Below are 57,671 nucleotides of genomic sequence, written 5' to 3' on the forward strand. Positions count from 1 at the left end.
GAACAATCAGCGGCGCAAGACAGTTGGGGAAAATGTTAACAAACATCTGACGCATCGCCCCGGCACCCGCCACGCGGGAAGCGGTAACGTAATCGCGGTTCACTTCCACCAGCACAGCGGCACGCGTTAAGCGCACGTAGTGAGGCAGTGCCACAAAGGTCAGTGCTAATGCCGCGTTACCGATCGACGGGCCGAAGATGGCCACCAGCACCAGTGCCAGAAGCAGGCTCGGCAGCGCCAGCATGATGTCGACAATACGCATGATGATGTTATCAACGATACCGCCGAAGTAGCCTGCCACCAGGCCGAGTACGATACCCATCACCAGCGACAACACCACCACCAGGCAACCGACCAGCAGCGACAGACGCGCGCCGTACATCAGACGCGACAGCACATCGCGGCCCACATCGTCCGTCCCCAGCAGGTGCGTCAGGCTACCGCCATCCTGCCAGGCAGGGGGCGCGAGCAGCGCATCGCGGAACTGATCTGCCGGGTTATACGGTGCCAGAAAGTTCGCAAACACCGCAATCAGGATCATGATGGAAACATACACCAGCCCTACTACCGCGCCTTTGTTACGCTTGAAGTAGTGCCAGAACTCCTGCAGCGGCGTCATAGGGACCGGTGCAGCGACCACTTTATTTTCAGAAACGTGTGACATGATGGCCCCTTACTTCTTATGACGAATACGCGGGTTCACCACGCCGTACAGCAAATCGACCAGCAGGTTGACGAGGATAATCATCGTCGCCACCAGCAGTACCCCGCCCTGCACCACCGGATAGTCACGGCGTTGCAGGGCATCAATCAGCCAGCGCCCCAGGCCCGGCCAGGAGAAGATGGTCTCGGTCAGAATCGCCCCCGCCAGCAGTGTCCCCACCTGCAGGCCGATAACGGTCACCACCGGCAGCATCGCGTTACGCAAAGCGTGAACGATGATGACGCGCATGCGGGTTAATCCTTTGGCGCGGGCGGTACGGATGTAATCTTCGCCCAGCACTTCCAGCATGGAAGAACGGGTCATACGCACGATAACCGCCAGAGGAATAGTGCCGAGCACCATCGCAGGCAGGATCATGTGCGCGACGGCATCAATAAAGTTGCCCTCTTCGCCCCAGATGGCCGTGTCGATCAGCATAAAGCCGGTTAACGGGTTGGTGTCGTCGAGGAAGACCATATCGCTGACACGCCCGGAGACCGGCGTCAGATTCCACTGCACCGACACCAGCATGATCAGCATCATGCCCCACCAGAAGATAGGCATGGAGTAACCGGTCAGCGCCAGGCCAACGGCCGTGTGGTCGAAAATAGAACCGCGCTTAACGGCGGCCAGTACGCCAACGGGAATACCCACCGCGGTCGCAAAAATCATGGCGCAGATGCCCAGTTCCAGCGTCGCTTTAAAACGCGGCACGAACTCGTCCCACACCGGAAGACGGCTTTTCAGTGAAAGCCCTAAGTCGCCGTGCATAACGCCCCAAATATAATGGAGGTACTGCTGCCACATCGGCTTATCCAGGCCGAGTTCAGCCAGCAGTTGCGCATGGCGTTCAGGGGAGATACCACGCTCGCCCGCCATAATCATTACCGGGTCGCCGGGGATCATATGGACGAAGGCAAAAGTGAGAAGGGTGATACCGATAAACGTGGGGATGACAAGTCCCAGACGTCGGAGGATGAACTGCAACATAACCCGGATTCTCTCTGATGACGCACGACAATGGCGTGACGTCTGTATTGCTCACAAATCTTATTCCCTCCTCTTTCATAGGGGGAATAAAGCACTGCTGCCGGGTGGCGCTACGCTTACCCTGCCTACATACCGTAGGCCAGTGCAAGCGCAGCGCCGCCTGGCGTTGCTTTTAATTATTCAACCGATACGTTTTCGAAGTGGTGTTTGCCCAGCGGATCAACCACGTAGCCTTTCACTTCTTTGCGCACTGGTTCGTACACGGTGGAGTGAGCAACAATCAGCGCCGGAGCCTGATCGTGCATAACAACCTGAGCCTGCTTGTACAGTTCAATACGTTTGTTGTGATCGTCGGTCGCACGCGCCGGCTGGATCAGGTCTTCAAACGGCTTGTAGCACCAGCGAGAGTAGTTGGAACCGTCTTTCGCAGCCGCACAGCTGAACAGCGTTGCGAAGAAGTTGTCCGGGTCCCCGTTGTCGCCGGTCCAGCCCATCATCACCGCCTGGTGTTCACCCGCTTTGGCGCGTTTCAGATATTCGCCCCACTCGTAGGTCACGATCTTGGCCTGAACGCCAATCTTCGCCCAGTCAGCCTGAACCATTTCCGCCATGCGGCGTGCGTTCGGGTTGTACGGACGCTGTACTGGCATCGCCCACAGCTCAACGGTAAAGCCTTTGTCCTGGCCTGCTTCTTTCAGCAGCGCTTTCGCTTTCTCAGGATCGTAGGTGTAGTCTTTAACGTCGTCGTTATAGCCCCACATGGTTGGTGGGATCAGGTTCTTGGCAGCGATGCCTGCACCCTGGTAAACCGCTTTGATGATCGCGTCTTTGTTCACCGCATAAGTCAGCGCCTGACGCACTTTCACGTCATCAAACGGTTTCTTCTCGGTGTTGAAGGAGAGGTAGCCCACGTTCAGGCCCGCCTGCTCCAGCAGGTTAATGTTCTTATCCTGCTTCATACGCGCGATGTCAGCCGGGTTCGGGTATGGCATAACCTGGCATTCGTTTTTCTGCAGTTTTGCGTAACGTACTGATGCGTCAGGTGTGATAGAGAATACCAGACGGTCGATCTGCGGCTTGGTGCCCCAGAAACCGTCAAATGCTTTGTACAGAATGCGGGAATCTTTCTGGTATTGCAGCAGTTGGAACGGGCCAGTCCCGATTGGGTTCAGGTCCACTTTTTCCGGCGTGCCCGCTTTCAGCATGTTATCCGCATACTCTTTAGAGAGAATAGAAGCGAAGTCCATGGCCAGGTCAGCCAGGAATGGCGCTTCCGGGCGCGTCAGCACGAACTGAACGGTTTTATCGTCCACTTTTTTCACTTCGGAGATCAGGTCCGGCAGGCCCATCCCTTCGAAGTATTCATAGCTGCCGCCAGACACTTTGTGGTACGGGTTTTGCGCGTTTTTCTGACGATCGAAGGAGAACACCACGTCGTCGGCGTTAAAGTCGCGCGTAGGTTTGAATTCTTTGCTGTCCTGCCACTTCACGCCCTGGCGCAGGTGGAAGGTATAGGTTTTACCGTCTTCGCTGACCTCCCATTTCTCCGCCAGACCCGGAATCACTTCCGTAGTACCGATTTTGAATTCAACCAGACGGTTATAAATAGGTACAGAGCTTGCGTCGTACGTTGTACCAGAGGTAAAGAGCTGTGGGTTAAAGCCTTCCGGCGAGCCTTCAGAACAGTAAACCAGGGTTTTTGCCTGTACGCTTGCTGCGACGGTCATAGCCACCAGGCTCAGACCAAGTTTCAGCATCCCTGACTTCTTCAAGGAAATACTCATTATTCTGCTCCAATGTGATGTTTTGCTTTGTTGTGTTACGCCGCCTGACCTTTATTTATTTTTTACCCGGTCCGGTCGGTGATGCCCGAAGGCGTTAAAGGGATGGAGAATCCTTTCAGAAGAGCGTTAGAGTTGCAGCGCAGATCGTCCCTGAAATGCCCCTCGTGCCCTACAATCTGTCAACAGAATGTGAAAACGTCAATACAGGTGACGGGGATTTACGCTGAGTGTGAGAAACCGCAAACAAAGATTAAAAAAACCTTTGATGCCAGTTTTCAGCAGGGAAATTTATGCTACTCGCTATGTTGCAGCACAACTCTCTTCATATTTCGCAACAATCAGTGATTAACTTTTATTCAGATTGGGTAAATTTTCTTGCAGAATGGTGATTATCTGAGCACTAAATTCCGCGAACGTTAAAACGCACAGCGAAAAATGCTGAGGTTATCCATAAGCAACGCGAAAAAAGATCAATCTATATATAAAAAAATACAATGGATTATGTCACAAAATCGTTAACAGGCAGGGTGAAGCAGGGCTAATGGGTATTTTGGTGAATCGGGGCGGGTAAATGTTTAATGCAAAAAGGGCTAACCTTTCGGCTAGCCCTTTTCTGAATGTGGTCGGCGAGAGAGGATTCGAACCTCCGACCCACTGGTCCCAAACCAGTTGCGCTACCAAGCTGCGCTACTCGCCGAATGCGGAGCGCATCTTACTGCTGAGGTGCGCCCCCGTCAATCCCTTAATTTAAAAAAGCCATTCAACTGGCGATAATCTCGCCAGACGCGCTACTGCGCGGCTTTCGCGGCGTTATCAGGGAGCTTACACCAGTTGTTATTTTCGTTAATCCCACCGTCTGGTGAGGTATAACCCAGGCAGCCTAAAATGGTGTCGTACAGTTCAACGTGACGACGTGGCACCTTCATATCCGCCTCTTTCTTCAGGTGCGCAAACATCTTCGCTTTCTCCGGGTCTTCCAGGTACTTATCAGACATCCACACCATCATCGGTACGCGGAACTGCTCTGGCGGTGCCATCTTGCGTGGCGTGCCGTGCAGGTGCTCGTATTCATTAATAGACTCACCGTGATCGGCGGCGTAGAACACAATCGCTTTCTTATCACGCACCTGGTCAATCACCGAATCGATAAAGTGATCGACATACATCACGGAGTTATCGTAGGAGTTAATCAGTTGCTCTTTGGTGCAGTCTTTATCCACGCCAACACACTCCGGCGTCCATTTGGCGAAGCTGCGCGGATACCGCTGGGTGTAATTAAAGTGCGACCCTTTAGTGTGCAGGATAATCATGTGCTTACCCTCAGGGTTGCCGTTCAGCGAATTTTTCATCTCGTCGATCAGCAGCATGTCATCCACGCTTTTACCGCGGTTGCGCGGCTCAGCGCCAATCTGCTCGCGGTAGGCGATGTTTTTCGCCATGGTATTGCTGTAGAACCACATCTCGCTTTGCATCGCATACAGGTCAGAGGTAAATCCAAGCTGATGGAGCACCGAGAAAACGTTCTGCTCTTTCAATGTACGCTGCGGGTTATCGCTCGCCCCGCCCTCGCGCACGAACATACAGCGTAAGGAGAGCTTGGTGGCGGTATCACAGGAGTAGCCGCGATAGGCAACCAGGTTTTTCTCCTGCGCCAGCTTTGGCGTGGTGTCGCGGTCATAGCCCAGAAGCCCCATATGATCCCAGCGGGTAGTTTCACCGATAATAAAGACCACGTAGGTGTCGTCGATATCCTTCGGCGCTTCATAGGTAAACTTCTTCGCCGGGTTCATCAGCGATTTGTTGTCAGAGGATTCATCTACCTGCGCCCACGCATATAACCCCAGCGCGGAGATCCAGTTAGACGGCAGATACGAGTTGGCAACCACGCCGCCATAGCTTGGCATATCCACGCCTGAGGTACGTTCGTCGTACTTTTGCTTCACTTCCAGCAGACGAATAGGCCCCCAGACCATCAACCCCGCCAGCAGCACCAGCGCGACGCTACGGAAGCGTTTCCCTGGCGTGCGGATTTGGTGTACCAGGGTATACCGGCAGCGATTGCTCCAGATAAGCAGTAACGGCAGTGCGCTGACGGCCACCAGCCAGAGAACAAAGTGCAGGCCAACCACCTCTTTGGAGAGGTCGATATCCGTGGTCATCACCGAGGCAATAATGCCATAGCCAATCACCACGTTCATAAAGGTCATATAATAGCTGGCACCTGCCGAACACAGGACAATCAACGAGGCCAGCACCCGCCATACGCGGCGGCCAAACAGAGTGAGAAGTCGGAGTAAGAAGAAGGTGACCAGTACCGCAGCGACCAGTTCGACAACCGCTGCAATTCCTTTCCAGACGGTAAAATCTTGCGCGTAACCGTCAAACCGACGGAAAAAAACTGCGCCATTCATAAACAGGCCGATGTACAACGCCAGCAAAAAGCAGAGCTTTTGTTGCGCCATCGATTTAATGTATTTCATGCAAGCTACCCGGAAAAAGGGACAGTACCGCCGTCCACCTCTCTAAGAAGTGAACAGATTAGATATTCGCTCAGGGGATCGTTATAAGAAACGTCTACAAGCGTGGTAAGTAGACCACAGCGAAGAGAAAAAGTGGCAGCAGAGAGTGTGATCGGAACAGTTATTTACAAAAAAGCAAATCCGTAAGCCGACAATTTTGGTTAAGTAGCGGTTTTCCAGACAATAAAAAGGCCGGTAACCCGGCCTTTTTCACTGCTAATTACGCATGCGCTTCATTAAACACATCCCGCTGCGGCTGGCGAATGGTGGTCGACAGCGCCAGAGAAAGAATCAGCAGAGCAAATATCACGCAGAACGTCACGTAGAACCCACCGAACAAGGAGGCAATAAGCGAACCGCAGATGCTGCCGATGCCAAAGCCCAGGTAAATCACACCGTAGTTTTTCGCCAGATTATTCAGGCCGAAGAATTCACTCACCAGCGACGGGAAGACGGTAATCGTGCCACCGAAGTTAAAGGCCACACAGGCGATCGCGGCAAAGAACGTTGCCTCGTTCAGTGGGGCAAACAGCAGCGCCGCCATGCCCACCAGTGACACCACCTGCCCCAGCGTAATGACGCGAATACGGGCGATTTTATCAGACAGAATACCCAGCACCAGGCGGCCAGAGAGGTTGGCGATGGAGATGACGGTAACCGCATTGGCCGCCGTGAGCGCATCCAGTTTCACCATCCCCTGAGCAATATCTTTCGCCACGCCAATCACATACAGGCCGCTCATGCAGGCGGTCAGGAACATCACTGCCAGCATCCAGTACTGTGGTTTACGCATGGACTGCGCAAGAGTGAAATCATTTTCCACCACGCCGTTAACGGATTTCACTTCCTGCTGCGGCGCATCTTTCATCAGGGCTGCGCCAAACAGAATCATCACCAGAACAATAACGCCCCAGATCATGAATGTTTTCTCAAGACCCACCGAGGCCAGCAGTTGGGAATCGATAAATTTGAACCCGAGGCTGCCCAGGCCATAAGAGCCAATCGCAAACGCGGAGATCAAACCTTTACGTTCCGGGAACCACTTCACACAGTTTGACAGCGTCAGCAGGTAACCGGCACCGTCTGCCAGCCCCACCAGCACGCCTGCACTCAGCCACAGCATCAGCAGGTTGTTTGAATGCGCCGTCAGGAAAAAGCCCACGCCTAACAAAATGCCAGAAGCCATGGTCACGCGCTTCACGCCGAACCGCTCCTGCAGTTTACCGGCAACAGAAGAAGACAATGCTAAACCCAGGCTCAGCAAGCCGAAGGAAAACGCCACCTGGCTGACCGGTGCACCGAGCTTATCGGAAAGCGCGCTGTTAAACAGGCTCCAGGTATAGACCGAACCCAGTGCGAACTGGGTAACGATGGTGCCAAATAGCGTCAGCCAACGCGTACGGTTATAAGTTGATGTGTTCATGGCAGTTGTCCTGCAAGAAAAATTAAGGGAATTCGCTGAGGACAACGATAAACAAAACCTTAATACACCTGGGGTAAAACGGCATGAAATGCAGGAGAGACGGAATGAAATGCCTGAAATCGGGAATGAATGACCTTGCCGGGGAATGAAGCGATCAGAGGTTAGTGGATACTATCGCTACAGCTCCCACGGCTATTGTATTCAAGATGTTGGCGTAACGTTAAAAATTAGCACTCACCCCCAGGGTATACATTACCCCTTCGCCCGAAACAGCATTCTCACCCTGAGCAAATGACGCATAAGCCGCCATATGAGGAGTAAACGGTATATCCGTTCCAACGGTGACATCCATCCAGTTCCCGTTCTGCACGAGCGCGGGCGTCTGCGGCATCCCATACTGGGATTTCCACTGGTTTTCACCAAATTGCTGGTTATAGCTAATCTGCGCCCACGGACGAAGTTCGCCATACCGGGTATCGACACGCCAGCCGAGTGAGCTGACGCTGGCATGCCAGAGAGGGTCGGTCAGCGACTGCGTGGTCACCGTATCGCCAAATTCGTTCATCATCGATGGCGTGGTACCATCGTAACGCCATGCCATCACCGGTCCGGTCGTGGTATGACGCAGCACGGGGAAATTCCAGCCCACACTCAGGGCACCGGAGGCATCCTCAGCCAACCCGGAGGGAACATTCAGGGCGAATCCCACCGTATTCTGTGAGCTGTTAATACGCTCTGCCAGAATATCCTCATAACGCGGTTGGTGATCGGCGTCCCATGTATAACGTTCCGCCATATTACTTTGTGCGTCTGAAACGATATATTCCTGTTGCCAGGCAGAAGCTGTGTTAGAAAAAAGCACGCAGGCTGAAATACCCACCAGGCCAAAAACAGCATGGCGACCACTGAACTTTTTTATCATCATCAACGCGACTCCAGAAAGAGCCGAATTCGGCGACATTTGTCATTGTTAAGGAAGAGAGATGAGGGCATATAGCCCTGTATTAACTATTGTCTCTTTAGCAGACACGTCAAGCCAGGCAGATTGAAAATTTTGCGGTTTCAGGATCAATAAGGGAGATAACCTATGCAACGTTGCGGCTGGGTAAGCCAGGATCAGCTCTATATCGACTATCACGATCGGGAATGGGGCGTGCCAGAAACTGACGGCAAAAAACTCTTTGAGATGATCTGTCTGGAAGGGCAGCAGGCCGGGCTGTCGTGGATTACTGTTCTGAAAAAGCGGGAGAACTATCGCGCAGCCTTCCGGCAGTTTGATCCCGTCGCGGTCGCCGCGATGACCGACGAAGACGTTGAAAAGCTACTCCTGAATGCCGGAATCATCCGCCATCGCGGAAAAATTCAGGCGATTATCGGTAACGCGCGCGCATACCTGGCGATGGAACAAAACGGCGAGTCCTTTTCAGAATTTGTCTGGTCCTTTGTCGATAACGACCCGAAAGTAACACAAGCCGCCACGCTTGCGGAGATCCCAACGTCAACTCCCGCCTCTGATGCGCTCTCGAAAGCCCTGAAAAAGCGCGGCTTTAAGTTTGTTGGCAGCACCATCTGTTACTCCTTTATGCAGGCCTGTGGTCTGGTAAATGACCACATCACAGGTTGCTTCTGTCACCCTGGGGGCCACCATGATCCGCAAATGGCAAAGTGAGAATACCGCTCCGCTGCTAAGTCTGTGGCTTGAAAGCACCACGGAAGCACATCCGTTTATTGATGCCAGCTACTGGAAAGAGAACGAAGCAATGGTGCGGGACGTATACCTGCCTTCGGCTGAAACCTGGGTCTGGGACGAGGCTGGAAAACCGTGCGGATTTATCAGCGTGATGCACTCCCAGTTTGTCGGCGCACTGTTTGTCGCTCCGGCGTTCATCGGGAAGGGGATCGGGGGTGCGCTGCTGAACCATGTACAGCAGCACTACCCGTATTTAAGCCTGGAGGTGTATCAGAAAAACGTTCGGGCGGTGAATTTCTATCATGCACAGGGCTTTCGCATCGAAGACAGCGCCTGGCAGGATGATACTCAACACCCGACGTGGATCATGAGCTGGCAGGCGGATCAAACGCCGTTAACTTAAGCTCTGGCCCCTTATACTTCTCAACCCATGCCAGCGCGGTGTTTCCGGCGCAGCCATTCCCCAGCTTCGAGCTGGGGAGATCTTTGGTCAGCACGTTCACCGCCCCGTTTTTACAAATCCCGCCTTCGCTCAGTTCCAGATCCGGCCATGCCCCCTGGTGAATGCAGAGCACGCCGGGCCGAATTCCATCGCTTACCACTGCCCCCGCCAGCACTTGTCCACGCGGGTTCCAGACGCGCACCACGTCTCCGTCGACAATCCCACGCACTTTTGCATCCTCGGTATTCAGGATAATCGGCTCACGTCCGGCAACGGCATATTGCTCACGCAGCGACGAATAGTTGAGCTGGCTGTGCAGACGGTGTGCCGGATGGGCAGACAGCACCTGTAGCTGCTCCGGCTGCGCATTGCCATGCCATTCGTCCGGCTCCAGCCATTTTGGATGTGGCGGACAATCGGCATAGCCAAAGCTGGCGATGCGCTGGCTGTAAATCTCAATTTTCCCGCTCTCGGTTTTCAGCGGATGGGCTTGCGGGTCGCGGCGGAAATCAGCAAACCGGACAAACTGCGCGTTCTGCTCGCTTTCCGGCATTTCGAAAATCTCATTCGCTTCCCAAAATTCGGCAAATGGCGGCAACGTCACACCCTGCGCAGCACCGCGCTGGCCGGCAATCTCGTAAAACGTTTCCAGCCACTCCAGATCCGTTTTGCCCTCGGTGAAGCGCTCACGACCGCCCGGCTCCCAGAGTTCGCTCAGGTCGGCAAAGACGTCTAAATCATCACGCGCTTCATCACGGGGGGCCACGACGCGCTTCATCGGCACCATATGCTGGTTGCTGTAGTCGCCCGTCATGGTGAGATCGTTGCGCTCAAACGAGGTGGTAGCAGGCAGAACGATGTCGGCATGTTTGGCCGAGGCGGTCCAGAAACACTCAGAGATCACCACCAGCTCCGGCTTCTGCCAGGCGCGGATCAGCCGATTGGTGTCCTGATGATGAGTGAAGTTCGCGCCACCAGCCCACCAGACGAAACGGATATCCGGGAAGTGACGATCCAGGCCGTTGTGCTGATAAAAGCCGCCTGGATTTTCCAGCGCTTCAACAATGCGCGCCACCGGGATTTTATCCACGGCATCCACGCCGCCCTGCACCGAGCCCTGCATGGAAGCCAGTACCGCGGCTTTACGCGTCGGGTTGCCGCCATTCGCGAAATGATAAGAGAGACCAAAACCGCCGCCCGGCGTGCCAATCTGCCCAAGCATTGCGGCCAGTGTCACCAGCATCCAGTGTTTTTGCTCGCCAAATTGCTGGCGCTGCATTCCCCAGCCGGACATCAGCATGGTGATATTGTTATGGAACACTTCCGCCAGCTCGCGGATTTTATCGGCATCAATGCCGCAAATCTCAGCCGCCCACGCCGCCGTTTTGGCAATACCGTCCGTTTTACCCGTCAGGTAGTCGGCAAATTTGTCATACCCGGTGGTACAACGCGCGAGAAAATCAGTATCCTGCCAGCCATTTTCCACCAGCGTATGGGCGATGCCGAGCATCAACGCCACGTCGGTACCCATGTGCGGGGCAAGCCACTCGGCACTGTCACCGAGGAACTCCATGGTTTCAGAACGCATCGGGTCAATACAAATAATGCGCTTGCCGCTTTTACGCAGCGCATCGAAATAAGCAATGCCCTGCTCGTCGCTGGCATTCCAGGCAATTTTCAGCGTATTGAGCGGATTGGCGCTCCACAACACCACCACGTCGGTGTGCTTCAGTACCAGCGGCCAACTGGTCTGCTGCTGATAAACCTCATTACCGCCAACCACATACGGCATGATCGCCTGCGCCGCGCCGGTAGAGTAATCCCCCAGATGTCCGGTATAGCCCCCGGCCAGACTCATATAACGCTGAAGCAGCGTTGAGGCTTTATGCAGCACACCGTTAGAGCGCCAGCCATAAGAGCCCGCAAAAATCGACGACGGGCCATAGCTGTCGCGGATACGTTTATGCTGCGCGTGAATCAATGCCAGCGCGTCATCCCAGCTCACGCGAACAAACTCATCCTGCCCGCGAATGCCCTGCGGTTTATCTGGTGAGGCCAGAAAACCTTTACGCACCATCGGCCAGCGCACGCGGGTTTTACTGTGCACCTGATCGCGAACGACGGTCTGTAAAGAGTTGGGATGTTGCGTCGGCAACGCCCCGCGGGACGACAGCACATTTTCGCCGTCAGTTTCGACCAACATCGGCCCCCAGTGGGCGGCGGTCAGAATCGTTTTTGTTGAGGTGCTCAAAGCGTGCGCTCCTGGTTGCGTGCAGGTGGTACAGCCTTCTGTTGAGGCGGTTTATGGTTTGTCACAAATTTCAGAGTTATACCCGGAATTTTCTCCGTATCCGGACGTCATAATCAACTGCCACGCGCGTCGTGGCAAAGAATAAAAAGGATTAAGGAAATAAGATGAAAAAACGTGTACTTGTTATTGCCGCTCTGGTGAGCGGAGCCCTGGCTGTTTCTGGCTGCACAACAAACCCTTACACCGGTGAACGTGAAGCGGGTAAATCCGGCATCGGCGCGGGCATCGGCTCGCTGGTAGGAGCAGGCGTTGGTGTCCTCTCCTCGTCTAAGAAAGATCGCGGCAAAGGTGCACTGATTGGCGCAGCGGCAGGCGCAGCACTGGGCGGCGGCGTCGGGTATTACATGGATGTGCAGGAAGCAAAACTGCGCGACAAAATGCAGGGAACAGGCGTGAGCGTCACGCGCAGTGGCGACAACATCATCCTCAATATGCCAAATAACGTCACCTTCGACAGCAGCAGCGCAACGCTGAAACCCGCAGGCGCAAATACCCTGACTGGCGTGGCAATGGTGCTGAAAGAGTACAACAAAACCGCCGTGAATGTGATTGGCTACACCGACAGCACCGGCAGCCAGGATCTGAACATGCGCCTGTCTCAACAGCGCGCCGATTCCGTGGCCAGCTCGCTCATCACTCAGGGCGTTGCGGCAAACCGAATCCGCACCAGCGGGATGGGCCCGGCCAATCCAATCGCCAGCAACAGCACGGCGGAAGGCAAAGCGCAGAACCGCCGCGTAGAGATCACGTTAAGCCCTGTGCAGTAGGTAAAAGCAAAACGGCAACCCCGTTGCCGTTTTTAGTGTTTGCGCCCTCTCCCGTGGGAGAGGGTTGGGGTGAGGGCATCAGACCGCAACCTCCGGTAAGCGCAGCGCCACCGGGCAAATTACTTGATTCAGCAGATTTTCCCGCTAAGGTGTTCTCACTCACTTCAGGGAATTCAGCGATGAGCAAATCAACACGGGCCACCATCAGCGACGTGGCGAAAGCCGCAAAAACCGGAAAAACAAGCATTTCGCGCTATCTTAACGGCGAGAAACACCTGCTGTCCGACGCGCTACTGGCTCGTATTGAACAGGCTATTGCCGATCTCGACTACCGTCCCAGCATTATGGCCCGTGGCCTTAAGCGGGGCAGAACCCGCTTAATCGGCCTGATTATCGCTGATATCACCAATCCCTACTCCGTCAACGTGCTGAGCGGTATTGAAGCCGCCTGTCGCGAGAAGGGTTTTACGCCGCTGGTCTGTAACACCAACAACGAAGTCGATCAGGAGCTTCATTATCTGGATCTGCTGCGTAGCTACCAGGTAGAAGGGATCGTGGTTAATGCTGTAGGTATGCGCGAAGAAGGCCTGAACCGCCTGCAACAATCCTCCCTGCCGATGGTGCTTATAGACCGCAAAATCCCGGAATTTGCCTGCGATGTCGTCGGGCTGGATAATACCCAGGCGGCTACCACCGCCACCGAACACCTTATCGAACAGGGTTTCGAGGCCATTCTGTTCCTCAGCGAACCGCTGGGCACGGTCAACACCCGTCGCGAGCGCCTGAGCGCATTTCGTGCCACGCTGGAGCGTTATCCCGGCGTGATCGCCGAAAATGCCGAAACACCCCTCCACGAAGCCGACCAGCTTGATAACACCCTGCGTCAGTTCCATACCCGCCACCGCGGCATGCGCAAAGCGGTGATCTCCGCCAACGGTGCTCTCACGCTTCAGGTCGCCCGTTCGCTGAAACGCATTGGCCTGCACTGGGGCAGTGATATTGGTCTGCTGGGTTTTGATGAACTGGAATGGGCCGAGCTGGCGGGCGTGGGCATCACCACCCTGAAACAACCCACCTGGCAAATCGGCTATGCCGCTGTTGAACAAGTGGTTCGCCGCATTGAAGGCGTCAGTGACGCCGTGCGCGAGCAGGTTTTTTCCGGCGAGCTGATCGTTCGCGGCTCTACCGCCCGTTAAATCTCCCTTCGTGACAGCGATCATAAATTCAACATCCCGATCTTTTCTTTGGAACCGGTTCCATCTAGCGTAATACTATCGATTACGCGATGGAGTCAGGCAATGGGCAGGAAAATAATAGTGGTCACCGCCGCATATGGTGCGGACCAGGTGCGACAGGCAGGCGGTCAACGGGCGATGCTTCCCGTCATTGCTGGTGCAGGAGCGGATGGTGTAGAGATCCGCCGCGAACTGTTCAGCAGCGAAGAGTTGCTGACGCTGCCTGCGCTGGCCGAGTCCATCGAGCTGCTGGGTCTGCTGGCGTGTTACTCGGCTCCCGCCGCCCTGTTTATGCCTGATGGCACGCTCAACCCGGATCTGCCACGTTATCTGGCCGAAGCCAACACGCTGAATGCGCTGTGGCTAAAGGTCTCACTGGGCCATTTCAGCGACAAACAACCGCTTGAATCCCTGCGTGCTCTGCTGAATGAAAGCGGTATGGCGCTGGTGGTGGAAAACGACCAGACCGACTGCGGTCAGCTCGCACCGATGCAACGCTTCAAAGCGGCCTGCCGGGTGATGGCACTGCCGGTCACGCTGACGTTCGATATGGGCAACTGGCTATGGGTTGGCGATTCTCCGGAAGAGGCCGCGCGTCATCTGGCTCCCGCCGTGAGCTATATCCACGTTAAAGCCGCCGTCCTGCATAACGAAAACTTCCGCGCCATCGCGCCGGATCGTGCCGATACGCGCTGGCTGGATCTGCTCAATCAGCTGCCTGCCGATGCCCCGCGCGGTATCGAGTTCCCGCTGGAAGGGACGGACTTAACCGCCGTTACCCGCCATTACGTTAACCTGCTGCGTGAGGAGTAAACCATGCACAAGACACTGGATGTGATCACGATTGGCGAAGCGATGGCGATGTTTGTCGCCACCGAAACGGGCGAGCTAAGCGCGGTTGAACACTTCATGAAGCGCGTGGCAGGTGCAGAGCTGAACGTTGCTACCGGCCTGGCGCGCCTGGGCCTGAACGTCGGCTGGGTTAGCCGCGTGGGTGACGACAGCTTTGGCCATTTCGTTCTCGATGTGCTGAAAAAAGAGGGCATTGATGCGGCAGGCGTCACGCTCGACGGACGCTTCGCCACGGGTTTTCAGCTTAAATCTAAAGTCGAAAATGGAACCGATCCCATCGTGGAATATTTCCGCAAAGGGTCAGCGGCAAGTCATCTTTCGGTGGATGACTATCACGCCCCGTATTTCTCTTCCGCGCGTCATCTTCATCTTAGCGGCGTAGCAGCGGCGCTTTCAGCCAGCTCTTATCAACTGCTGGAACACGCCGCAACAGCAATGAAAGCGCAAGGTAAAACGATCTCCTTCGACCCGAACCTGCGTCCGGTGCTGTGGAACAGCGAAGCGGAAATGGTCGAAAAGCTGAACCGTCTGGCATTCAGCGCGGACTGGGTTCTGCCTGGCGTCAAAGAGGGAATGATCCTTACCGGCGAAAACACACCGGAGGGCATCGCCGATTTTTACCTGAACAAAGGAGTTAAAGCCGTGGTGCTGAAAACCGGTGCCGATGGCGCATGGTTTAAAACCGCCAGTGGTGAGCAGGGCGCGGTCGCTGCCGTTAAAGTCGAGAACGTGGTCGACACCGTGGGCGCTGGCGATGGCTTTGCTGTCGGGGTCATTAGCGCGCTGCTGGAAGGAAAACCACTGCAGCAGGCCGTTGCCAGGGGCAACAAAATCGGTTCGCTGGCGATTCAGGTGCAGGGCGACAGCGAAGGCCTGCCAACGCGCGCACAGCTCGGAGTCTGAATTCCCTCTCCCACAGGGAGAGGGCCAGGGTGAGGGCTACAGGCCACACCACATTATTAAGCCACCGTGTACCCTACAGACAACGGCGGTACTCACCTCAACAACAGAGGCAAGCCTATGAACAGTTCGACCAATGCAGTAAAACGCTGGTGGTACATCATGCCCATCGTGTTTATCACGTACAGCCTGGCGTACCTTGATCGTGCCAACTTCAGTTTCGCGTCCGCCGCCGGGATCACCGAAGATCTCGGTATCACCAAAGGCATCTCATCGCTGTTGGGTGCCCTTTTCTTCCTGGGCTATTTCTTCTTCCAGATCCCTGGCGCGATCTACGCGGAACGCCGCAGCGTGCGCAAACTGATCTTCGTCTGCCTGATCCTGTGGGGCGGCTGCGCGTCACTCACCGGCGTGGTGAACAACATCCCTGCCCTGGCTGCCATCCGCTTTATCCTCGGCGTGGTTGAAGCCGCTGTGATGCCCGCGATGCTTATCTATATCAGCAACTGGTTTACCAAATCCGAACGCTCGCGTGCTAACACCTTCCTGATCCTCGGTAACCCGGTAACGGTACTGTGGATGTCGGTGGTTTCCGGCTACCTGATCCAGTCTTTCGGCTGGCGTGAGATGTTCATTATCGAAGGGGTTCCGGCGGTAATCTGGGCATTCTGCTGGTGGGTGCTGGTGAAAGATAAACCTTCACAGGCGAAATGGCTTTCTGAAGATGAAAAAGCCGCGCTGCAGGCGCAACTGGACAAAGAACAGCAAGGGCTGAAAGCGGTACGTAATTACGGCGAAGCCTTCCGCTCCCGTAATGTCATTTTACTGTGCATGCAGTATTTCACCTGGAGCATCGGCGTGTATGGCTTCGTGCTGTGGCTGCCGTCGATTATCCGTAGCGGTGGCGAAAATCTCGGCATGGTGGAAGTGGGCTGGCTGTCTTCCGTGCCTTATCTGGCGGCGACCATCGCCATGATTGTCGCCTCGTGGGCATCGGACAAGCTGCAAAACCGCAAACTCTTCGTCTGGCCGCTGCTGCTGATCGCTGCTTTTGCTTTTATTGGCTCCTGGGCTGTCGGGGCTAACCATTTCTGGGCCTCTTACACCCTGCTGGTGATTGCGGGCGCAGCCATGTATGCCCCGTATGGTCCGTTCTTCGCCATTATTCCGGAAATGCTGCCGCGTAACGTCGCGGGTGGCGCGATGGCATTAATCAACAGTATGGGCGCGCTTGGCTCGTTCTTCGGCTCGTGGTTTGTGGGCTATCTGAACGGCGCGACCGGCAGCCCATCGGCCTCGTACATCTTTATGGGGGTGGCGCTTTTCGCCTCAGTGTGGCTTACTCTGGTTGTTAAGCCTGCTAATAATCAACAACTTCCCGTCGGCGCACGCCACGCCTGACCCTTAAAATCAACGGAGATTAGCATGAAGCCGTCCGTCATTTTGTACAAAGCACTGCCTGAAGATCTGCAAAAACGCCTGGAAGAACACTTCACCGTCACCCAGGTGAAGAACCTCAGCCCGGACACCGTGGCGCAGCACGCGGATGCATTCGCCAGCGCCGAAGGTCTGTTAGGTTCAAGCGAAAAAGTGGATGTCGCCTTGCTGGAGAAAATGCCGAATCTTCGTGCGACATCAACCATTTCAGTGGGTTACGATAACTTCGACGTGGATACACTCAACGAGCGCAAAATTCTGCTGATGCACACGCCGCATGCTCTGACGGAAACCGTGGCCGACACGCTGATGGCGCTGGTGCTCAGCACGGCCCGTCGCGTGGTGGAAGTGGCCGAACGCGTCAAAGCTGGCGAATGGACAAAAAGCATTGGACCGGACTGGTTTGGCGTGGATGTCCACGGCAAAACGCTGGGTATCGTTGGCATGGGACGTATCGGCCTGGCGCTGGCGCAGCGCGCGCATTTTGGTTTTAACATGCCGATTTTGTATAACGCGCGTCGTCATCACCCTGAAGCTGAAGAACGTTTCAGCGCGCGCTACTGCGAGCTGGATACGCTGCTGCACGAAGCGGATTACGTTTGCCTGATCCTGCCGCTGACGGATGAAACCCATCACCTGATTGGCAAAGCCGCGTTTGAGAAGATGAAGAAATCAGCCATTTTCATTAATGCCGGTCGTGGCCCGGTCGTGGATGAAAAAGCGCTGATTGAAGCCCTGCAAAACGGCGAGATCCACGCCGCCGGTCTGGACGTATTTGAGCAGGAGCCGCTGCCGGTGGATTCCCCACTGTTAAAACTACCAAACGTCGTCGCCCTGCCCCACATCGGCTCGGCAACGCATGAAACGCGCTACAACATGGCGGCTACCGCCGTGGATAACCTGATTACCGCACTAAGCGGAAAAGTAGAAAAGAACTGCGTTAACCCGCAAGTACAGCAGTAGAAACGAAAAAACCCGCCAGAAGGCGGGTTTTTGAATTTTGTGCTACTGGGTTGAAACCTTACAGGCTTACAACGTTACCAGCTGCTGGGCCTTTAGCGCCGCTTTCGATGGTGAAGGAAACTTTCTGACCTTCGTCCAGAGATTTGTAGCCATCGTTCTGGATAGCAGAGAAGTGTACGAACACGTCTTTAGAGCCATCGTCAGGAGTGATGAAGCCGAAACCTTTATCAGCGTTGAACCATTTTACCAGACCAGTCATTTTACCAGACATAGAAATTACCTTATTTAAATTTGTTGTGCCTTCCGGCGCGATGGGTTGCATTACAGAATTTAAGCGATGAAGGAAGGGTCACTACGAAGGGTATCTATGGATAACAATCTGGACTGCTTTACTAAACTGCTTTAGGTCTGTGTAACAAACCGACGTACATAGTTATACCGATGTGGTAGAGGAATGACAAGCGTTATTTTGAACAGAGATAAAAAACCCCGCCTGAAGCGGGGTATTCATCTTATTCTGTGGCGGCGACTGCCGCGCTCCACGCCTGGCTAAAAGCCTGGTGCTGGGAGGCCAGCGGCCCAATCAGCGTATTGTACTGGCTCGCCTGCTGGGAGGTCGGGAACTGGATACCATTAGAGACGAAGCTCACCTGCGTACCCTGCTCATTAATATAATCGCCTACCTGCACTAGCTGCTGCGTAAAGATCTGCGCGGCCGGAATCAGAGGTTGCAGGGCTTCAGACGGTTTCGTCACCACTTTCTCATACACCTTGTCAAACACCGGCTTGAGATCTTCGCCCTGTTTCAGCGCGGAACGCGACGCGTCTGCCTGCATTTTGGCATTCTGCAACTGCTGGCTCAGCACGCCGAGCGCACCGTTGGACTGGCGCAGCGGTTCACGCTGGGTCATATAATCCTGCGGCACGCGGATGGCGTTCACGCTATCCAGTACCGGACGAAGACCAGAGTCCATTGCCTGGCTCACCTGCTGTGAATAACCATAAAGAATGGCGTAATCGGACACGAAGGGGCCAAACTGTTTTTTCTGATCCGCAGTCAGCGTTGGCAAACGCTCGCCGCTGCGCATCACCGTATTCTGCAGGAAATCGATAAACGCTTTGCGTTGATCGCCTTCCTTATCGAAACACCCACTCAGGCTAACCACCATTAACAACGCCGCAATAGGCGCAAACCAGCGAGAGCAGGACTTTCCTGTCGCCATTTTTATTACTCCTTTCACCCAAAAAAGCGCACACCGGCACACGCGTGCCCGACGCTGACAAGGATAGTCCAGGTCAGCCTCGCAAGATACCCTTTTCACGCAAATCGGCTATTGCCGTTTTATTTCTTACCATTTACAAATAAATACCAGCCGAAGCCTACATATGATTAATCAGGTAATTAGCATAACTATCCATCGCGCTGAAACGCGTAAAGCGATGGTTACCGCACGATTAATCACTGCCGTGACGATCCTTCCCGTCTATTAGGGACTATTCTTAATTGGCTCTCTGATGTTCATGATCCCGCTGTGAGATTTATGAGGAGTTCTCAATGGAATATAAAGATCCTGAGTTTGAGCTGCTGAGCAGCCTGGAACAGATTATATTTAAAGATGTACCGCAGACGATTACTCTGCAACAAAAATCCAATCCCTTTACAGAATTTGAGCGATTGCGCAAAGGGACAGGACTTAAAACGGACGAATTCGCAAGAGCAATGGGAGTCAGCGTGGCGATGGTGCTGGAGTGGGAGTCAAAACGTGAAAAACCCACGCCAACCGAGTTGAAGCTGATGAGCCTGATTCAGGCCAACCCTGCACTCAGCAAACAGATAGCGTAGTGAAGTTTGAACGCCCCCGCCTCTGCGGGGGCTTGTGTTTAAAGGCTTACGCAACGCCAGCCCGTCTCTTCCCACACCAACTCGTGCGACAACCTTAACCCTCTTAAAAACGCGTCATCGTGTGACACCACCAGCAGTGCGCCGGGGAAACCGGCCAGCGCCGCTTCAATTGCCTGGAGCGATGCCAGATCCAGATGGTTGGTCGGCTCGTCCAGCAACAGGAGCTGCGTCGCTTCAGCGCGCCATAACACGCAGGCCAGCGCAGCCTTAAGACGCTCACCGCCGCTCAGTTCCGCCAGCGGGAGCTTGGCTTTGTCGGCCCCCAACTGAAGCTGGGCTAAACGGGTTCGCAATACGCCCTCCTCCAGGGGCGTATTGCCCAGGTTGAGATGCGTCATGACCGACTGCGAGAGATCGAGCCGGGAAAGATGCTGATCGAGGTAAGCGCAGCTGACAGACACCTTACAGGTTCCTGAATGTGAACTAATGTCGCCGAGTATCGCTTTCAGCAGCGTCGATTTTCCGCAGCCGTTCGGTCCCTTTAGCGCCACGCGCATCGGCCCGTCCATCCGCCAGTTGAGCGGGGGAACGGACACATGCGGCAGCACAAGATCCTCCAGAACCAGCACCTGTTTCCCCTCCGGGACCTGACTCCCCGGCAGAGTGAACATCACGGGCGTATCTTCTTCAACCCGCTCACGTGCCTTATTCACCGCGGCGTTCAGAGCTTCATTTTGCTCGCTATGCTGCTTTTTCCAGGAACCGATACGTTCCTTTGCCGCGCCTTTGTATTTAACGCGTTCAAACGAGGCGATATTGAGGGTATCGACGGTGCGTAATGTCTTTGCCGAACGCCGCTGGCTGTCATCGTGCTCTTTTTGCATGCGTGCGCGGGTGCGTTTGCGCTCCGTCGCCGCGTGCTCCAGCGCCGCGCGAGCCGCCTGCTGTTCAGCATCGCGCTGGGTGTGATAATCCGCATAATTACCGCCGTAGCTGCGCAGGCCGGAGCCGCTCAGTTCAAGAATACGCGGCACCTGTTCCAGAAGTTCCCGGTCATGAGAGGCGACAAGCACGCCCCCGTGGTAACGACTAAGCTGGTCGTAGAACCACGCCCGTCCGTGTCGATCCAGATGGTTAGTGGGTTCGTCCAGCAGCAGGAAATCCGCTTCAGACGTAAACACCCTGCACAGCAGGGCGCGAATGCGCTCGCCGCCGCTGAGTTCACCGGCGAGTTTATCCGGGTCAAACGGTGGGAGCTTCGCATTGGTAAACGCCTCGCTCAGACGCTCGGCTAAATCCCAGTAGCCGTCGAGCACCTCCAGATCGTCAGGCTGGTAATCGCCGCTGTCGATGCGTTTGCGCGCCGTAAAAATCGCGTCATACCCGAGCAGTTCGGCAAGCGTGGTCTGCGGAGTAATATCGTGCTGTTGCGCCACCCAGGCATGTGAGCCAAAGCGTTCAATATGGCCGCTGGCAGGTTCATCCAGCCCCGCCAGCAGACGCAGCAGACGCGTTTTCCCGCTGCCGTTGCGGCCAACCAGCGCACACAGAGACGGCTCCAGGGAAAGATTCAGTGGACCAAAAAGGATATCGCCCGTCGCAAACTGACAGGTGACCTGATGCAAAATAAAAGAAGGGGACTGCGCAAAATGAGCCATAAGCACTCCTGAATGAAATCAAAACATCCCCTGCCGACGCGGTGGCGTTTAGCAAGGATCGAAATTCATCAGTCGTGTTTGTTCATTTTTGGGGGGCGCTCCAGAGCGAGAAAGTTAACGGGGATAAGGATAGCGGTAATGTGTTGACCATTTCAAGGTTAAATTTTGGACGATTTATACTCCTTCTCCCTTTGGGTTGAGGAATCCCCACAAATTAATGCGAGCAGTGAACAATCCCCTCGCCCCTTTGGGGAGAGGGTTAGGGTGAGGGGAAACAGACGGTAATTTTGCGAGCCTCTTTCCAGAAATGGTAATATGCTCAGCGACATAGCTCAAAACTGTTGCCGCCTGTTTTGATGAGCAGTAAGTTCTCTTTGCACCTGCAAAATCAGGTGCCGGGATTGGAACCCTGAATCACTTCACTGGCGACACAGGCTCTGTGTCGTACGGCCTGTTGCATCTCAATGGCGGGCCGGACAGGGGCGCTGCAAAGCGCGCTGGTGTCAGTGAGGCCAGTCGTTCCAACCTTGTTCGGTTCCGCCACCAGCGAGCCTGGAACCTCCCGTGGCGGAAGATATACCACTCACTGAGGTTATTTATGTCAATGACTGACTCTTTATTCACCCTGCCCTTCAACCACACCACCGACTTCACCGAACTGGCGGATAACTGCGAACGTTTTATCGACGCACTGGTAGATTGCGAAGAACCCGCCCCAAAAATGGCGCTTTACGGCAGACTTTATGCCTGTCTGAATCTTCTGCAACCCTCGCTTCTGGATCCTGTTCCGGATTCTTTAAAAGCCAGCCTGACCGTTAAGGAACTCCCGTCGCGTCTTCCGGCTTTCGAACCCGAATGCGATCAGCTGGGGCGCTACTGTCAGGAGATTACGCAGTTGCTGATGAACGGCTCACTGCCGCGACAATCTGAAATCGTGATGGAAGATTTGCTGTGCGAACTGGTCAGCTACTTTGCCGATACGCTGAAGGCACCGCGCTGGCTGCAGACGGACGAAGGCACAGTCGCGATCGGCTAAACCTGCCGGATGACGCTGCGCTTATCCGGCCTACAAAAGACCCATAAAAAAACCCGCCGAAGCGGGTTTTTAGCATTTGTAACAACGAGTGCCTTACTGCAGCAGCGAAATATCCGCCACGCGCAGGAACAGTTCGCGCAGTTTCTCAAGCATAGTCAGGCGGTTAATACGCAGCTCTTTGTCGTCCACGTTTACCATCACTTTATCGAAGAAGGCGTCGATAACGTCACGCAGTTCAGCCAGTTCCACCAGCGCTTCCTGGTAGCGGCCTTCCGCGAAGAACGGCTCCAGCTTGTCGCGCAGCACAACAACCTGCATCGCCAGCGCGATCTCTTCCGGCTCTTTCAGCGTCGCGGCGTTCACACGCTCGTTCAGCGTCTCGTCGGATTTCGCCAGAATGTTGGATACACGCTTGTTAGCCGCAGCCAGGGCAGACGCCGCGTCCAGCGTGCGGAAGTGGGACACCGCCTTCATACGCGCATCAAAGTCAGCCGGACGGGTCGGACGACGCGCCAGCACCGCCTGAATGGTGTCGACGGTGTAGCCTTCGTCCTGATACCAGGCGCGGAAACGACCGAGCATGAAGTCGATCACGTCATCCACGACTTTCGCGTTGGTCAGCTTGTCGCCGTACAGACGCACCGCTTCTTCGGTCAGCGTTTGCAGATCAAGGTTCAGGTTCTTCTCAACGATGATACGCAGCACGCCGAGCGCAGCACGACGCAGCGCGAACGGGTCTTTATCGCCTTTCGGATGTTGACCGATACCGAAGATACCCGCCAGGGTGTCCATCTTATCGGCAATCGCGACGGCACACGCCACCGGGTTGGACGGCAGATCGTCACCCGCAAAGCGCGGTTGATACTGCTCGTTCAGGGCTACAGCCACGTCTTCCGCTTCGCCGTCGTGACGTGCGTAGTGCATACCCATAACGCCCTGGGTGTCGGTAAATTCAAACACCATGTTGGTCATCAGGTCACACTTGGAGAGCAGGCCCGCGCGAGTCGCGTGGTTAACGTCCGCACCGATTTCGCGAGCGATCCAGCCGGACAGTTCCGCGATACGGTCAGTCTTGTCGCGCAGCGTGCCCAGCTGCTGCTGGAACAGCACGGTCTGCAGGCGCGGCAGGTTATCTTCCAGACGCTTTTTACGGTCGGTATTGAAGAAGAACTCCGCATCCGCCAGACGCGGGCGCACCACTTTCTCGTTACCGGAGATAATCTGCACCGGATCTTTCGATTCGATATTCGCCACGAAGATGAAGTTTGGCAGCAGCTTGCCGTCGTTGGCGTAGACCGGGAAGTACTTCTGGTCACCCTTCATGGTGTACACCAACGCTTCTGCCGGAACAGCCAGGAATTTCTCTTCGAACTTCGCGGTCAGCACAACCGGCCATTCCACCAGCGAGGTCACCTCTTCCAGCAGGCTTTCGCTCAGGTCAGCGTTGCCGCCAATCTCACGCGCCGCGGCTTCCGCATCCGCTTTGATTTTCGCTTTACGCTGCTCGTAGTCGGCAATTACTTTACCGCGCTCCAGCAGGATCTGCGGATACTGGTCAGCATTGTCGATGGTGAACTCCGGCTCGCCCATAAAGCGGTGGCCGCGGATCACGCGATCGGACGCCACGCCCAGGATGGTGGCAGGAATAACGGTATCACCCAGCAGTAAGGTCACGGTGTGCACCGGACGCACGAAGTGGACGTCAGACGCCCCCCAGCGCATCAGTTTAGGAATCGGCAGCTTAGCCAGTGAGGTTGCGATCATGTCCGGCAGCAGCGCTTCTGCGCTTTCGCCTTTGACATGGGCACGATACAGCAACCATTCGCCTTTATCGGTGGTCAGACGTTCGGCCTGGTCAACGGTGATCCCGCAGCCGCGCGCCCAGCCTTCTGCCGCTTTACTCGGCTTGCCTTCCGCGTCGAACGCCTGAGCAATCGCCGGGCCACGTTTTTCCACTTCACGATCCGGCTGAGACGCCGCCAGGTTTGCCACTTTCAGCGCCAGACGGCGCGGCGCAGCAAACCACTCAATTTTACCGTGTGCCAGGCCAGCGTTATCCAGCTCAGCAGTCACGTTCGCAGCAAAAGATTCAGCCAGGCTGCGCAGGGCTTTTGGTGGCAGCTCTTCGGTGCCAATTTCCACCAGGAAAGTTTTCTCAGACATGGCCGCCTCTTATTTGTTTCGGTTGCACATCGGGAAGCCAAGGGCTTCACGGGACGCGTAGTAGGCTTCAGCAACGGCTTTAGTCAGGGTACGAATACGCAGAATGTAGCGCTGACGTTCAGTCACGGAGATGGCTTTGCGGGCGTCCAGCAGGTTGAAGCTGTGGGCGGCCTTCAGAATACGCTCGTAAGCAGGCAGCGGCAGCGGAGTTTCCAGCGCCAGCAGTTGCTGCGCTTCTTTCTCGTACTGCTCGAAGCAGGTGAACAGGAAGTCCACGTCTGCGTATTCGAAGTTATAGGTGGATTGCTCCACTTCATTCTGATGGAACACGTCGCCGTAGGTGGTTTTACCCAGCGGGCCGTCGCTCCAGACCAGGTCGTAAACGCTGTCTACGCCCTGAATATACATCGCCAGACGTTCCAGACCGTAGGTGATTTCGCCGGTAATCGGTTTACATTCCAGACCACCAACCTGCTGGAAGTAAGTGAACTGCGTCACTTCCATACCGTTCAGCCACACTTCCCAGCCCAGACCCCAGGCACCCAGCGTTGGGTTTTCCCAGTTATCTTCCACGAAACGAATGTCGTGGATGGTCGGGTCCATACCCAGCTCTTTCAGTGACCCGAGATACAGTTCCTGAATGTTGTCGGGCGATGGCTTAATCACCACCTGGAACTGATAGTAGTGCTGCAGACGGTTCGGGTTTTCGCCGTAACGGCCATCGGTAGGACGGCGGGATGGCTGCACATAGGCAGTCGCCATTGGCTCTGGCCCCAACGCGCGTAAGCTGGTCATCGGGTGTGAAGTGCCTGCGCCGACTTCCATGTCCAAAGGTTGAACAATGGTGCAGCCCTGACGAGCCCAGTAATCCTGTAAGGTCAGGATCAGGCCCTGGAAGGTCTTGGTATCAAACTTTTGCATAGTATTTCGTGCTGGATACGTGTGGTTTTAAATGGAAGGGATCAGTATACCCGCTGGCTGCAAGATATACAGTACGAAACGGGGTTGTTTAGGGAAAATTGGGAAATAAGCCTTTTAGCCAGAACACCTGAACGCTCTGGCTGCTGAATATACGAGCACGTTAACGCATTGAGAGGTGCAAAAACTGGCCGTCCGCATCAAAAGAACAGATAAAGCCCTCTTTACGCGCAGTATGTCCCTTCAGCTCATAGCTGCCCTGGAAACGCTCAAACCCGGTGACATCAATTTTCCCTACCTCGGAATTATAGCGGCGAGCAGCCTGGTCTTTACAGAGCTGTTCCATATTCAGGGAGCGTGCCGGACTAATTTTGCTCTGCTGCGCTTTTTGCACAGGCGCTTCTTGCGAAGCACTGCAACCTGCCAGTAAAAACAGCAGAAAGAGTGACGCGATGCGCTTCATCATCATTTTTATTACCGCCCTGGTCTGTGGCTGTTATTTTTAGTATCAAAGCCTTTATAGATTATGGTTGGTCATTCTGCGAATCTCACGAGCTTCATACAAGTTCGCCTGATTAAACTCAGAATTTTCCAAGGGAAGACTTTTACGCAATGGCAGTCACACTCTTTTTACCAGGAAAACAGAGGAACTGATGCAGTCAAAAATTAACTGGATTGATAACCTGCGAGGAATAGCGTGTCTGATGGTGGTGATGATCCACACGACGACCTGGTACGTCACGAATGCGCACAGTATCAGCCCCGTTAACTGGGATATCGCCAATATTCTTAACTCGGCATCTCGCGTAAGCGTGCCGCTGTTTTTTATGATTTCCGGCTTTCTCTTTTTTGGCGAGCGGAGTGCGCAACCGAGGCATTTTATCCGCATTGCATCGTGTCTGCTGTTTTACAGCGCCGTCGCATTGCTCTATATCTCCCTGTTTACCTCGATTAGCGCCGGGCTTTCGCTTAAGTATTTGCTGCAAAAACCGGTTTTCTACCATCTGTGGTTTTTCTTCGCCATTATCGTGATTTATCTGGTTTCACCGCTGATTCAGGTAAAAAACGTCAGCGGCAAAATGCTGCTGGCGCTGATGGTCGTGATTGGCATAGTGGCAAACCCAAATACCGTCTCGCAGAAAATCGACGGTTTCGAATGGCTACCGGTCAACCTCTACATCAACGGCGATACCTTTTACTACGTGCTGTACGGCATGCTGGGGCGTGCCATCGGGATGATGGATACGCACAAACGCGGTATAAACTGGCTGTGTGGCGCGCTGTTTATCCTTGGCGTAATTGTGATTTCACGCGGGACGTTACATGAGCTGCAATGGCGCGGTAACTTCGCTGACACCTGGTATGTGTACTGCGGTCCGGTGGTTTTCATCTGCGCAATATCCCTCCTGACGCTCGTCAAAAACACGCTGAACGAACGCCCGTTTCCTGTACTGGGGTTTATCTCGCGCCACTCGCTGGGGATCTACGGTTTTCACGCACTGGTGATCCACGCCCTGCGCACGCGAGGCGTGGAATTTAAAAACTGGCCGCTGCTGGACATAGTCTGGATTTTCGCCGCCACGCTGGTTGTAAGCCTGCTACTGTCGATGCTGTTGCAGCGGGTCGATACACGCAGGTATGTCAGTTAGCCTGGCAGCGATGTTTATGACATCAGCGGTACAAGTTGTTCATAAATTTTGCGGAAAGTTTCACGTCGCTCTGCATAGCGGGCGTGATTTTTCGCATCGGGAAGATGCTGTTGTTCAAGCGGTAATTGCGGCAACAGCTCAGCCAAAGGCTTCTCAGGGTTCACCGCTATCTGCGCCAGCCGCGCCGCGCCGAGCGCAGGCCCGACATCACCACCGGTACGGTAATCCAGCGTTAACCCGCTAATATCGCACAACATCTGCCGCCAGTAATTGCTGCGCGCCCCGCCACCAATCAGCGTAATACTTGAGGGTTTCAAGCCACAGTCATGCACCACGTCCATCCCGTCTGCCAGCGCATAGCCCACGCCTTCCAGCACGGCCCGCGCCAGTTCTGCCGGGCCATGTTGATGGGTTAAGCCAAAAAACACGCCTTTTGCTTCCGGGTTATTATGAGGCGTTCGCTCGCCGGACAAATACGGTAAAAACCAGAGCGCACCTGCGTTGTCATCCGCCTGCTGTGCTGCTGCGATCAGCGCCGGTACATCTGGCATTCCGGTAAGCGTCGCCGCCCAGTCAAGGCAGGATGCGGCACTCAGCATGACCGACATCAGATGCCATTTCCCCGGCAGCGCATGGCAAAAACTGTGAACTGCACTTTCAGGGTTACTGCGATAACCGTCGCTGACGGCAAAATAGACGCCGGAGGTGCCGAGCGAGAGCATGGCCTGCCCTGCTTCGACCATCCCCACGCCAACGGCTCCCGCTGCGTTATCTCCACCACCGGCCACAACCGGTACTACAGGCATATTCCAGCGTTCCGCAACAGAAGGTTGCAGGGTGCCCGTCATTTCGCTGCCCTCAAAAAGGGCTGGCAAATGGTCACGGGTCAGATGGCAGGCGTCGAGCATCGCCTCGCTCCAGTCTCGTTTCGCCACATCGAGCCACAGGGTGCCCGCTGCGTCAGACATGTCGCTGGCGAAATCGCCCGTCATACGAAAACGCAGATAATCTTTTGGCAGCAGCACCTTCGCCACCTGACGGAAAATCTCCGGCTCATGGCGCTGCACCCACAAAAGTTTTGGTGCCGTAAACCCTGGCATCATCAGGTTGCCCGTGATTTCACGGGACGCAGGCACGCTCTCTTCGAGGATTGCGCACTCTTCCGCGCACCGGCCATCATTCCAGAGGATGGCCGGCCGCAGCACCCGATGCTGGCTGTCCAACAGCGTCGCGCCGTGCATTTGCCCGGCAATGCCCAGCGCATTAACCTCGCGCAGGCTGTGTTGTTCACCCAGGGCTTTGATTGCGCGGTCCGTCGCTTGCCACCACTGTTCCGGGTCCTGCTCCGACCATAGCGGATGTGGACGTGAAACCTGCAGCTTTTCAGTCTGTGTTGCCAGTACGTCGCCCTGCTCACTTAACAGAATGGCTTTCACACCCGATGTGCCAAGATCAATCCCGATATACATTCGGTGACTCCTTTAACTGAAATGCCCGGTGGCGCTACGCTGACCGGGCCTACGTTATTACTTATCAAACAGATAGTGATTCACCAGGTTTTCCAGCAGTTCCTGATGCCCGCTCTGGTGCTGCGGTGCCAGGTGATGCTGTTCAGCGTACTGCGCGATCTCAGCAAGCGATAACTGACCTTTCAAAATTTGCTGGCCCAGCTCACTGTTCCAGCCGCTATAGCGTTTCGCCACACGTTTATCCAGCTCGCCATCTTCAATCATACGAGCCGCCACTTTCAGCGCCAGCGCCATGGTATCCATTGCGCCGATATGGCCGTAGAACAGATCGTATTTGTCAGTGCTCTGACGACGCACTTTGGCATCGAAGTTAAGGCCACCGGTGGTGAAGCCGCCCGCTTTGATGATTTCGTACATTACCAGCGCATTCTCTTCCACGCTGTTCGGGAACTGGTCAGTGTCCCAGCCCAGTTGCGGGTCGCCACGGTTAGCATCCACAGAACCAAAGATACCCAGCGCAATTGCAGAGGCAATTTCGTGGTGGAAAGAGTGGCCCGCAAGCGTGGCGTGGTTAGCCTCAATGTTGACTTTGATCTCTTTTTCCAGACCAAACTGCTTCAGGAAGCCGTACACCGTGGCAACGTCATAATCGTACTGGTGCTTCGTTGGCTCCTGCGGCTTCGGTTCTATCAGCAGCGTACCGCGGAAACCGATTTTGTGTTTGTGCTCAACGACCATCTGCATAAAGCGGCCAATTTGTTCACGCTCCTGGCGCAGATCGGTGTTCAGCAGGGATTCATAACCTTCGCGGCCGCCCCACAGGACATAGTTCTCGCCACCCAGCTGATGCGTGGCATTCATCGCGGTCACAACCTGAGTAGCTGCCCAGCTAAACACTTCCGGGTCCGGGTTGGTTGCTGCGCCTGCGCCATAGCGTGGATTGGTGAAGCAGTTCGCCGTCCCCCACAGCAGTTTCACGCCGCTTTGTTGCTGTTTTGCCGCCAGCACATCCACCATCTGCGCGAAGTTATTCAAATACTCTTTCAGTGACGCGCCTTCCGGGGAGACATCCACATCATGGAAGCAGTAGTACGGTACGTTCAGCTTGTGGAAGAATTCAAACGCAACATCCGCTTTACGTTTCGCCAGTTCGATGGCTTCGCCAGGTTGTTGCCATGGTCGGTCAAAAGAGCCAACACCGAACATGTCGGCACCGTTCCAGCAGAAGGTATGCCAGTAACAGGCGGCAAAGCGCAGATGGTCTTCCATGCGCTTACCCAGCACCAGCTCATCCGGGTTGTAGTGACGAAATGCTAAAGGATTGGTGGTTTTCGTGCCTTCGTAACGAACGCGATCGAGTTGGTCGAAATAGGCTTGCATATTGAGCTCCATAATCAGGGTATGCGGCGAGGTGTAATGACGTAAGTAATAGTGAATACACATTCCGGCTTGCTCAATTACGTTATTTCACACTGCTATTGAGAGAATGCACAACTGTGCGCTGGCTCGCAAAATAATGTGCAGACAAACTATTTTTCGGCGCGTATTCCAGAATCAAATGTAATTAATAGGTTACGCATTTTAAAATCCGATCGCGGTCATAAATTCAGAAATAAACCAAATATCGTAACGAGAAGATAAAAATCTGTAATTGCCAGACCGCCTTTCCACGTTAAAAATTTGCTGCGTCTCAGCAGTGAATGTTTCTTTTATCTCAACAGCAACGTACTCCTACAAAAAGGCCCAATAATTATGAAGATAAAGAACCTGTACCTGACTCTCTGCACTACTCTCCTGCTTGCCAGCTTTGCCGGACATGCGAAAGAGGTCAAAATCGGCATGGCGATTGACGACCTGCGCCTGGAGCGCTGGCAAAAAGATCGCGATATTTTTGTTAAAAAAGCAGAATCTCTTGGCGCAGAGGTATTCGTTCAGTCGGCTAACGGCAACGAAGAAACGCAAATGTCGCAAATTGAAAATATGATCAACCGTGGCGTCGACGTGCTGGTCATTATCCCGTACAACGGCCAGGTATTAAGTAACGTCGTTAAAGAAGCCAAACAGGAAGGCATAAAAGTTCTGGCATATGACCGCATGATTAATAATGCGGATATTGATTTCTATATTTCATTCGATAATGAAAAAGTCGGTGAATTACAGGCAAAAAGTCTGGTCGATAAAGTGCCTCAGGGGAATTATTTCCTGATGGGTGGCTCACCGGTGGATAACAATGCCAAACTGTTCCGTGAAGGACAAATGAAAGTCCTTAAGCCATATATTGACGACGGCAAAATTAAAATCGTCGGCGATCAATGGGCTGATGGCTGGCTGCCAGAAAATGCGCTGAAAATTATGGAAAATGCATTAACGGCGAATAACAACAAAATCGACGCCGTTGTGGCCTCTAACGATGCAACGGCTGGCGGTGCGATTCAGGCACTCAGCGCACAGGGTCTGGCCGGGAAAGTCGCTATTTCGGGCCAGGATGCCGACCTTGCTGGCGTAAAACGCATTATTGCAGGCACCCAAACCATGACGGTTTATAAGCCCATCACCGAGCTTGCAAATACGGCCGCAGAAATTGCCGTTGAGCTGGGAAATGGTCAGCAGCCGAAAGCCGACGCTTCTCTGAACAACGGGCTGAAGGACGTCCCGTCTCGCCTGCTTACGCCAATTGAAGTCAATAAAGAGAACATTGACGCCACGGTGATTAAAGACGGTTTCCACAAAAAGAGTGAACTGTAATTCAGCGCTGCCCCTGCCTGGCGGGGGCGCATCGATTTGTACTGTTCTTCCTTCGGGCCATGTGGAGCAGTTATGCCTTATTTACTTGAAATGAAAAGCATCACCAAAGCCTTTGGCGCAGTGAAGGCGGTCGACAATGTCAGCCTGCGGCTGAACCCTGGCGAAGTGGTGTCATTGTGCGGCGAAAATGGTTCCGGCAAATCAACGCTGATGAAAGTGCTGTGCGGCATCTACCCTTACGGCAGCTATGACGGCGAAATCGTCTTTGCCGGTGAAGTCATTCAGGCCACACATATTCGCGATACCGAACGAAAAGGCATCGCTATCATTCACCAGGAACTGGCGCTGGTGAAGCACCTCACTGTGCTGGAGAACATTTTCCTCGGAGCCGAACTTTCACGCCACGGTGTGCTGGATTACGACACCATGACGCTGCGCTGCGAAAAACTGCTGGCGCAAGTGAGCCTTGCCATCTCACCGGACACCCGCGTGGGCGACTTAGGTCTGGGCCAGCAACAACTGGTTGAAATCGCCAAGGCACTGAACAAACAGGTCAGGCTGTTAATCCTTGACGAGCCGACGGCCTCGCTCACCGAACAGGAAACGGCCGTCCTGCTCGACATCATCCGCGATCTGCAAAACCACGGCATCGCCTGCATCTATATTTCGCACAAACTCAATGAAGTAAAAGCCATTTCAGACACCATCTGCGTGATCCGCGACGGCCAGCATATCGGCACGCGCGAAGCGGCAGGTATGAGTGAAGATGACATCATCACCATGATGGTAGGGCGCGAGCTGACTGCGCTGTACCCGAACGAACCTCATACTGTTGGCGAGGAAGTGCTACGAGTGGAAAATCTGACCGCGTGGCATCCCGTTAACCGTCACATCAAGCGCGTAAATAATATCTCCTTCTCGCTCCACCGGGGAGAGATCCTCGGTATTGCCGGTCTGGTTGGTGCGGGGCGTACCGAGGCCGTGCAATGCCTGTTTGGTGTCTGGCCTGGACGCTGGGAAGGCACTATTTATATCGACGGCCAGCATGTAAAGATTGAAAACTGCCAGCAGGCGATTGCCCGTGGTATTGCCATGGTGCCAGAAGACCGCAAAAAAGATGGCATCGTGCCGGTCATGGCTGTCGGTAAAAACATCACGCTGGCGGCCCTCAGTCAGTTTTCCGGTGCGCTGAGCAGCCTGGATGACGCCGCCGAGCAGCAGTGTATTCTCCAGTCACTCACGAGACTTAAGGTGAAAACCTCCTCCCCGGATCTGGCCATTGGACGCCTGAGCGGAGGCAACCAGCAGAAGGCGATTCTGGCACGTTGCCTGCTCCTGAATCCGCGCATTTTGATCCTCGATGAACCCACTCGCGGGATTGATATCGGTGCGAAATATGAAATCTACAAACTGATTAATCAGCTTGTGCAACAAGGGATTGCCGTCATCGTCATTTCGTCTGAACTCCCCGAAGTGCTCGGCCTGAGCGACCGCGTGCTGGTCATGCATGAAGGGAAACTGAAAGCCAACCTGATTAACCAGAACCTGACACAAGAGCAGGTGATGGAAGCCGCCTTAAGGAGCGAACGCCATGTCGAAAAGCAACCCGTCTGATATCAAAGTCGCTGTTCCGACGCCCGGCGCTTTCGCGGGGCTAAAAGCGCTTAACCTGCAGGTTTTTGTGATGATCGCCGCGATTATTGCCATTATGTTGTTCTTTACCTGGATGACTGATGGCTCGTACTTAAGCGCGCGTAACGTCTCAAACCTGCTGCGCCAGACCGCCATCACCGGCATTCTGGCCGTAGGGATGGTCTTTGTCATTATCTCTGCGGAAATTGACCTGTCGGTGGGGTCGATGATGGGTCTGCTCGGCGGGGTGGCGGCAATTTTTGACGTCTGGCTTGGCTGGCCGCTGCCGCTGACAATTGCCGTCACGCTGGTGCTCGGTCTGTTGCTCGGAGCCTGGAACGGCTGGTGGGTGGCGTACCGCAAAGTGCCGTCGTTTATCGTCACCCTCGCCGGGATGCTGGCCTTCCGTGGGATTTTGATTGGCATTACCAACGGCACGACCGTCTCACCAACCAGCGCCGCGATGTCGCAGATTGGGCAGAGTTACCTCTCAGATGGCGTCGGCTTTACGCTGGGTGTTGTGGGTCTGATGGCATTTGTGGCATGGCAGTGGCGGGGACGAATGCGCCGTCAGGCGCTGGGTCTGGCCTCTCCGGCATCAACGTCCGTGGTGGGACGTCAGGCACTCACCGCGGTGATTGTGCTGGGTGCTATCTGGCTTCTGAACGACTACCGCGGCGTCCCGACGCCCGTACTGCTGCTGGCACTTTTGCTTCTGGGCGGCATGTTTATGGCGACGCGCACCGCGTTTGGACGCCGTATTTATGCCATCGGCGGTAACCTTGAGGCGGCGCGTCTGTCAGGCATCAACGTGGAGCGAACGAAACTCGCCGTCTTTGCCATCAACGGTCTGATGGTAGCCATTGCGGGGTTGATCCTCAGCTCGCGTCTGGGGGCGGGTTCACCCTCAGCCGGTAATATTGCAGAGCTGGATGCTATCGCTGCCTGCGTTATCGGCGGCACCAGTCTCGCAGGCGGTGTGGGCAGCGTAGCCGGTGCGGTGATGGGCGCATTTATTATGGCTTCGCTGGATAACGGGATGAGTATGATGGACGTCCCGACGTTTTGGCAGTATATCGTCAAGGGTGCCATTCTTTTGCTGGCAGTCTGGATGGACTCTGCCACCAAGCGGCGTGCCTGAGAACAGTATTGTTACTTATTTGGGAAAGTAAGCCATGTTTGAAAAGCGTCACCGCATTACGTTGTTATTCAATGCCAACAAAGCCTACGATCGCCAGGTGGTTGAAGGGGTTGGGGAATATTTGCAGGCGTCGCAATCCGAGTGGGATATTTTCATTGAAGAAGATTTTCGCACCCGTCTTGAGAACATCAAAGACTGGCTGGGCGATGGCGTAATCGCGGACTATGACGATCCCGTGATCGAGCAATTGCTGAGTGGCGTCGACGTCCCCATTGTGGGCGTCGGCGGCTCTTATCACACGCCTGAGCACTACCCGCCCGTGCATTACATTGCCACCGACAACCACGCGCTCGTTGAAAGCGCATTTCTGCATCTAAAAGAGAAAGGCGTGCATCGCTTTGCTTTTTACGGTTTACCGGCCTCAAGCGGTAAGCGCTGGGCGGTAGAGCGTGAGCACGCATTTTGCCAGCTGGTAGCCCAGGAGAAGTATCGGGGCGTGGTGTACCAGGGGCTAGAAACCGCACCGGAAAACTGGCAGCACGCGCAAAACCGCCTGGCGGACTGGCTGCAAACGTTGCCGCCGCAAACAGGAATTATTGCCGTAACAGATGCCCGCGCCCGTCATGTACTGCAGGTTTGTGAGCATTTACATATTCCAGTGCCTGAAAAGCTGTGCGTCATTGGTATCGATAACGAAGAACTGACGCGATACCTGTCACGCGTGGCATTGTCCTCGGTGGCACAAGGCACACGTCAGATGGGTTACCAGGCCGCTAAGTTGCTTCATCGTTTGCTGGATAACGAAGCGTTGCCGCTTCAGCGCCTGCTGGTTCCCCCTGTGCGCGTAGTGGAACGACGCTCCACTGACTATCGCTCGTTAAACGATCCGGCCGTGATTCAGGCCATGCACTATATTCGTAATCACGCCTGCAAAGGCATCAAGGTTGATCAGGTACTGGATTCTGTCGGTATTTCTCGTTCGAATCTGGAGAAACGTTTTAAAGAGGAAGTGGGTGAAACCATCCACGCGGTCATTCATGCCGAAAAGCTGGAGAAAGCGCGCAGCCTGTTGATCTCCACCTCGCTTTCCATCAATGAAATCTCGCAGATGTGTGGCTACCCGTCATTACAGTATTTTTATTCGGTGTTCAGAAAGGAGTATGACACCACGCCGAAAGAGTATCGGGAACGGCACAGCGAAGTGTTGATATAGAAACAAAAACGCCTTCCAGTGGAAGGCGTTTTTTGAGTTACATATGCGCGGCGATTAAACGCTGGTTATCCTGGTACATCGCGAACAAATAGTTGTTATAGCGCTGCCCCTGCGTGGAATACCCTTTCAGCTTGTGGATCATCGTGCTTGCCGTCACTTCCTGATCCGCCTTACGCAACTGAGCGCGTGATTTACGGAACGAAGCGTAAGCAGGGTGCGTGTTCAGGTTCACCACATAGGCATTCACGGAATCTTTTACAGACGCAAACTGCGAATACCCCTTCACTTTGCCTGGCGCATTGGCGCAACGTCCTTTCGCACATTTCATGCCGAAGAGGTTGTTGTTGTTACGCGCAAGTTTCGAGGTTCCCCAGCCGCTTTCGGCTGCAGCCATCGTCGCTACCATGCTGCCAGGAATGATATCCACGCGCTCTAAAAGCGAGTTCCACGGCACGCGACGCGTGTTGCCGCTCCATTTCACTTTATAGCGTTTGGTAATTTCTTTCAGGCGCGAGCGTTCAGACGGCGACCAGCGGCTATCGTACTGTTTGGCGATCAACCAGTTACGATCCGCCGTAATCGCGGCATTTTGACTTGTGATGTAAGGCATTACCGTCCGGAGAAACGCTTTTTTCCTTGGTGTTCCGGAAGGGTATTTTCGCAAATCAGGAAGTGAACTACTCTTTGCACTATTGCGAGAATACTCTTGTTTACTGCTAACCTTACTACTTGTCGTCTTTATAACGTGGGCTTTCTTACTCGTTGTATCCGTGTGCGTCTTCGCAAGCACCTCACCCGAAAATGCCATGGTCATGGTGAGTAACATGAGTATCGCGGCCCCATATCGTCGAATGGGAGTCGATATCATTAGGTCTCCTGGTCGGATATAAACATTCCAACACCTTATTTTTTTCACAAATTTGAGAGCGGAATCTCAAATCATAGCAAAAATAGACTTCAAGAGCACGTATAGAAATAGTCCAATTCCGAAACTATGTCACCTGAAAGCGGCTCACTAAAACATCATTTCTGAAAAAATGTGCGCGATATCGCAGATAACTGCTTAATTTTGCGCGCGATCACTCATCCTTTCGCGTCCTCCTGGCAGAAAGCGCCAGGGGAGGAGTTTTTCATCTGCACCCGATGGCACACTGGTTAAAAATGCCGCGACAGGAAAATGGAATGAAACGCACCGCAATCGCTTTTCTGCTACTACCCGCACTGGCACAGGCAGAGTGGTCATCACCTGGATTTAGCGCGTTTAACGCCGAAGGCACCGGGGTTTTCACCAGCCAGGCAAAGCTGACGAAGGGTACGCGTCCCCTGACGTTACGTTTTGACAACGCGTGCTGGCAGCCAACAGACGCCATAAAGCTCAACGAGATGCTTTCGCTCAAACCGTGCGAAGGTACGCCACCGCAGTGGCGATTGTTCCGCGATGGTGAGTACCAGATGCGCATTGATACGCGTTCGGGCACGCCCACGCTGATGTTAACGGTTCAAAGCGCGGCAGAACACCCCGTCGCCAGCGTCATGCGTCAGTGCCCAAAATGGGACGATAAACCGTTGACGCTGAACGTTAGCCACACTTTCCCGGAAGGAACCGTCGTGCGCGATTTCTACAGCAAACAGACCGCGACAGTCCAGAACGGCCAAATCACCCTCCAGCCTGCCGCCAACAGCAACGGCCTGCTTCTGCTTGAGCGTGCCGAAACTGACAAACCGGCACCGTTTAGCTGGCAAAACGCCACCGTCTATTTCGTGCTGACCGATCGCTTTGTTAATGGTGACACAACGAATGACAACAGCTACGGCCGACATAAAGACGGCATGCAGGAGATTGGCACCTTCCACGGCGGCGATCTTAAAGGGCTTGCCAGCAAGCTCGACTATTTACAGCAACTGGGCGTCAATGCGCTCTGGATCAGTTCTCCGCTGGAGCAGATCCACGGCTGGGTGGGCGGCGGTACAAAAGGTGATTTCCCCCACTACGCCTATCACGGTTACTACACGCAGGACTGGACAACGCTTGATGCGAACATGGGCACCGAAGATGACTTACGCCACCTTGTCGACGAAGCGCACAAGCGCGGTATCCGTATTCTGTTCGACATCGTGATGAACCATACGGGCTACGCTACGCTGGCGGATATGCAGGAATTTCAGTTTGGTGCTTTGTACCTTCAGGGTGATGAGCTGAAAAAAACGCTGGGCGAACGCTGGACCGACTGGAAGCCAGGCGCTGGTCAAAGCTGGCATAGCTTTAATGATTACATTAATTTCAGCGATAAAGCCGCATGGGAAAAATGGTGGGGCAAAAAGTGGGTCCGCACCGATATTGGTGATTATGACAATCCCGGCTTCGATGATTTGACCATGTCGCTGGCATTCCTGCCAGACGTGAAAACCGAATCCACAACGCCTTCCGGTTTACCTGAATTTTATCAACACAAGCCTGATACCCATGCTAAAGCGATTCCAGGCTACACCCCGCGTGATTATCTGACTCACTGGCTCAGCCAGTGGGTACGTGACTACGGTATCGACGGTTTCCGGGTCGATACCGCAAAACACGTTGAACTCGACGCGTGGCAGCAACTGAAAGATCAGGCAAGCCAGGCGCTGGCCGCATGGAAAGCCGCCAACCCGGATAAAAAACTCGATAATGCCCCGTTCTGGATGACCGGTGAATCCTGGGGACACGGCGTCATGCAAAGTGAGTACTACCGCCACGGTTTCGATGCGATGATCAACTTTGACTACCAGGAACAGGCGGCAAAAGCGGTAGATTGTCTGGCCGATATGGACCTCATCTGGCAGCAGATGGCGGAGAAACTGCAGAGTTTTAACGTACTGAGCTATCTCTCTTCACACGATACGCGACTGTTCCGCGAAGGCGGGCAACGCGCCGCAGAGCTGCTCCTGCTGGCACCGGGAAGCGTGCAAATCTATTACGGAGATGAATCAGAACGTCCATTCGGGCCGACAGGCTCCGACCCGCTGCAGGGAACGCGCTCAGATATGAACTGGCAGGACGTAACGGGCAAGCAGGCGTTAGCCGTCGCCCACTGGCAGATTTTAGGCCAGTTCCGCGCCCGTCATCCGGCAATTGGCGAGGGCAAGCAAACCACGCTTTCGCTGAAAGAAGGTTATGGCTTTGTGCGTGAACATAAGGGCGATAAAGCCATGGTGGTGTGGGCGGGGAATCCGTAGCCTTTACTTTCCCTCTCTTCCCGCAGAAGAGAGGGAAACACCACCAGAACAATTCACTACACAAATTCAAACCCACCACACAAAACAACAAACCACACCGCACCTCCTGATTTGCACCCGCTCGATGCTAGCGTTATGGTTACCCACTTTCATAATAAGCCCGACAGATCACCTGCTATGACCTTTTCACTTTTCGGCGACAAATTTACCCGCCATTCAGGCATTACCCGCCTGATGGAGGATCTCAACGATGGGCTGCGCACACCGGGCGCAATCATGCTCGGCGGCGGAAACCCGGCTCAAATCCCGGAGATGAATGCCTATTTCCAGACACTGCTGGCGCAGATGCTGGAAAACGGTAAAGCGACCGATGCGCTTTGCAACTACGACGGCCCTCAGGGTAAAACCGAGCTACTGAAACTCCTCGCCGACATGCTGCGTGAAGAGCTGGGTTGGGATATCGAACCACAGAATATTGCTCTGACTAATGGCAGCCAGAGCGCATTTTTCTACTTGTTCAACCTGTTCGCAGGACGACGTGCCGACGGCACCACCAGAAAAGTGCTGTTCCCGCTGGCACCAGAGTATATCGGCTATGCCGATTCCGGCCTTGAAGAAGACCTGTTTGTCTCAGCGCGTCCGAACATCGAACTGCTGCCGGAAGGCCAGTTCAAATATCACGTCGATTTTGAGCATCTGCATATCGGTGAAGAGACTGGGATGATCTGCGTGTCACGTCCCACCAACCCGACCGGCAACGTGATTACCGATGACGAGCTGATGAAGCTGGATGCGCTGGCAAATCAGCACGGCATCCCTCTGGTTATCGATAACGCCTATGGCGTGCCGTTCCCTGGGATTATCTTCAGCGAAGCACGTCCGCTGTGGAATCCGAACATCATCCTGTGCATGAGCCTCTCCAAGCTGGGCCTGCCAGGCAGCCGATGCGGCATCATTATCGCCAATGAAAAAATCATCTCCGCCATTACCAATATGAACGGCATTATCAGCCTTTCACCTGGCGGTATCGGTCCGGCGATGATGTGCGAGATGATTAAACGCAACGATCTGCTGCGCCTGTCGAATGAGGTTATTAAGCCGTTCTATTATCAGCGCGTTCAGGAGGCTATCGCGATCATTCGCCGCTACTTACCGGAAGAACGCTGCCTGATCCACAAACCTGAAGGGGCAATTTTCCTGTGGCTGTGGTTTAAAGATCTGCCGATCACCACTGAACTGCTATACCAGCGTCTGAAAAAACGCGGCGTACTGATGGTGCCGGGCGATTATTTCTTCCCAGGGCTGGATAAGCCGTGGCCGCACACGCACCAGTGTATGCGCATGAACTACGTTCCCGACCCGGAGAAAATCGAAGCGGGTGTTAAAATTCTCGCCGAAGAGATTGAGAACGCCTGGCAAGAAGAAAGTCAGTAAGCACTCACACCAGGTGATGCAGCCGTTCGGCGCGTAATCTGGCGGGATCAACACAGCGTAACGCGTGAGTCGGACATGCTTCAACGCAGGCAGGTCCGCTCTCGCGATGCGCGCATAAATCACATTTCAACGCCTGGGTATTATTTCCCACCCACCGAACCTGCATTGCCCCAAACGGACAGGCCACCATACAACTTTTACACCCAATACAACGCGCCTGCTCCACCCGCCAGAACCCTGCCGCGCGGCGGATGGCATTTGTCGGGCAGACATTGGCACAAGGGGCATCTTCACACTGATGGCAACCGACAGCCGTGGTGAACGAGCCGCCCTTAACCACCCGAATACGGGATGTGAAGGCTTTCGGGGAGACGGAAGCACAGTCCTCGGTTTCCTGATGCGACACCACGCAGGCCACTTCACAGGTGCGGCACCCGATGCATTTTGTCGAATCTGCCACGATAAATCGGTTCATCTGTTACGCCTCGCGTACGTTAAAACCCAGTTCTTTTGAGATCGCTTCTGCCGTTTCACGCAATGGTTTGAGCAGATTTTTCTCGCCAATCTGCTTCATGCGGGAAGTCGACAGTGAAATGGAAATCGCATACGGCACGCGGCCATGAATATCAAACACCGGTACGGCGATACAGGAGACACCCAGCTCGTTCTCTTCTTTGTCCATCGCCATGCTGTGCTCACGGATTTCCGCCAGCTCATCATACATGGCGCTCAGTTCGGTGATGGTGTTGCGGGTCAAAGGTTGGATCTGTTCCTGGTGGCTTTCCCAGTAGCTCGCCACGTAATCCTGATGGCCAAACGCCATGTAGATCTTACCCATCGCCGAACAATAGAGCGGCATATGCTGGCCGATATAAGCACGCGTGCGCAGCATGCCGGTCGTCGGCTCCAGTTTGTAAATCAGGATGGCGTGATCGTCTTCACGGCTGGAGAAGTTCACAGTTTCGCCGGTCGCGATATTCAGCGTCTCAAGATGCGGTGCCGCCACGTGGATGATATTCAGCGATGACAGGGCCTTTTGCCCAACGGCAATGAATTTGGTGGTCAGGCGATAGCTGCCCGCCGCAGGCGCTGGCGTCACGTAGCCGCAAGACTGCAGCCCCTGCAATAACCGGTGCACGGTGCTCTTATTCAGCCCTGCAAGTTCTGACAAATGCGCCAGTGGGCACCCGTTCGGATAGTTACTGAGGATCTCAATCAGCATCAGGCCGCGAAACAAGCTCTGGCTACCTGCGGGCCTCTCTTTTTCTTGCGTCATTTCGCTCTCTTTCATGCTCATCAAATGGCTCCTTTTTGTCGCGCCCTGATGGTAGCGCAAAGTGTGGTTCAGTTCACGATCTCAACAGAAAAAACACAACCGTTTGATTTTAATCGATTTTGAAAATCATGAATGTCGTTGATCTGTCAAAATTTGATCGCTATATTTGAAATCAGATTTTGCATAGTGAAATTTAGAGATAAAAAAGCACTCACACTTGCCCCTAAAAACAGGAGAACAGGGATGAAAGTGACCTTTGATGAGTTGAAAGCGGCGTTCAACCGGGTTCTGCTCGAACGTGGCGTGAAAGCAGATACCGCGGATGCGTGCGCCGAGATGTTTGCCCGCACCACGGAATCCGGCGTCTACTCACACGGCGTGAACCGTTTCCCGCGTTTTATTCAGCAGCTTGATGCTGGCGATATCATCCCGGACGCCCTGCCAGAACGTATTACCACGCTGGGGGCCATCGAACAGTGGGATGCCCGGCGTTCCATCGGCAACCTGACGGCGAAGAAAATGATGGATCGCGCCACCGAGCTGGCTTCCGATCACGGTATTGGCCTGGTGGCGCTGCGTAACGCGAACCACTGGATGCGCGGTGGCAGCTACGGCTGGCAGGCGGCGGAGAAAGGCTATATCGGAATTTGCTGGACCAACTCCATCGCCGTGATGCCGCCGTGGGGATCAAAAGAGTGCCGTATTGGTACCAACCCGCTGATCGTCGCGATCCCATCCAGCCCAATCACTATGGTGGATATGTCGATGTCGATGTTCTCCTACGGCATGCTGGAGGTGAATCGTCTGGCTGGGCGTGAACTGCCGGTGGATGGCGGCTTTGATGACGCAGGCAACCTCACTAAAGAACCGGGCGTGATTGAGAAAAACCGCCGCATTCTGCCGATGGGCTACTGGAAAGGTTCTGGTTTATCCATCGTGCTCGATATGATCGCCACCCTGCTCTCCAATGGCTCTTCCGTGGCGGAAGTGACTCAGGACAACAGCGATGAGTACGGCGTGTCGCAGATCTTTATTGCCATCGAAGTGGATCGCCTGATCGACGGGCCAACCCGCGATGCCAAACTGCAGCGCATCATGGATTTCATCACCACTGCGGAACGGTCCGACGAAAACGTCGCTGTCCGTCTGCCGGGGCATGAGTTTACGCGCCTGCTGGAAGAAAACCGCCGCAACGGCATCACCGTTGACGACAGCGTATGGGCAAAAATCCAGTCTCTGTAAGGAGTGGGCCATGCTATTCGGACATATTTCGCAGCCAAATCCGTGTCGCCTGCCGCAGGCGATTGAAAAAGCACTTAATTTTCTGCGCACCACGGATTTCACCACGCTGGAGCCGGGCGTGGTGGAAATTGACGGGCGTAACATCTTTGCTCAGGTGCTCGACCTGACCACCAGAGAGCCGCATGAGAATCGCCCGGAGATCCACCGCCGCTATCTTGATATTCAGTTTCTGGCCTGGGGGGAGGAAAAAATCGGTATCGCTATTGATACCGGTAATAACGAAATAAGTGAGTCATTGCTGGAACAGCGGGATATTATTTTTTATCTCGACAGTGAAAATGAATCATTTATCGAAATGATACCCGGCAGCTACGCCATATTTTTCCCGCAGGATGTTCATCGTCCTGCCTGTATTAAAAACAACGAAACTGCAATTCGTAAAATTGTGGTGAAAGTGGCACTCAGCGAATTAGATTAATTTTCTGATAGATACAGGAAAGCGAAATGACCAACACCGGTTTTATTATTGGTGCGTACCCCTGCGCACCCTCGTTTCACCAGAAAGGGGAACACGAAGAGCAGGCCTTCTGGCGGGAACTTGCCGACACACCGTATATCCGTGGGCTGGAACAACCTTGTCTTGAAAATCTTCACCCATTTGGTGATGAATGGCTGTTTCGCCACACGCCGGGGGAGTGGCAAATTGTCGTAACGGCGGTAATGGAAACCATGCGCCGCCGTGGCACCAACGGCGCGTTTGGTCTGGCGTCTGCTGACGAAGCACAGCGCAAAGCCAGCGTTGAGTATTACCGTCATCTGCATCACAAGATTGAGGCCGTGAATACCCGTTTTCCAGGCAAAGTCATTGCCCTTGAAATGCAGGCGGCACCGCAGGCGGGTAATGCGTCTGTCGAACAAGCCACCGAGGCTTTCTCCCGCTCCATTCGTGAAATCGCGCAATGGGACTGGGCCTGCGATCTGCTACTCGAACACTGTGATTCCATGACCGGCCCCGCGCCACGCAAAGGGTTCTTACCCTTACAGCAGGTGCTGGACGTGGTGAAAGGAACGGATATCAGCGTGTGCATCAACTGGGCGCGGTCGGCCATTGAAGGGCGTAACACCACTCTTCCGGTTGAGCACGTACAGGCCGCGCTCCGGGCAGGAAAACTGGGGGCGCTGATGTTCTCCGGCACCGCCACCTGCGGAGAATACGGGGAATGGCAGGATTTACACGCACCGTTTTCTTCGTGCTGCACCGAAAGTTTAATGACTATTGAACATGCAAAAGCACTATTTACTGCGGCGAGCGCCGCAACATTGAAATTCTCCGGTATTAAGTTACTGGAAATAAATGCTAATGCTGACGTTAGCCATCGCATTGCTATTTTGCGCGACGGCATTAGCGCCATGAATAAAGCAACGCAATAACAATAAAAAAATCCTTATTCCGGTTACATTGACTGAGACATAAAATATGAATACGTCTTCTCATGCTCTACATGCGGATATTCCGCGCTAGCGCTGGTTAAGAATCATTCCGCCGATTCTTATTGCCTGCATTATTTCCTATATGGACCGCGTGAATATTGCGTTTGCGATGCCGGGCGGTATGGATGAAGAGTTAGGTATTTCTGCCACGATGGCGGGCCTGGCGGGTGGGATCTTCTTTATCGGCTATCTGTTCCTGCAGGTTCCCGGCGGCAAGATTGCCGTTCATGGCAGCGGTAAGAAGTTTATCGGCTGGTCTCTGGTCGCCTGGGCGGTGATCTCGGTTCTGACCGGGCTTGTGACCAACCAGTACCAACTGCTGGGGCTGCGCTTTTTACTCGGCGTGGCGGAAGGCGGAATGCTGCCCGTCGTGCTCACCATGATCAGCAACTGGTTCCCGGATGCAGAACGCGGCCGTGCTAACGCGATTGTGATCATGTTTGTGCCGATTGCCGGGATCATCACGGCCCCGCTGTCCGGGTGGATCATCACTGCGCTCGACTGGCGCTGGCTGTTCATCATTGAAGGGCTGATGTCCGTCGTTGTGCTGGTACTCTGGGCCTTTACGGTCTATGACCGCCCGCAGGAAGCGCGCTGGATTTCCGAGGCTGAGAAAAACTATCTGGTCCACACGCTGGCCGCTGAGCAGCAGGCGATTGCCGGAAAAGAGGTGAAAAACGCTTCGCTCAGCGCGGTTTTGTCAGACAAAACCATGTGGCAGTTGATCGCCCTGAATTTCTTCTATCAGACCGGGATTTACGGTTACACCCTCTGGCTGCCAACCATCCTGAAAGAGCTGACGCATACCAGCATCGGCCAGGTGGGGATGCTCGCCATCCTGCCTTACATCGGTGCCATTGCGGGTATGTTCCTGTTCTCTTCACTCTCTGACCGCACCGGCAAGCGCAAGCTGTTTGTCTCCCTGCCATTGATTGGATTCGCGCTCTGCATGTTCCTCTCCGTGGCGTTAAAAGAGAACACCTGGCTGGCTTATGCCGCACTGGTGGGCTGTGGCTTCTTCCTGCAGTCGGCTGCTGGCGTGTTCTGGACCATTCCGGCGCGGCTTTTCAGTGCCGAGATGGCAGGCGGTGCGCGCGGCGTAATTAACGCCCTGGGCAACCTCGGTGGCTTCTGCGGGCCGTATGCAGTAGGCGTGCTGATCACCCTGTACAGCAAGGATGCGGGCGTTTACTGCCTGGCCGTTTCCCTGGCGCTGGCGTCGCTGCTGGCCCTGCTGTTACCGGCGAAATGCGATGCCGGATCGGAACCTAATCCTACGGTGAACCCGCACAAGCGTGCAGCCTGATGCCCTCACCTGACCCACTAAACCAAACCGTAGGCCGGGTAAGCGAAGCGCCACCCGGCAATTAAGCGAGAAGAAGATGAGTGAAAAAGAGCCCCTCTGGCTGGGTATCGATTGTGGCGGTACTTATCTGAAAGCCGGTTTATATAACAGCCAGGGCAAGGAAATCAGCATTGAACGCCGCTCGGTTGCCACGCTCAGCCCGCGCGCAGGCTACGCCGAACGGGATATGCACCAATTGTGGCAGCACTGCCACGCTACCGTCGCCTTACTGCTCAACAATTCAGGCGTTGACGGCGAACAGATCAAAGGCGTCGGCATCTCTGCTCAGGGAAAAGGTCTGTTTCTTCTTGATAAACATGACCAGCCCCTGGGTAACGCCATGCTCTCCTCCGATCGCCGTGCGCTGGAGATTGTGCAGCGCTGGCAGCAGGACGGCATCCCCGAAAAACTTTACCCGCATACACGCCAGACGCTGTGGACGGGCCATCCGGCCTCGCTTTTATGCTGGGTGAAAGAGAACGAGCCGCTGCGTTATCAGCAGATTGGCTGCGTGATGATGGCACATGATTATCTGCGCTGGTGCCTTACGGGGGTAAAAGGTTGCGAAGAGAGCAATATCTCGGAATCTAATCTCTACAACATGAACACCAGCCAGTACGACCCGCAGCTCACACGCTGGCTCGGTATCAGTGAAATCGACGGTGCACTGCCGCCCATTGTCGGTTCAGCAGAAATTTGCGGGGAAATCACCGCTCAGGCAGCCGCACTGACCGGTCTCGCGGCGGGTACACCCGTCGTTGGTGGACTGTTTGATGTGGTTTCCACCGCGATCTGCGCCGGGCTGCACGACGAAAATACGCTTAACGCCGTGATGGGTACCTGGGCCGTCACCAGCGGGATCGCCAATGCGCTTCGTGACAACGAGCCGCACCCTTACGTCTATGGCCGCTACGTTCATCCAGAGCAGTTTATCGTCCACGAAGCCAGCCCCACGTCTTCCGGCAACCTTGAGTGGCTGGCTGCACAGTGGGGAGATATCTCGTTCAGCGAGATCAACCAGGCTGTCGCCAGCCTGCCAAAAGCAGAAAGCGAGGTGTTTTTCCTGCCGTTTCTCTATGGCAGCAACGCCGGGCTGGAGATGACCAGCGGTTTCTACGGTATGCAGGCGCTACACACCCGCGCTCACCTGTTACAGGCGGTCTACGAGGGCGTGGTGTTCAGCCATATGACCCATCTTAACCGCATGCTCGAACGCTTTACCCATGTGAAGGCGCTGCGTGTTACGGGCGGCCCAACCCATTCGGATGTGTGGATGCAAATGCTCGCGGACGTCAGCGGCCTGGCGATTGAACTTCCGCAGGTGGAAGAGACCGGCTGTTCCGGCGCAGCGCTGGCGGCGCTGGTTGGCACCGGCGTTTATCCCGATTTCCACACCGCTCAGCGTGCCCTCAAACATGACATCCGGGTCATTGAGCCCGACATGCGCGCCCATGGGGCCTACCAGCGCAAATATCACCGTTACCAGTTACTGATTTCAGCACTACAGGGTTATCACGCCCGCGTTAAGGAGCACGACCTATGAGCCGACCATTACTGCAGCTGGCGCTCGACCATACCTCACTTCAGGCTGCACAGCGCGATGTCGCTTTGCTTTTGGATCACGTCGATATCGTCGAAGCAGGCACCATTTTATGCCTGACCGAAGGGCTGAACGCCGTGCGCGCCCTGCGCGAACAGTGCCCGGAGAAGATCATCGTGGCAGACTGGAAAGTAGCCGACGCCGGGGAAACGCTGGCTGAGCAGGCGTTTGGGGCAGGAGCAAACTGGATGACCATCATCTGCGCCGCCCCGCTGGCGACCGTCGAAAAAGGTCACGACGTGGCACTGCGCTGTGGTGGCGAGATCCAGATGGAACTGTTTGGTCACTGGACGCTGGACGACGCGCGCGCGTGGCATCGCGTCGGTGTGAAACAGGCGATCTACCACCGCGGGCGCGATGCGCAGGCCAGCGGACAGCAGTGGGGGGAAGCCGATCTCGCTAAAATGAAAGCCCTCTCTGACATCGGTTTACAGCTCTCGATAACCGGCGGCATCACGCCCGCCGATCTGCCGCTGTTTAAGCAGATCAATGTTAAAGCCTTTATTGCCGGTCGTGCGCTGGCGGGTGCGACGAATCCACCGCAGGTGGCACAGGCATTCCACTCGCAAATTCGCGACATCTGGGGAGCGTAACCATGCGTCAGCATCCGTTAGGTATTTACGAAAAAGCGCTACCGAAAGATCTCACCTGGCCAGAGCGCCTGGTGCTGGCAAAAAGCTGCGGGTTCGATTTTGTTGAGATGTCCGTTGATGAAACGGACGAGCGGTTATCCCGTCTTGAGTGGAGCACCACGCAGCGCGCGTCGCTGGTTGAAGCGATGCTGGAGACCGGTGTGGCGATCCCGTCGATGTGTTTATCCGCCCACCGCCGCTTCCCGTTTGGCAGCCGGGATGAAACCGTGCGCGAACGCGCCCGCGAGATCATGACCAAAGCCATTAAGCTGGCGCGCGATTTAGGCATTCGCACCATCCAGCTTGCGGGTTATGACGTCTATTACGAAGAGCATGACGAAGGGACGCAGCAACGCTTCGCCGACGGGCTGGCATGGGCCATTGAGCAGGCCGCTGCCGCACAGGTGATGGTGGCGGTGGAGATCATGGATACCGCGTTTATGAACTCCATCAGCAAATGGAAAAAGTGGGACGAGATGCTCGCGTCACCGTGGTTCAGCGTTTACCCGGATGTCGGCAACCTGAGCGCGTGGGGCAACGACGTCACCGCCGAGCTGACGCTGGGCATTGACCGCATCGCCGCAATTCACCTGAAAGATACCCAACCCGTGACCGAACACAGCCCCGGACAGTTCCGTGATGTGCCGTTTGGCGACGGTTGCGTTGATTTCGTTGGCGTCTTTAACACCCTGAATAAACTGAACTATCGCGGCGCGTTTCTGATTGAAATGTGGACCGAAAAAGCCAAAGAGCCGGTGCTGGAGATTATCCAGGCGCGCCGCTGGATTGAAGCCCGTATGCAGGAAGGAGGCATGACATGTTAGAACAACTCAAAGCGGACGTGCTGGCGGCAAACCTGGCGCTTCCCGCCCACCAGCTGGTGACCTTTACCTGGGGCAACGTCAGCGCGGTCGATCGCGAACGCGGGTTAATGGTGATCAAACCCTCCGGCGTGGAGTACAACGTGATGACGGCTGAAGATATGGTGGTGGTCAATATCGCGACCGGCCAGATCGTGGAGGGCAGTAAAAAGCCCTCTTCCGATACGCCGACCCACCTCGCGCTGTATCGTCGTTACCTGGAGATTGGCGGCATCGTACATACCCATTCCCGCTACGCCACCATCTGGTCGCAGGCGGGGCTGGATTTACCGGCCTGGGGCACGACGCACGCGGACTATTTCTACGGCGCGATCCCCTGTACGCGCCTGATGACTCCTGCAGAAATTGCAGGGGAGTATGAGTACCAGACGGGGGAAGTGATCATCAAAACCTTTGAGGAGCGCGACGTAAACCCGATGCAGATCCCTGCGGTGCTGGTTCACTCCCACGGCCCGTTCGCCTGGGGCAAAGACGCGGCCGATGCGGTACATAACGCCGTGGTGCTGGAGGAGTGCGCCTGTATGGGCCTGTTCTCACGTCAGCTCGCACCGCAACTGCCCGTAATGCAGCAAGAGCTGCTGGACAAACATTACCTGCGCAAGCACGGCGCAAATGCTTATTACGGGCAATGATTACCCGGAATTGATGTGTTCCTTACAGTACCGCCGTTTCCAGACGGCGGGTGTAAGCCCCGTATGCTTTGAAAATATCTGCCGAAAATAGCCGACGTCATTAAAACCGCAGCGGTTTGCCACTTCGGTTAATGAGGCGGCATCGTTCAGCAACAGTTTTTCAGCCGCCCTGACGCGCTGGCGGTGGATCGCTTCGGTCAGGGTTAAATGAAATGTCCGGCGAAATACCCGCCCCAGATAATCCGCATTACAGTGCAGCTCTTTTGCCAGCTGCGAGGTAGATATTGGCAAATGGAATTGCGTGCGAATAAGCTGTTTTGCCTTCCACGCCATGGCCGCTCCCGCGTCGTCGGCTTTGTCTTCATATCCCGGAGAGAGAGAAACTTGCTGCAAAATCAGTAACAGAATAATTTCCAGCGCCAGGCTTCGCTGTAATTTTTCCTGCTCGCTTAAAAACTGGCGAAATAAAGCGATCACATATTGCGGGTCCCGCACGCTGCAGTGTTGTTCTATTGCCAGTAGAGAGGCATCGGGCAAATCGGGCTGGTTATTTTCCCTCTCAAAATGTAGCCAATAAAATTTGAGATCCGCCGGAAAGTCTTCGATACCCACATGCCGCCGATTGGGCCACAGCAGTAAACTCTCTCCCTCGTTGACCTCAAACACCGTATTTTCTTCCTGAATCGTTAATGTCCCTTTTTCGACAAATATGATCTCCCACGATGTGAGTTTACGCGCTGGATGGCGGCCCACACCACGGGAAATAAATAACCCGCCATTTTGTACTTTAACCGGAAGCGCTATGGATAATTCGAGCATTAATATTCACCATTCCACTTTTATCGCCGTGATAATTGCGTTTATCCATTGATTATTAATAAATAACAGAAACTCAGCTCGATCAAACTCACATTTTTATCATCAGGTCGGAATCGTCACCTTTTTATACTTTTCCCTTCCCTTGTTGGCCTGCCCGTTCAGTGCAGAATAAATGACGTACCTTGCATAAATACGATAAAAATCGATAACCGAGGAGTTACCTCATGACTTCCACACCGATTACAGATGCAGAAATAGCAAAACGGGCTATTGATGACCGTTTGTCGGTCCGCGAAAAAATTGGCTACGGCCTGGGTGACGCGGGCGGTACGGTAATAACCTGCCTGATCATGAATTTCCTTACCTTTTTCTATACCGATATTTTTGGCCTGACACCGGCACTCGTTGGCACGCTGTTTATCGCCCTGCGCGTGTTTGATGCCATATCCGATCCGGTAATGGGCGTGATCGCAGACCGCACGCAGAGCCGCTGGGGCCGTTTTCGCCCGTGGCAGTTGTGGGTGGCATTCCCCATCGGGATTATCGGTGTGCTGACCTTCACCGTACCTGAAGCCAGTATGGGCGTGAAAATAGCCTGGGCGTTTGGCACCTATTTACTGCTGTCTGTGGGCTATACCGCTATCAATGTGCCTTACTGCGCGCTCATCAACACCATGACCACCCGCCATAGCGAGGTTATCTCCTGCCAGTCCTGGCGCTTTGTGCTGTGCGGTGTGGCAGGTTTTTTGGTCTCCGTTGGGCTACCGTGGCTGGTTGCAGCGCTGGGTCAGGGCAATGCCGCGAAAGGCTATCAGCTTGGCGTTGGCGTACTGTGCGTTGTCGCCGTAGCCATGTTCCTGTGTTGCTTCTTCTGGGTGCGTGAGCGCGTGCCGCTGGCGCTGATGGGCAAATTCACCCTGCGCGAGCACCTGGCGGGTCTGCGTAAGAATGATCAGCTGTTGCTGATGCTGGTGATGTCGTTCCTGCTGATTAACGTCTTCAACATTCGCGGTGGCGGGTATATGTACTTCATTACCTACGTGCTGCAGGGCAGCACCGCCTACACCTCGTTGTTTTTTACCATGGTTACCTTTGCGGCCATCCTGGGCGCGGTGATCGTCAACCCGCTATCCCGCCGATTCGATACCGTCAAACTCTACTACTACACCAATCTGGTGCTGGCCGCGCTCGCTGCGGGAATGTGGTTCCTGCCCGGTGGCCCTGCGTATCAGACGCTGTGGCTGGTAGTCATTTTAAGTAACGGCGTCATTCTGGGCTTCACGCTGCCGCTGCACTTCTCGCTGATGGCCTTTGCCGACGACTACGGGGAATGGAAAAACGGTGTGCGTTCATCGGGCATGAACTTCGCCTTCAATCTGTTTTTCATCAAGCTCGCGTGGGCCTCCAGCGCCGGAATTATCAGCCTGGTATTTATCGTCGTGGCCTATCAGCCAGGAGCAGGCAACCAGACGCCTGCGTCTTTGCAGGGCATCACCGCCATGGAGACGCTGCTCCCTGCCCTTTTCCATCTGCTGCTGGCCGTCTCTATCCGCTGGTGCAGACTCAACAATCCCATGATGTCGCGCATTGCCACCGACCTGCGCCAGCGTCACGTACAGTCCTGAGGAGAATGTTATGTCCATAATGGAAGCCGACCTGCACAAACTGAAAATCAACGACCCGTTTCTTGGCCAGTATCAACAGCTGGTACGTGATGTGGTGATCCCCTATCAGTGGGATGCGCTGAACGATCGCGTGACGGAAGCCGAACCGAGCCACGCGATTACCAACTTCCGCATTGCGGCGGGTCTGGAACAGGGTGAGTTCTACGGTATGGTGTTCCAGGACAGCGACGTGGCGAAATGGCTGGAAGCTGTAGCGTGGTCGTTGTGCCAGAAGCCCGATGCGGCGCTGGAAAAAACCGCCGACGAGGTGATTGAGCTGGTTGCGGCGGCGCAGTGTGAAGATGGTTATCTCAATACGTACTTCACGGTAAAGGCACCCGCAGAGCGCTGGACGAATCTGGCCGAGTGCCACGAGTTATACTGCGCCGGGCATATGATTGAAGCTGGCGTGGCGTATTTCCAGGGAACCGGGAAGCGCCGACTGCTGGAGGTGGTATGCAGGCTGGCGGATCATATCGACAGCGTGTTTGGCCCTGGCGAGCACCAGTTGCATGGTTATCCGGGTCACCCGGAAATTGAACTGGCGCTCATGCGGCTTTACGACGTGACGCAGGAACCGCGTTACCTGAACCTGGTGAAATATTTTATCGAAGAACGTGGCGCACAGCCTCACTTCTACGATATCGAGTACGAAAAACGCGGCAAAACCTCGCACTGGCATAACTATGGTCCGGCGTGGATGGTCAAAGACAAAGCCTACAGCCAGGCGCATCAGCCGCTTTCCGAACAGCAAACGGCCATCGGCCACGCTGTACGTTTCGTCTATCTGATGACGGGCATGGCACACCTGGCGCGCCTGAGCAATGACGAAGGAAAACGCCAGGACTGCCTTCGCTTGTGGAATAACATGGCTCAGCGCCAGCTGTATATCACCGGCGGGATTGGCTCCCAGAGCAGCGGAGAAGCCTTCAGCAGTGATTACGATCTGCCCAATGATACGGTTTACGCTGAAAGCTGCGCCTCAATTGGTCTGATGATGTTTGCCCGGCGGATGCTGGAGATGGAGGCAGACAGCCACTATGCCGACGTAATGGAGCGTGCGCTTTACAACACGGTGCTGGGCGGTATGGCGCTGGATGGTAAACATTTTTTCTACGTCAACCCGCTGGAAGTGCATCCTAAGACGCTGGCATTTAATCACATTTACGATCACGTGAAACCCGTTCGCCAGCGCTGGTTTGGCTGTGCCTGCTGCCCGCCAAATATCGCTCGCGTCCTGACGTCGCTGGGCCATTACATCTATACCGTCCGCCCGGATGCGCTGTTTATCAACCTCTACGTGGGGAACGACATCGCTATCCCGGTTGGAAACCAGACGCTGCAACTGCGTATTAGCGGCAACTATCCGTGGCATGAACAGGTGAAAATCGAAATCACGTCACCTGTTCCTGTGACTCATACGTTGGCCCTGCGGCTTCCTGACTGGTGTGCAAACCCTGAAGTGACATTAAATGGTGAAGCCGTAACGGGCGAGGTGTCGCGCGGTTATCTCTGTCTCACGCGCAACTGGCAGGAAGGAGATGCATTAACGCTGACACTACCCATGCCGGTTCGCCGCGTGTATGGCAACCCGCAGGTACGCCAGCAGGCGGGCAAGGTCGCGCTACAGCGCGGCCCGCTGGTTTACTGCCTGGAAGAGGCTGACAACGGTGCGGACTTACATAACCTCGCCCTGCCCGCTGACAGCGAATTTCGGATGTTTGAAGGGAAAGGGATTTTTGCGCACAAGGTGCTGATTCAGGCTGAGGGCGTTGCTCGTCGCTCCTCAGAGGCGGAAGCCGCGGCGCTCTGGCAGTACGACCGCTCACCGGTGCAGCGTCAGTCCCAAACGTTGACGTTCATTCCGTGGTTCAGTTGGGCTAACCGGGGCGAGGGGGAGATGCGGATATGGGTGGATGAGGCATAACGGTTTTCGGCCTGTTGCCCTTGCACCAGCCTTCTCCCACGGGAGAAGGCGTTAAAAATACAGGCCGGGTCAGGCTAAGCCGCCTCCCGGCTTTAATACCCTCAAAATCGCCAGGTCAGGCCTGTCATTAGCGCGAAGCTGTCGTCGCGATCGATCATCGGGCTGTTTTTCACGTCGTCAGGCAATACGGTATACATCGCGCTGGCATTCAGGAACAGGCTCTGCGTCAGTTGATATTTCGCCACAAGGCCAACGTATGGCGTCCAGCTGTCACCGGCAGTGTATTCGTCCAGGCCAGAACGGCGAGACTCGCTGCCGGACACGCCGTAGTAATAGTCGTTATAGCTTTCATCGCTATAGAAAACGCCCGCAGACGGGATCAGCGTCAGGCGCGCCAGCCGAATGGGATGGAAATAAGAAATTTCCCCCATCATACCGCCGCTTTCCCCCATTGCATCGCCGGAAACGGCAAATTTCAGGCTCCCCCAGCTTTCGTGACGGTAATACGCACCACCCAGGAATGCGGAGGTCTTACGTTCATTTAGGCGCTTCATCTGAGGATCGTCATTGTCATCCGGGTCAAAATGCAGCGGCATCCAGGATGCGGTCAGGCTGATTTCATTTTTGCTGTCCTTCCACAATACCCACCCACCCGTGGTTTGACGCACATAGAAATTGTCGCCTTCGTAGCTAATTAAAGGTACTGCGATAGTATTTTCGTTATACCCTTTGTAAGGCGACTCATTAAATAATGCACCAGCCCCAATTGAAAAGTCACTGGCCATTGCGGATGAGGATGCAAATAACGCAGCAGCGATGAGTAAATTATTTTTGATAATCATTGTATGCATTCCATTAAAACGCCGAACAAGCGAGGCGCATAATAATGGTTACAAATTTACCAATGCAACGACACAGTTTATATAATATTATATATAAAATCATATAGATGAGTGCGCATGATGAATAAGCTACAGTTGAAGCCGCGTGAATTAAAAATTATTTCTGTCATCGCCGACACTCGCAGCATTGGGGATGCAGCCGCTCTGCTTGGGATGGCGCAGGCCAATGTGAGCAAATATCTTTCTGATTTTGAAACGCGCGTGGGCCTCAAGGTTTTTGAACGTACTACCCGCCAGCTGGCGCTCACCCAATTTGGTGAGGCCTTGTTACCTTATATCAACGACTCGCTGGATAAAAATAGCCAACTCATTAATTTCATAGCAGATTATAAGCATGAAAAACGGGGGCGCGTTACGATCTACGGCCCAACAGGCATCGTCACTTATCTGGCGCGCCATGTCATACATGAGATCGCAGAAATCGGCGATATTCGTATTTGCCTGAAAACGTATAATCCCGATCGTTACGAACTTATTGAAGGCGTTTCTTTCCCGGATGATTGCGATATTTTAATTACCTATGCGCCACCCAAAGATGAAAATCTGGTGGCCTGCCTGCTTACTCAATATTCCGTTACCGCCTTTGCCACGCCTGAATATATAAAAAAGCATCCTGTAAATAGCCCGGAAGATTTAAGCAACCACTCCTGCATTCTCCTGGAGTCAATACTGGTAGATGATTCTAATATCTGGCGTTTTCGTGTGCACAATAGTGAAGATGTTCGGGACTATAAAGTTAGCGGGAATTATATTTGTGATAATACACAAACGGCTCTGGAGCTGGCCCGCAATCATCTTGGAATTGTTTTCGCGCCAAAGGAAAGCCTGCAAAAAGAGATTGAAGAAGGGACGTTGGTTCCTTGTTTTTCTCATCAGGAGGAATGGTGGCTGGATTTAATGGCTATTTTCCGTAAGCGGGAATACCAACCCTGGCGTGTGCAATATGTGCTTGATGGCGTACTCAACAGCCTGCGCCAGCGTATCAAGCAGGCCGTCGCCAGACGGCCTTAACAGGAGAATTAAAACAGTCCCAACGGTTTATCGGAATAGCTGACCAGCAGGCATTTAGTTTGCTGATAATGCTCCAGCATCATTTTATGCGTTTCACGCCCGATGCCGGACTGCTTGTAGCCGCCAAACGCCGCATGTGCCGGATAAGCGTGATAGCAGTTGGTCCAGACGCGTCCGGCCTGAATGCCGCGTCCCATCTTATAGGCCAGATTACCGTTACGGCTCCAGACGCCCGCGCCCAGGCCATACTGAGTATCGTTGGCGATCTCCAGCGCTTCTTCCATCGTTTTAAAGGTTGTCACGGCCAGTACCGGACCAAAGATCTCCTCCTGGAAGACGCGCATATTGTTCTTGCCAGACAGGATCGTCGGTTCAAGGTAATACCCTTCCTGCAGATCGCCGCCCAGCACTTTACGTCGGCCACCGGTCAGGACATCAGCCCCTTCTTTCTTACCGATATCAATGTAGTTAAGGATGGTTTCCAGCTGTCCGTGTGATACCTGCGCGCCCATTTGCGTCACGCTATCAAGCGGGTTACCGCTGCGAATCGTTTCCACGCGACGGATCGCCCGCTCCATAAAGCGTTCGTAAATGGACTCCTGCACCAGCGCGCGGCTTGGGCAGGTACAGACTTCACCCTGGTTAAAAGCAAACAGGGCAAAACCTTCCAGCGCCTTATCAAAGAAAGCGTCCTCTTCATCCATCACATCCGCAAAGAAGATGTTCGGCGATTTGCCGCCCAGCTCCAGCGTTACCGGAATAATGTTCTGGGTCGCGTACTGCATGATCTGCTGGCCCACTTCCGTCGAGCCGGTAAAGGCCACTTTGGCGATGCGCTTTGAGGTTGCCAGATATTCCCCAATCTCGCCCCCGGCACCGTTAACTACGTTAATCACGCCCGCGGGCAGCAGGTCGCCAATCACCTCCATCAGCAGCAGCACCGACAGCGGCGTTAAGCGCGCGGGTTTAAGCACGACACAATTACCCGCAGCCAGCGCGGGGGCCATTTTCCAGCTCGCCATCAGCAGCGGGAAGTTCCACGGAATAATTTGCCCTACCACGCCCAACGGCTCGTGGAAATGGTATGCCACGGTATCACTGTCGACCTCGCTTATACCGCCCTCCTGCGCACGGATGCAGGAGGCAAAATAGCGGAAGTGGTCAATCGCCAGCGGGACATCCGCCGCCATGGTTTCACGGATCGGTTTACCGTTGTCCCAGGTTTCTGCCGTCGCCAGCAGCTCCAGATTCTGCTCCATCCGATCGGCGATTTTGAACAATATGGCGGCCCGGTCCTGAACGGAGGTGCGCCCCCACTGATCTTTGACTTTGTGCGCGGCATTCAGCGCCAGATCGATATCACGCTTGCCTGAGCTGGCTATCTCACACAGCGGCTGGCCGGTAACGGGCGTCAGATTGGAATAGTATTCACCGTCGACGGGCGGCACCCAGTCGCCGCCAATAAAGTTGTCATAACGCGGTTTTAGCTTGAGGGGAAAACCATACTCGCCAGGCTGAATGCGCGATGAGGGAGGATTGTTTGTCATGACCATCTCCTTGCTGTTGGTGTACAACAAGGGTAGTTCCGGCTGGCGATTTTCTCGCCAGTGGGTGACGGCTTTACGAGCCGTATCACGGATTACCGTACTTTACGTTTCGTTTCTGTTGCTGAGCCATACTTAATTGCTAAAAGGCTCACGAGGAACGACGCTATGCAGCTATTTATCGGCTTTGACGTGGGTGGAACCCATATCAAACACGGTGTGATTGATGAAAACGGCAAGGAATTAACGTCCGAAGAATTCGACACACCTGACGATGAAAATACCTTCAAACAGAAGTGGAAAGCCGTGGTGGAAGCGTACCGGAAAGAACATAACATTGTCGGCATCGGCGTGAGTTTTCCCGGCCATATTAACCACCATACTGGCGAAGCGGCAAAAGCGGGCGCACTCGATTATCTTGACGGTAAAAACCTGTGCGCGCTTTTTGCCGGGCTGACCGATCTTCCGGTGACCGCGGAAAACGATGCTAACTGCGCAGCACTGGGTGAACGCTGGCGCGGCGCGGGCAGAGATTTCGAAAATTTCGTCTGCATCACCATCGGTACGGGCATCGG

50 protein-coding genes and 1 tRNA gene (2 of these 51 running past the window's edge) are annotated in these 57,671 nt (G+C 54.5%); 29 read left to right on the forward strand and 22 right to left on the reverse strand.

Features of this window, described 5'->3' with window-relative positions; all coding sequences use genetic code 11:
- From dppC to ABGB15_RS20375, 7 genes are all read right to left on the reverse strand, one after another.
- Positions 1-664, reverse strand: partial view of a dipeptide ABC transporter permease DppC gene (dppC, locus tag ABGB15_RS20345; protein ID WP_152082995.1) — the 5' portion only. The gene continues 239 nt to the left of window position 1, outside the view; the window shows 664 of its 903 coding nt (coding positions 1-664); its start codon is at positions 662-664; the stop codon falls past the left edge of the window.
- Positions 665-673: 9 nt separating this feature from the next.
- Positions 674-1,693, reverse strand: coding sequence for a dipeptide ABC transporter permease DppB (dppB, locus tag ABGB15_RS20350; protein ID WP_152082994.1), 1,020 nt, complete (start codon positions 1,691-1,693; stop codon positions 674-676).
- Positions 1,694-1,869: 176 nt separating this feature from the next.
- On the reverse strand, positions 1,870-3,477 hold the full coding sequence (dppA, locus tag ABGB15_RS20355) for a dipeptide ABC transporter periplasmic-binding protein DppA (protein ID WP_152082993.1): 1,608 nt from the start codon (positions 3,475-3,477) through the stop codon (positions 1,870-1,872).
- 620 nt (positions 3,478-4,097) lie between these two features.
- A tRNA-Pro gene (locus tag ABGB15_RS20360) sits at positions 4,098-4,174 on the reverse strand.
- 91 nt (positions 4,175-4,265) lie between these two features.
- The gene (eptB, locus tag ABGB15_RS20365) at positions 4,266-5,957 is read right to left on the reverse strand and encodes a kdo(2)-lipid A phosphoethanolamine 7''-transferase (protein ID WP_152082992.1); all 1,692 of its coding nucleotides are present in this window, start codon (positions 5,955-5,957) and stop codon (positions 4,266-4,268) included.
- Between the two features lie 259 nt (positions 5,958-6,216).
- Positions 6,217-7,419 carry an MFS transporter gene (locus ABGB15_RS20370; protein ID WP_152082991.1) on the reverse strand — a complete coding sequence of 401 codons (1,203 nt, stop codon included), beginning with the start codon at positions 7,417-7,419 and terminating at the stop codon, positions 6,217-6,219.
- Positions 7,420-7,639: 220 nt separating this feature from the next.
- Complete coding sequence (locus ABGB15_RS20375; protein WP_152082990.1) at positions 7,640-8,344, reverse strand: autotransporter domain-containing protein; 705 nt, start codon at positions 8,342-8,344, stop codon at positions 7,640-7,642.
- A gap of 162 nt (positions 8,345-8,506) precedes the next feature.
- Between ABGB15_RS20375 and tag the strand changes: the two genes are divergently transcribed.
- Both tag and ABGB15_RS20385 read left to right on the forward strand, forming a co-directional pair.
- Positions 8,507-9,088, forward strand: coding sequence for a DNA-3-methyladenine glycosylase I (tag, locus tag ABGB15_RS20380; RefSeq protein ID WP_215723822.1), 582 nt, complete (start codon positions 8,507-8,509; stop codon positions 9,086-9,088).
- Positions 9,066-9,512 (forward strand): N-acetyltransferase, encoded by a 447-nt coding sequence (locus tag ABGB15_RS20385; protein WP_152084449.1) that lies wholly within the window; start codon positions 9,066-9,068, stop codon positions 9,510-9,512. Before tag ends, ABGB15_RS20385 begins: the two co-directional genes overlap by 23 nt.
- On the opposite strand, the gene ABGB15_RS20390 is transcribed toward ABGB15_RS20385, so the two are convergent.
- Positions 9,475-11,802 (reverse strand): molybdopterin guanine dinucleotide-containing S/N-oxide reductase, encoded by a 2,328-nt coding sequence (locus ABGB15_RS20390; RefSeq protein WP_215723823.1) that lies wholly within the window; start codon positions 11,800-11,802, stop codon positions 9,475-9,477. The genes ABGB15_RS20385 and ABGB15_RS20390 overlap by 38 nt on opposite strands.
- A gap of 164 nt (positions 11,803-11,966) precedes the next feature.
- On the opposite strand from ABGB15_RS20390, the gene ABGB15_RS20395 reads away from it, so the two are divergent.
- The 6 genes from ABGB15_RS20395 (at position 11,967) to ghrB (ending at position 18,016) form a co-directional block, all read left to right on the forward strand.
- Positions 11,967-12,629 carry an OmpA family lipoprotein gene (locus ABGB15_RS20395; protein WP_215723824.1) on the forward strand — a complete coding sequence of 221 codons (663 nt, stop codon included), beginning with the start codon at positions 11,967-11,969 and terminating at the stop codon, positions 12,627-12,629.
- A 179-nt stretch (positions 12,630-12,808) separates the two neighbouring features.
- A complete protein-coding gene (locus ABGB15_RS20400; RefSeq protein ID WP_152082986.1) occupies positions 12,809-13,825 on the forward strand; it encodes a LacI family DNA-binding transcriptional regulator in 1,017 nt (338 codons plus the stop codon).
- A 102-nt stretch (positions 13,826-13,927) separates the two neighbouring features.
- Positions 13,928-14,677 (forward strand): sugar phosphate isomerase/epimerase, encoded by a 750-nt coding sequence (locus ABGB15_RS20405; RefSeq protein ID WP_215723825.1) that lies wholly within the window; start codon positions 13,928-13,930, stop codon positions 14,675-14,677.
- 3 nt (positions 14,678-14,680) lie between these two features.
- Positions 14,681-15,619: a sugar kinase gene (locus tag ABGB15_RS20410; RefSeq protein WP_215723826.1), complete on the forward strand. Its 939-nt coding sequence runs from the start codon at positions 14,681-14,683 to the stop codon at positions 15,617-15,619.
- Between the two features lie 117 nt (positions 15,620-15,736).
- The gene (locus ABGB15_RS20415; RefSeq protein WP_152082983.1) at positions 15,737-17,017 is read left to right on the forward strand and encodes an MFS transporter; all 1,281 of its coding nucleotides are present in this window, start codon (positions 15,737-15,739) and stop codon (positions 17,015-17,017) included.
- A 24-nt stretch (positions 17,018-17,041) separates the two neighbouring features.
- Positions 17,042-18,016 (forward strand): glyoxylate/hydroxypyruvate reductase GhrB, encoded by a 975-nt coding sequence (gene ghrB, locus ABGB15_RS20420; protein WP_215723827.1) that lies wholly within the window; start codon positions 17,042-17,044, stop codon positions 18,014-18,016.
- 58 nt (positions 18,017-18,074) lie between these two features.
- On the opposite strand, the gene cspA is transcribed toward ghrB, so the two are convergent.
- Both cspA and ABGB15_RS20430 read right to left on the reverse strand, forming a co-directional pair.
- Positions 18,075-18,287: an RNA chaperone/antiterminator CspA gene (gene cspA, locus ABGB15_RS20425; protein ID WP_032615822.1), complete on the reverse strand. Its 213-nt coding sequence runs from the start codon at positions 18,285-18,287 to the stop codon at positions 18,075-18,077.
- A gap of 241 nt (positions 18,288-18,528) precedes the next feature.
- Complete coding sequence (locus tag ABGB15_RS20430; RefSeq protein ID WP_152082981.1) at positions 18,529-19,239, reverse strand: DUF3053 domain-containing protein; 711 nt, start codon at positions 19,237-19,239, stop codon at positions 18,529-18,531.
- Between the two features lie 332 nt (positions 19,240-19,571).
- On the opposite strand from ABGB15_RS20430, the gene ABGB15_RS20435 reads away from it, so the two are divergent.
- Positions 19,572-19,859, forward strand: coding sequence for an HTH-type transcriptional regulator (locus ABGB15_RS20435; protein ID WP_152082980.1), 288 nt, complete (start codon positions 19,572-19,574; stop codon positions 19,857-19,859).
- 38 nt (positions 19,860-19,897) lie between these two features.
- On the opposite strand, the gene ABGB15_RS20440 is transcribed toward ABGB15_RS20435, so the two are convergent.
- The gene (locus ABGB15_RS20440) at positions 19,898-21,517 is read right to left on the reverse strand and encodes an ABC-F family ATP-binding cassette domain-containing protein (protein ID WP_215723828.1); all 1,620 of its coding nucleotides are present in this window, start codon (positions 21,515-21,517) and stop codon (positions 19,898-19,900) included.
- 598 nt (positions 21,518-22,115) lie between these two features.
- Here ABGB15_RS20440 and ABGB15_RS20445 point away from each other — a divergent pair.
- The gene (locus tag ABGB15_RS20445; protein WP_215723829.1) at positions 22,116-22,553 is read left to right on the forward strand and encodes a hypothetical protein; all 438 of its coding nucleotides are present in this window, start codon (positions 22,116-22,118) and stop codon (positions 22,551-22,553) included.
- A 93-nt stretch (positions 22,554-22,646) separates the two neighbouring features.
- On the opposite strand, the gene glyS is transcribed toward ABGB15_RS20445, so the two are convergent.
- The 3 genes from glyS to ABGB15_RS20460 form a co-directional block, all read right to left on the reverse strand.
- On the reverse strand, positions 22,647-24,716 hold the full coding sequence (glyS, locus tag ABGB15_RS20450) for a glycine--tRNA ligase subunit beta (protein WP_215723830.1): 2,070 nt from the start codon (positions 24,714-24,716) through the stop codon (positions 22,647-22,649).
- 9 nt (positions 24,717-24,725) lie between these two features.
- On the reverse strand, positions 24,726-25,637 hold the full coding sequence (gene glyQ / locus ABGB15_RS20455; protein ID WP_003860141.1) for a glycine--tRNA ligase subunit alpha: 912 nt from the start codon (positions 25,635-25,637) through the stop codon (positions 24,726-24,728).
- 160 nt (positions 25,638-25,797) lie between these two features.
- Positions 25,798-26,103, reverse strand: a complete 306-nt coding sequence (locus ABGB15_RS20460) for a YsaB family lipoprotein (protein ID WP_215723831.1) — start codon at positions 26,101-26,103, stop codon at positions 25,798-25,800.
- A 184-nt stretch (positions 26,104-26,287) separates the two neighbouring features.
- Between ABGB15_RS20460 and ABGB15_RS20465 the strand changes: the two genes are divergently transcribed.
- Positions 26,288-27,283, forward strand: coding sequence for an acyltransferase (locus ABGB15_RS20465; protein ID WP_152082975.1), 996 nt, complete (start codon positions 26,288-26,290; stop codon positions 27,281-27,283).
- 14 nt (positions 27,284-27,297) lie between these two features.
- Here the strand turns inward: ABGB15_RS20465 and xylB are convergent, their stop codons facing one another.
- Both xylB and xylA read right to left on the reverse strand, forming a co-directional pair.
- Positions 27,298-28,752: a xylulokinase gene (gene xylB / locus ABGB15_RS20470; protein ID WP_215723832.1), complete on the reverse strand. Its 1,455-nt coding sequence runs from the start codon at positions 28,750-28,752 to the stop codon at positions 27,298-27,300.
- A 57-nt stretch (positions 28,753-28,809) separates the two neighbouring features.
- Positions 28,810-30,132: a xylose isomerase gene (xylA, locus tag ABGB15_RS20475; RefSeq protein WP_152082973.1), complete on the reverse strand. Its 1,323-nt coding sequence runs from the start codon at positions 30,130-30,132 to the stop codon at positions 28,810-28,812.
- Between the two features lie 372 nt (positions 30,133-30,504).
- On the opposite strand from xylA, the gene xylF reads away from it, so the two are divergent.
- The 4 genes from xylF (at position 30,505) to xylR (ending at position 35,483) form a co-directional block, all read left to right on the forward strand.
- Entirely contained in the window at positions 30,505-31,497 is a 993-nt protein-coding gene (gene xylF, locus ABGB15_RS20480) for a D-xylose ABC transporter substrate-binding protein (RefSeq protein ID WP_152082972.1), read from the forward strand.
- A 72-nt stretch (positions 31,498-31,569) separates the two neighbouring features.
- Complete coding sequence (locus ABGB15_RS20485; protein ID WP_152082971.1) at positions 31,570-33,111, forward strand: xylose ABC transporter ATP-binding protein; 1,542 nt, start codon at positions 31,570-31,572, stop codon at positions 33,109-33,111.
- Positions 33,089-34,270: a xylose ABC transporter permease XylH gene (gene xylH / locus ABGB15_RS20490; protein WP_215723833.1), complete on the forward strand. Its 1,182-nt coding sequence runs from the start codon at positions 33,089-33,091 to the stop codon at positions 34,268-34,270. The genes ABGB15_RS20485 and xylH overlap by 23 nt, the downstream gene beginning before the upstream one ends.
- Positions 34,271-34,304: 34 nt before the next feature.
- Positions 34,305-35,483 carry a D-xylose utilization transcriptional activator XylR gene (gene xylR, locus ABGB15_RS20495; protein WP_152082969.1) on the forward strand — a complete coding sequence of 393 codons (1,179 nt, stop codon included), beginning with the start codon at positions 34,305-34,307 and terminating at the stop codon, positions 35,481-35,483.
- Positions 35,484-35,520: 37 nt separating this feature from the next.
- On the opposite strand, the gene ABGB15_RS20500 is transcribed toward xylR, so the two are convergent.
- Positions 35,521-36,351, reverse strand: a complete 831-nt coding sequence (locus ABGB15_RS20500; RefSeq protein ID WP_215723834.1) for a protein bax — start codon at positions 36,349-36,351, stop codon at positions 35,521-35,523.
- 314 nt (positions 36,352-36,665) lie between these two features.
- On the opposite strand from ABGB15_RS20500, the gene ABGB15_RS20505 reads away from it, so the two are divergent.
- Positions 36,666-38,696 (forward strand): alpha-amylase, encoded by a 2,031-nt coding sequence (locus ABGB15_RS20505; protein ID WP_215723835.1) that lies wholly within the window; start codon positions 36,666-36,668, stop codon positions 38,694-38,696.
- A 177-nt stretch (positions 38,697-38,873) separates the two neighbouring features.
- A complete protein-coding gene (avtA, locus tag ABGB15_RS20510; RefSeq protein WP_215723836.1) occupies positions 38,874-40,130 on the forward strand; it encodes a valine--pyruvate transaminase in 1,257 nt (418 codons plus the stop codon).
- A gap of 4 nt (positions 40,131-40,134) precedes the next feature.
- Here avtA and ABGB15_RS20515 read toward each other — a convergent pair whose 3' ends face one another.
- Positions 40,135-40,605: a 4Fe-4S binding protein gene (locus ABGB15_RS20515; RefSeq protein ID WP_215723837.1), complete on the reverse strand. Its 471-nt coding sequence runs from the start codon at positions 40,603-40,605 to the stop codon at positions 40,135-40,137.
- A gap of 3 nt (positions 40,606-40,608) precedes the next feature.
- Positions 40,609-41,427, reverse strand: a complete 819-nt coding sequence (gene yiaJ / locus ABGB15_RS20520) for an IclR family transcriptional regulator YiaJ (RefSeq protein ID WP_152082964.1) — start codon at positions 41,425-41,427, stop codon at positions 40,609-40,611.
- Between the two features lie 222 nt (positions 41,428-41,649).
- On the opposite strand from yiaJ, the gene yiaK reads away from it, so the two are divergent.
- The 8 genes from yiaK (at position 41,650) to araD (ending at position 49,229) form a co-directional block, all read left to right on the forward strand.
- Positions 41,650-42,648, forward strand: a complete 999-nt coding sequence (gene yiaK, locus ABGB15_RS20525) for a 3-dehydro-L-gulonate 2-dehydrogenase (RefSeq protein WP_215723838.1) — start codon at positions 41,650-41,652, stop codon at positions 42,646-42,648.
- Positions 42,649-42,658: 10 nt separating this feature from the next.
- Entirely contained in the window at positions 42,659-43,126 is a 468-nt protein-coding gene (locus ABGB15_RS20530; protein ID WP_215723839.1) for a YhcH/YjgK/YiaL family protein, read from the forward strand.
- Between the two features lie 26 nt (positions 43,127-43,152).
- Positions 43,153-44,079, forward strand: coding sequence for a DUF4862 family protein (locus ABGB15_RS20535; RefSeq protein WP_215723840.1), 927 nt, complete (start codon positions 43,153-43,155; stop codon positions 44,077-44,079).
- 103 nt (positions 44,080-44,182) lie between these two features.
- Entirely contained in the window at positions 44,183-45,445 is a 1,263-nt protein-coding gene (locus ABGB15_RS20540; protein ID WP_369064279.1) for an MFS transporter, read from the forward strand.
- 76 nt (positions 45,446-45,521) lie between these two features.
- The gene (locus ABGB15_RS20545) at positions 45,522-47,027 is read left to right on the forward strand and encodes an FGGY-family carbohydrate kinase (protein ID WP_215723841.1); all 1,506 of its coding nucleotides are present in this window, start codon (positions 45,522-45,524) and stop codon (positions 47,025-47,027) included.
- Complete coding sequence (ulaD, locus tag ABGB15_RS20550) at positions 47,024-47,677, forward strand: 3-keto-L-gulonate-6-phosphate decarboxylase UlaD (RefSeq protein WP_215723842.1); 654 nt, start codon at positions 47,024-47,026, stop codon at positions 47,675-47,677. The genes ABGB15_RS20545 and ulaD overlap by 4 nt, the downstream gene beginning before the upstream one ends.
- 2 nt (positions 47,678-47,679) lie before the next feature.
- Positions 47,680-48,540, forward strand: coding sequence for an L-ribulose-5-phosphate 3-epimerase (locus ABGB15_RS20555; protein WP_152082957.1), 861 nt, complete (start codon positions 47,680-47,682; stop codon positions 48,538-48,540).
- Positions 48,534-49,229 carry an L-ribulose-5-phosphate 4-epimerase gene (gene araD, locus ABGB15_RS20560; protein WP_215723843.1) on the forward strand — a complete coding sequence of 232 codons (696 nt, stop codon included), beginning with the start codon at positions 48,534-48,536 and terminating at the stop codon, positions 49,227-49,229. Before ABGB15_RS20555 ends, araD begins: the two co-directional genes overlap by 7 nt.
- Here the strand turns inward: araD and ABGB15_RS20565 are convergent, their stop codons facing one another.
- A complete protein-coding gene (locus ABGB15_RS20565; RefSeq protein WP_152082955.1) occupies positions 49,230-50,048 on the reverse strand; it encodes an AraC family transcriptional regulator in 819 nt (272 codons plus the stop codon).
- A gap of 224 nt (positions 50,049-50,272) precedes the next feature.
- Between ABGB15_RS20565 and ABGB15_RS20570 the strand changes: the two genes are divergently transcribed.
- Positions 50,273-51,673, forward strand: a complete 1,401-nt coding sequence (locus ABGB15_RS20570) for an MFS transporter (RefSeq protein WP_152082954.1) — start codon at positions 50,273-50,275, stop codon at positions 51,671-51,673.
- A 10-nt stretch (positions 51,674-51,683) separates the two neighbouring features.
- Complete coding sequence (locus ABGB15_RS20575) at positions 51,684-53,639, forward strand: glycoside hydrolase family 127 protein (protein ID WP_313327910.1); 1,956 nt, start codon at positions 51,684-51,686, stop codon at positions 53,637-53,639.
- 101 nt (positions 53,640-53,740) lie between these two features.
- On the opposite strand, the gene ABGB15_RS20580 is transcribed toward ABGB15_RS20575, so the two are convergent.
- Positions 53,741-54,481, reverse strand: coding sequence for a MipA/OmpV family protein (locus ABGB15_RS20580; RefSeq protein ID WP_215723845.1), 741 nt, complete (start codon positions 54,479-54,481; stop codon positions 53,741-53,743).
- 117 nt (positions 54,482-54,598) lie between these two features.
- On the opposite strand from ABGB15_RS20580, the gene ABGB15_RS20585 reads away from it, so the two are divergent.
- The gene (locus ABGB15_RS20585; RefSeq protein WP_215723846.1) at positions 54,599-55,552 is read left to right on the forward strand and encodes a LysR family transcriptional regulator; all 954 of its coding nucleotides are present in this window, start codon (positions 54,599-54,601) and stop codon (positions 55,550-55,552) included.
- 8 nt (positions 55,553-55,560) lie between these two features.
- On the opposite strand, the gene aldB is transcribed toward ABGB15_RS20585, so the two are convergent.
- Positions 55,561-57,099 (reverse strand): aldehyde dehydrogenase AldB, encoded by a 1,539-nt coding sequence (gene aldB, locus ABGB15_RS20590; protein ID WP_215723847.1) that lies wholly within the window; start codon positions 57,097-57,099, stop codon positions 55,561-55,563.
- Positions 57,100-57,264: 165 nt separating this feature from the next.
- Here aldB and ABGB15_RS20595 point away from each other — a divergent pair, with 165 nt between their 5' ends.
- Positions 57,265-57,671: the start of an ROK family protein gene (locus ABGB15_RS20595; protein ID WP_152082949.1), read on the forward strand. The gene runs 478 nt beyond the window's last position; the window shows 407 of its 885 coding nt (coding positions 1-407); its start codon is at positions 57,265-57,267; its stop codon lies beyond the right edge, outside the window.

The organism is Enterobacter sp. MALB-1 (assembly GCF_041021625.1).
GTDB classification, from domain to species: domain Bacteria; phylum Pseudomonadota; class Gammaproteobacteria; order Enterobacterales; family Enterobacteriaceae; genus Enterobacter; species Enterobacter oligotrophicus.

Excerpts from the sequence above, each read along its gene's own strand:
- dppB (WP_152082994.1), bottom strand. The coding sequence starts at position 1,693 with ATGTTGCAGTTCATCCTCCGACGTCTGGGACTTGTCATCCCCACGTTT.
- dppA (WP_152082993.1), bottom strand. The coding sequence starts at position 3,477 with ATGAGTATTTCCTTGAAGAAGTCAGGGATGCTGAAACTTGGTCTGAGC.
- eptB (WP_152082992.1), bottom strand. The coding sequence starts at position 5,957 with ATGAAATACATTAAATCGATGGCGCAACAAAAGCTCTGCTTTTTGCTG.
- ABGB15_RS20370 (WP_152082991.1), bottom strand. The coding sequence starts at position 7,419 with ATGAACACATCAACTTATAACCGTACGCGTTGGCTGACGCTATTTGGC.
- ABGB15_RS20375 (WP_152082990.1), bottom strand. The coding sequence starts at position 8,344 with ATGATGATAAAAAAGTTCAGTGGTCGCCATGCTGTTTTTGGCCTGGTG.
- tag (WP_215723822.1), top strand. The coding sequence starts at position 8,507 with ATGCAACGTTGCGGCTGGGTAAGCCAGGATCAGCTCTATATCGACTAT.
- ABGB15_RS20385 (WP_152084449.1), top strand. The coding sequence starts at position 9,066 with ATGATCCGCAAATGGCAAAGTGAGAATACCGCTCCGCTGCTAAGTCTG.
- ABGB15_RS20395 (WP_215723824.1), top strand. The coding sequence starts at position 11,967 with ATGAAAAAACGTGTACTTGTTATTGCCGCTCTGGTGAGCGGAGCCCTG.
- ABGB15_RS20400 (WP_152082986.1), top strand. The coding sequence starts at position 12,809 with ATGAGCAAATCAACACGGGCCACCATCAGCGACGTGGCGAAAGCCGCA.
- ABGB15_RS20405 (WP_215723825.1), top strand. The coding sequence starts at position 13,928 with ATGGGCAGGAAAATAATAGTGGTCACCGCCGCATATGGTGCGGACCAG.
- ABGB15_RS20410 (WP_215723826.1), top strand. The coding sequence starts at position 14,681 with ATGCACAAGACACTGGATGTGATCACGATTGGCGAAGCGATGGCGATG.
- ABGB15_RS20415 (WP_152082983.1), top strand. The coding sequence starts at position 15,737 with ATGAACAGTTCGACCAATGCAGTAAAACGCTGGTGGTACATCATGCCC.
- ghrB (WP_215723827.1), top strand. The coding sequence starts at position 17,042 with ATGAAGCCGTCCGTCATTTTGTACAAAGCACTGCCTGAAGATCTGCAA.
- cspA (WP_032615822.1), bottom strand. The coding sequence starts at position 18,287 with ATGTCTGGTAAAATGACTGGTCTGGTAAAATGGTTCAACGCTGATAAA.
- ABGB15_RS20430 (WP_152082981.1), bottom strand. The coding sequence starts at position 19,239 with ATGGCGACAGGAAAGTCCTGCTCTCGCTGGTTTGCGCCTATTGCGGCG.
- ABGB15_RS20435 (WP_152082980.1), top strand. The coding sequence starts at position 19,572 with ATGGAATATAAAGATCCTGAGTTTGAGCTGCTGAGCAGCCTGGAACAG.
- ABGB15_RS20440 (WP_215723828.1), bottom strand. The coding sequence starts at position 21,517 with ATGGCTCATTTTGCGCAGTCCCCTTCTTTTATTTTGCATCAGGTCACC.
- ABGB15_RS20445 (WP_215723829.1), top strand. The coding sequence starts at position 22,116 with ATGTCAATGACTGACTCTTTATTCACCCTGCCCTTCAACCACACCACC.
- glyS (WP_215723830.1), bottom strand. The coding sequence starts at position 24,716 with ATGTCTGAGAAAACTTTCCTGGTGGAAATTGGCACCGAAGAGCTGCCA.
- glyQ (WP_003860141.1), bottom strand. The coding sequence starts at position 25,637 with ATGCAAAAGTTTGATACCAAGACCTTCCAGGGCCTGATCCTGACCTTA.
- ABGB15_RS20460 (WP_215723831.1), bottom strand. The coding sequence starts at position 26,103 with ATGATGATGAAGCGCATCGCGTCACTCTTTCTGCTGTTTTTACTGGCA.
- ABGB15_RS20465 (WP_152082975.1), top strand. The coding sequence starts at position 26,288 with ATGCAGTCAAAAATTAACTGGATTGATAACCTGCGAGGAATAGCGTGT.
- xylB (WP_215723832.1), bottom strand. The coding sequence starts at position 28,752 with ATGTATATCGGGATTGATCTTGGCACATCGGGTGTGAAAGCCATTCTG.
- xylA (WP_152082973.1), bottom strand. The coding sequence starts at position 30,132 with ATGCAAGCCTATTTCGACCAACTCGATCGCGTTCGTTACGAAGGCACG.
- xylF (WP_152082972.1), top strand. The coding sequence starts at position 30,505 with ATGAAGATAAAGAACCTGTACCTGACTCTCTGCACTACTCTCCTGCTT.
- ABGB15_RS20485 (WP_152082971.1), top strand. The coding sequence starts at position 31,570 with ATGCCTTATTTACTTGAAATGAAAAGCATCACCAAAGCCTTTGGCGCA.
- xylH (WP_215723833.1), top strand. The coding sequence starts at position 33,089 with ATGTCGAAAAGCAACCCGTCTGATATCAAAGTCGCTGTTCCGACGCCC.
- xylR (WP_152082969.1), top strand. The coding sequence starts at position 34,305 with ATGTTTGAAAAGCGTCACCGCATTACGTTGTTATTCAATGCCAACAAA.
- ABGB15_RS20500 (WP_215723834.1), bottom strand. The coding sequence starts at position 36,351 with ATGATATCGACTCCCATTCGACGATATGGGGCCGCGATACTCATGTTA.
- ABGB15_RS20505 (WP_215723835.1), top strand. The coding sequence starts at position 36,666 with ATGAAACGCACCGCAATCGCTTTTCTGCTACTACCCGCACTGGCACAG.
- avtA (WP_215723836.1), top strand. The coding sequence starts at position 38,874 with ATGACCTTTTCACTTTTCGGCGACAAATTTACCCGCCATTCAGGCATT.
- ABGB15_RS20515 (WP_215723837.1), bottom strand. The coding sequence starts at position 40,605 with ATGAACCGATTTATCGTGGCAGATTCGACAAAATGCATCGGGTGCCGC.
- yiaJ (WP_152082964.1), bottom strand. The coding sequence starts at position 41,427 with ATGAGCATGAAAGAGAGCGAAATGACGCAAGAAAAAGAGAGGCCCGCA.
- yiaK (WP_215723838.1), top strand. The coding sequence starts at position 41,650 with ATGAAAGTGACCTTTGATGAGTTGAAAGCGGCGTTCAACCGGGTTCTG.
- ABGB15_RS20530 (WP_215723839.1), top strand. The coding sequence starts at position 42,659 with ATGCTATTCGGACATATTTCGCAGCCAAATCCGTGTCGCCTGCCGCAG.
- ABGB15_RS20535 (WP_215723840.1), top strand. The coding sequence starts at position 43,153 with ATGACCAACACCGGTTTTATTATTGGTGCGTACCCCTGCGCACCCTCG.
- ABGB15_RS20545 (WP_215723841.1), top strand. The coding sequence starts at position 45,522 with ATGAGTGAAAAAGAGCCCCTCTGGCTGGGTATCGATTGTGGCGGTACT.
- ulaD (WP_215723842.1), top strand. The coding sequence starts at position 47,024 with ATGAGCCGACCATTACTGCAGCTGGCGCTCGACCATACCTCACTTCAG.
- ABGB15_RS20555 (WP_152082957.1), top strand. The coding sequence starts at position 47,680 with ATGCGTCAGCATCCGTTAGGTATTTACGAAAAAGCGCTACCGAAAGAT.
- araD (WP_215723843.1), top strand. The coding sequence starts at position 48,534 with ATGTTAGAACAACTCAAAGCGGACGTGCTGGCGGCAAACCTGGCGCTT.
- ABGB15_RS20565 (WP_152082955.1), bottom strand. The coding sequence starts at position 50,048 with ATGCTCGAATTATCCATAGCGCTTCCGGTTAAAGTACAAAATGGCGGG.
- ABGB15_RS20570 (WP_152082954.1), top strand. The coding sequence starts at position 50,273 with ATGACTTCCACACCGATTACAGATGCAGAAATAGCAAAACGGGCTATT.
- ABGB15_RS20575 (WP_313327910.1), top strand. The coding sequence starts at position 51,684 with ATGTCCATAATGGAAGCCGACCTGCACAAACTGAAAATCAACGACCCG.
- ABGB15_RS20580 (WP_215723845.1), bottom strand. The coding sequence starts at position 54,481 with ATGATTATCAAAAATAATTTACTCATCGCTGCTGCGTTATTTGCATCC.
- ABGB15_RS20585 (WP_215723846.1), top strand. The coding sequence starts at position 54,599 with ATGATGAATAAGCTACAGTTGAAGCCGCGTGAATTAAAAATTATTTCT.
- aldB (WP_215723847.1), bottom strand. The coding sequence starts at position 57,099 with ATGACAAACAATCCTCCCTCATCGCGCATTCAGCCTGGCGAGTATGGT.